This window comes from Streptomyces caeruleatus, assembly GCF_001514235.1.
Classification (GTDB): Bacteria; Actinomycetota; Actinomycetes; order Streptomycetales; family Streptomycetaceae; genus Streptomyces; species Streptomyces caeruleatus.
On record NZ_KQ948926.1, the window covers coordinates 770,241 to 820,041 of the forward strand.

The following is a 49,801-nucleotide window of genomic DNA, read 5'->3' on the forward strand; positions in this document are numbered from 1 at the left end:
TTCGGCCGGCATGACGCTGGGCACCAGGTAGTCGAACATGTGCCGGGACAGCCAGTCCGCGTCGACCTCCCACTCCCGGCCGGAGTCCGACAGCAGCAGGTACTCGCGTTCCAGGCTGGTCGCGGCGGCCACCGCGCTGCCGAGGCTGACGCCGACCCGGGTGGGGTCGAGGGCGCCGAAGTCGAGCCCGCTGGCGGTGACGGCCTCCCGGGCGCAGGCCACGGCGAACTGCGAGGCCCGGTCCATGCGGTCGAGTTCCCGTGGGCCGAACCCCTCGGCGACGGGGTCGAAGTCGGCTTCCGCGGCGACCTGCGAGCGGTACGGCGAGGGGTCGAAGAACGAGATCCGGCGCGTCGCCGTCCGCCCCGAGGTGAGCAGTTCCCAGAACTGCCGCGTGCCGTTCCCGCCGGGGGCGCGGACGCCGACGCCCGTGATGACGACTCTGCGCTTCAATCCGAACAGCTCCTTCGATGAGTTCGTCCGGTGGTCGTCGTCATCGTGGGCCGGGTGGCTCGAAAGCGGCTCGAAGGCGGATACGGGACCCCTCGATGCCGGATCCACCGTCGCGGTGTCCGAGCCGTGCCCCAATCCCCTTCGACCGCCGCTCTAGCGGGGCGTCCGAGGCTGGGCGGCTGAGGGACCACGAAGCAGGGAGAGGGAGACATGGCCACGCAGCTCTCGAAGGTCGCACTGGTGACCGGCGCAACCAGCGGTATCGGGCTGGAGATCGCCCGCAGGCTCGGCAAGGAGGGGTTGCAGGTTTTCATCTGCGCGCGCGGCGAGGAGGCGCTGCGCACGACGCTGAAGGAGCTGCGGGAGGCGGGAGTGGAGGCGGACGGCCGGACCTGTGACGTCCGCTCGGTCGCCGACATCGAGGCCGTCGTCGCCGCGGCCGTCGAGCGGTACGGCCCCGTCGACGTCCTGGTGAACAACGCGGGCCGGCCCGGCGGCGGTGCCACGGCCGAGCTCGCCGACGAGCTCTGGCTCGATGTCATCGACACCAACCTCACCAGCGTGTTCCGGATGACCAAGCAGGTCCTGAAGGCCGGCGGCATGCTGGAACGGGGCTCGGGGCGGATCATCAACATCGCCTCGACGGGCGGGAAGCAGGGCGTGGTGCACGCGGCCCCGTACTCGGCGTCGAAGCACGGCGTGGTCGGGTTCAGCAAGGCGCTCGGCCTCGAACTGGCGCGGACCGGCATCACGGTGAACGCCGTCTGCCCGGGCTTCGTCGAGACGCCGATGGCCGCGAACGTGCGCGAGCACTACTCGGAGATCTGGGAGGTGTCGACCGACGAGGCCTTCGACCGGATCACCGCGCGCGTGCCGATCGGCCGCTATGTGCAGCCGTCCGAGGTGGCGGAGATGGTGGCCTATCTGATCGGGGACGGGGCGGCCGCGGTGACCGCGCAGGCCCTCAACGTCTGCGGCGGTCTCGGGAACTACTGACACCCGGCTGTCCGCGCACATGGTTGGAGCCCCTCGCGGACCGCGAGGGGCTCCACCTGTGTGCGGGTCAGGCGAGCACCTGGTCGCCGTTGAGAATTTCCAGATGCATACGCTGGATTTCTGGCGTGGGGTCCACCCCCAACTCGTCGGACAGTATCTGCCGGAGATTTCGGTACGAGGCAAGCGCTTCCGCTCGCCTGCCGACCCGGTAGAGCGCCCCCATCAGCTTGGCGTGCAGGGTCTCGTTCAGCGGATGGGAAATTACCAGGGACCGCAGCTCGGGAATCATGGGCCCTATCCTGCCGAGCCGCCAATTCGCGTCGATACGGAGTTGCACTCCGAAGAGCCGGAGCTCTTCCAGGTGAGCGATATGGCACTCCAGCACCGGGCCGCACGGCACCGTGGAAAGCGCCGGGCCGCGCCACAGGTCAAGGCCCGCGTTCAGCGAGGCGAGCGCCTCCTCGGGCCGGTCCTCCTCCAGCAGCCGGCCGCCCTTGCGGATCAGGCGCTCGACGAGCGTGACGTCGAGCTCGTCGTCGTCGATCAGGGCGAAGTAGCCGGGTGGCCGGGTCAGGACCAACTCCCGTTCCGCACATGTCACCTGGTGCTCCGCCAGCAGTCGGCGGGTGTGGTAGACGTAGGTCTGGAGTGTGGTCATGGCGCTGCGCGGCGGATCGTCCCCCCACAGTTCCTCGATGAGCACCCCGGAGCCCACCACCTCATGCCGCCTGAGCAGCAGCAACGCCAGCAGCTGGGTCGCCTTCGAGGATTTAAGCGGAATTAACCGCCCCGCATCAGTGATTACATGGACATGCCCCAACAGATTGAATCTCATCCTGCGCCCCCGTCGAGATTCTCCGTTTTCTTTGGGGCGACGATAACAGGCCTACTTGACCGACTTCAACGTGGTTACCGTCACAAAAGATCCACAAATTGTCCAAATATAAATCAGCGCAGCCAGGCTGCGCTGATTTATATTTACCGGGATTTTACCGAGAAACAGGAGCTGGCGCCTCCGAATTCCTGGAATCGGAAATTCCAGCACCGGCGGATTCCTCCGGATCCTGGCGCCGGAAGAGGGCGTGCGGCCACCACATCCACCGGCCGACATCGAGCGTGAGCGCGGTGACCAGCACCGACCGCACGATCATGGTGTCGAGCAGGATGCCCACCGCCACCGTGAAGCCGAGCTCGGCGATGAAGACCAGGGGCAGCGTGGCCAGTGCGGCGAAGGTGCCGGCCAGCACCAGACCGGCCGCGGTGATGACACCACCGGTCGAGGTGAGGCCCTTGAGCGCGCCCTGCCGGGTGCCGAGCCGGTTGCTCTCCTCCCTGATCCGGGTGACGAGGAAGATGTTGTAGTCGACGCCCAGGGCGACCAGGAAGACGAACACCCAGAGCGGGAAGGCGGAATCGGCCCCCGCGAAGTCGAAGACGTGGTTGAAGAAGAAGGCGGCGAGGCCGAGCGCCGTGAAGAAGGACAGCACCACGCTCGCGATCAGCAGCAGCGGTGCCACCAGTGCCCGCAACAGCAGCGCGAGGATGCAGAACACCACGGCGAGGATCACCGGGATGATCAGTCCGCGGTCACGGCTGGAGGCCTCGCGCATGTCGTGCACGACGGCGCTGCTGCCGCCCACCTTCGCCTCCGCCCCGTCCAGCCGGCCGAGGCTCTCACGGGCCGCGGTGACCGTGTCCATCGCGGCCGGCGAGTCGGCTCCCGCGGCCAGTGTCACCTCGACATAGGCCAGCCCGTCCTTGACCTGGGGCTCGGCGACCTCGTTGACACCGGGCACCTTCTCCAGCGCGCCGCGCACCTCGGCCGCCGCGGAGTCCTTGGCGATGACGACCATCGGCTCACCGGAGCCCGCCGGGAAGTGCCGGGCGAGGATCTCCTCACCCACCACCGACTCCGGCTTGGTCTTGAAGCCGTCCTTCTGCTGGAGCCCGTCGGCGTTCAGGGTGACGGCCAGCGTGGCCACCGCGCCCAGCACCAGGGTGGTCGTGATCCAGACCGTGCGGGGGCGGCCGGAGACCAGTCGGGCGACCCGCGTCCACACGCCCCGGGTGACATCGGGCTCCGTGCCGTGCTTGGGCCGGGCCGGCCAGAAGATCCAGCGGCCGAAGATCACCAGCAGGGCGGGCAGCAGCGTCATCATCGACAGCAGGCCCACCAGCACACCGACGGCGCACACCGGGCCGAGGCCCTTGGTGGAGTTCAGCGCGGCCAGCAGCAGCACCAGCATGCTGATGGCGACCGTGGCCGCGCTGGCCACGATGGCGGGACCGGCGCGGTGCAGCGCCACGGCCATGGCCTCGTGCCGGTCCTCGTGCCGGCGCAGCTCCTCCCGGTAGCGGGCGACGAGCAGCAGCGCGTAGTCGGTGGCCGCGCCGAGCACCAGCACCGTGAGGATCATCGCGGTCTGGGCGTTGACCGTGAGTCCGGCGTTCTTGGCCAGCAGGTAGATGATGGCCTGCGAGATCACCAGGGACATGCCCGCGGAGATCATCGGCAGCAGCCAGAGCAGCGGACTGCGGTAGGTGACGACGAGGATCGTCACGACGATGAGCAGGGTGACCAGGGTCAGTTTGAAGTCGGCGCTGCTGAACGACTCCGCGGAGTCGGCGGCATAGCCGGTCGGGCCCGTCACATGGACGCCGAGACCGTCGGGCGCGTTGGGCTGTGCGACCTTCCGCAGGTCCTTCGTGGCCTCGTTGAGCCCCTCCCAGCCCTCCTTGCCGAGGTGGACGTTGACCACCGTGCGCAAGGCCTTGCCGTCCTCCGAGCGCACCGGGCCGAACGGCTTGCCCACCACGTGGGTGCCGTCCGCGAAGTCCGCGGCGTCGGCCCGGGCCTTCGCCTCGTCGGCGGCCGTGATCCCGGAGGCGCGGTCGTAGACGACGATGGCCGGGCTGGTGTCGGCGGGCTGGAACTTCTCGGAGAGTTCGAGCACTTCGGTCGATTCGGCGTTGCCGGGCAGCCAGGCGGCGGCGTCGTTGGACTCGACGTCGCCGAGCTTGCCGGCCAGCGGCTGGAGCACGATGAGCAGACCGATCCAGCCGACGAGCACCAGCCACTTGACCCGGCGCCCACCGGGCCAGGCCAGCAGTTTGCGTGTCATCTAGAAACCCTCTTCCTCACGAGGCTTGGGCGGCAGCCGGAAGGCCAGCGCGAAGGACACCGCCAGCAGTCCGATCACGATCCAGAGCGTGCGGACCATCGCGGTGCTGAAGTTCTCGGTGTGGGCCGTCTGCCAGGCGCGCGCGGTGGCCTCGGCCAGCTCCGGCCGGACCTGCTGGATGTCGCGGCAGCTCACGGGCGTGTGTGCGGAGTCCTTCTGGCTCGCCGATTCCCGCAGGCACTCCCGCAGGTCGGCGAGGAGCCGGTCCTGCTCGGCCGGACTCGCCCCGGCGGCGCTGAGTTCGGCCCGGGTGCGGCTCGCGCCGTCGGCGACGCTCGCCGGGGCCTGGGAGCCGAGCAGCCCGAAGAACAGGGTCGCGAGCACCGCGACACCGACCGCGAAGCCGAGCTGCTGGACCGCGGTGAGGACGCCGGAGGCGGTGCCGGCCTCCTGCTTGTCGACGTCGGCCAGGGCGATGTCGAAGAGCAGACCGATCATGATGCCCATGCCGAGTCCGGCCACGGCGATGCCGGGGACGAGCTCCCAGCTGGTCAGACCGCCGGCCTGGTCGCCGATGGTCAGCAGCATGATCAGTACGCCGAGTGCCATCACCACGAGCCCGCCGTGCAGGGCCTTGCGGCCGAACTTGGCGCCCAGCACCGCCCCGGTCAGGATCGCGCCGACGACCAGGAACACCGACCAGGGCATCATCGTCAGCGCCGCCCGGGTCGGGCTGAAGCCCAGGCCGATCTGCAGGTGCAGGCCGAGCAGCAGCGACATTCCGGAGATGCCGGTGAAGAACACCAGCGCCACCGCGAGTCCGGCGGCGTAGCGGGACCTGCGCAGCAGGCTGAGCTCGATGAGCGTGGCGCCGCCGCGCCTCTCCTGGCGCAGTTCGTAGGCGACGAAGGCGGCGAGGACGGCCGCGCCGCCCGCCATCAGCACGAACGTCCAGGCGGGCCAGTCGCGTTCGCGGCCCTGGACGAGCGGGAAGATCAGCAGGGTCAGGCCGAGCGTCACCAGCAGCATGCCGCCGACGTCGAACCTGGGCCGTACGGGTGCCTTGCCCTCGGGCAGCAGCAGCACCGCACCGATGATCACGGCCGCCCCGATCGGCAGGTTGATCAGGAAGACGGACCGCCAGCCGCTGCCGAACAGGTCGGCGTCGACCAGGAATCCGGCGACGATCGGGCCGAGCACGGCGCCCAGTCCGATGGCGGGCCCGAACGCGCCGAACGCCGCCGCGGTCTCCTTGGGCGGGAACATCTGCTTGATGAGGCCGAGCCCCTGAGGAATCATCAGCGCGCCCAGCCCGCCCTGCAGGAAGCGCGCGGCGATGAGCATCTCGGAACTGCCCGACGCCGCGCACAGCACGGAGGCCAGGGTGAAGCCGACGGCGCCGATGACGAACATGCGCTTACGGCCGTAGATGTCACCGAGCCGGCCGCCGACCACGAGCAGGACGGCGAAGGCGAGCGTGTACCCGACGGTGATCCACTGGATGACGCTGAGGCTGCCGCCCAGGTCGGCGCGGACCGCGGGCGCGGCGATGTTCATGACCGTGCCGTCGAGCAGGTCCATGATCTCGGCGCCGAGGATGACGGCGAGCGCGGCCCAGCGGCGCGCGTAGGCCGGCGACTCCGACGCGGATTCGGCCGCGGTCTCGGCGGCGGTCGTGTCCGGGGCGGGTTCGTGCTCCGGCACCAGCGCCGTCGGTGGCGCCGCCCCCCTGTCCGGTTCGTCTGGTTCAACGGAACTCATGGCATCCCCCGAGATCCTCGACAACAGGTCCATGAACGACCACCGTTCTATAGTGGAACGGTGGTCGTGTCAAGAAACGGTGGCCGACGATGACATACGATGACGGCCATCCCCTGTTGCGAAGCGAAGGAAGGAGGCCCATGCCCGAGGAGATCCCCGTACCGCCGTGGCGCCGGCCGAAGAAGGCGCCGCCGCGGATGCCCCTGACCCAGGACCGGATCGTCGACACGGCGCTCGGCATCCTCGACGCCGAGGGGCTCGACGCGCTGAGCATGCGGCGGCTCGCGCAGGAGCTGAAGACCGGACACGCTTCGCTGTACGCGCACGTGGGGAACCGGGACGAGCTGCTCGACCTCGTCTTCGACCTGGTGCTGACCGAGGTGGAGATCCCGGAGCCGGAGCCGGGCCGCTGGGCGGAGCAGGTCAAGGAGATGTGCCGGTCGCTGCGGCGGATGTTCCTGGCCCACCGGGACCTGGCGCGCATCGCGATCGACCGGGTCCCGCTCGGCCCCAACGGGATCCTGGGGATGGAGCGCACCCTGAACCTGCTGCGCGCGGGGGGTCTGCGGGACGAACTCGCCGCCTACGGGGGCGATCTGCTGTCGACGTTCGTCACGGCGGAGGCCCTGGAGCAGTCGTCCCGGCACTCCGGTACGGAACAGAGCGAGGAGCAGGCCGGCATGTTCGCCGACCAGCTCCACGGCTATCTGAAGTCGCTGCCGGCCACCCAGTTCCCGAACCTGGTCCACCTGGCCGGCCCGATCACCTCGCTCGACTCCGACCGTCGGTTCGAGCTCGGCCTGGAGATCATCATCGCCGGCCTGGTGGCCGGGGCCGGCGACGACGGGGACACATGAACGGCACTGACGGCACTGACGGCACTGACGGCACTGCAGACGCTGCAGACGCTGCAGACGCTGACAACGACGTCAGGACGGCAGGATCGACCCTTCCGGGGTCATGAAGACGGCCTTCGGCGGTCCCATGAGCCCGGGCAGAGAGCTCAGCGCCTCCCGCAGCTTGGCCGAGCGCGGGTCGGCGCTGAAGTTCTCCCGGTAGGCCTCCTCGCTCTCCCACTGGGCGTAGTTGACGACCGCCGTGCCGTCCGTGCTCGCGTGGTACGTGGCCGACAGGAAGCCGGGCACCTCGCGGATCCACTCCTGCACCCCGCCCGTGGCCAGCTCCACCAGCTTGCGCTGGGTGGCGGGGCCGTCCACCGCGAAGGTGACGACGGCGACAAAGCCCACCTGAGGGTCGTTCACTTCAGCCATCGTTGCTCCTCCTCAACAGCTCTCCGGCATACAGCGTCGCTCCCGGCCCGAACTGCAGCCCGATATGGCTCGCGGCCGCGTGCACATCGCGCCACAGGCGCTGCAGCGGGCTGTCCTCGGTCTGCGCCCGGGTGCCCGCGGAGGCGAACAGCCGGTCGGTCGCGGCGGTCAGCAGCTCGGCCGCCAGGGCACAGTCCCGCGCCCCCCGGCCCACCAGTTCAGCGGTCACCCCGCCGGCGTCGGCGACCGCGGCGACCCGCTCCAGCAGCAGCTGGGCCGCGTCGATCTCGCCGGTGGCCCGGGCCAGCGTGTGCTCGTACAGCACCCGGTCCTGGGAGGAGACGGCGTTCTGCCCGGTCGGCCCGGCCAGCTTCGCGGCGATCCACGAGGTCCACACGGCGGCGGCGCCGCGGGCGGCGCCGAGCATCGGCAGCGCGAAGGCCAGCCCGTTGACCGCCCGCATCGGCACGGTGTGGCAGATCGCCTCGGCACCCGGACCGAGGCCGGACGCGATGGCCGCCCGGGTGCAGGACCGCCCGTCCGGCACGAACACCCCGTCGAGCACGAGGGTGTTGCTGCCCGTACCGCGCATGCCCATCGGGTACCAGCTGTCGACGATGCCGTACGCCTCACGCGGCACCGCGAAGAACCACGGCTCCTGCCCCGCCATGGCGCACACCAGCGCCCAGTCGGAGTGGTCGACGACGCTGACGAACGGCCAGGTGCCCGACACCTGCCAGCCGCCCGCGGTCCGCTCGGCGCGGCCGAGCGGCATCAGGGCGCCGACGATCAGGGCGTCGGGGCCGTCGGACCACAGCTCGGCCCGGCCCTCCTGCGGCAGATAGGCGGCCATCCGGCCGAGGCTCGCCGTGAGCGAGGCGTACCAGGCCGTCGAGGCGCAGGCCTCCCCCAGTACCGCGACCGGCTCCACGAGTTCGGCGAAGGTCGCGGCCCGGCCGCCGTGCGCCACCGGCACGAAGTGGGCGGCGAACCCGGCATCGAGGACCGCGCGGACGACATCGGGGCTCAGCCGGCGCTGCTGCTCGGCCTCGGCCGTCCGCTTCCCGGCGAGCCCGGCGATCCGGCGCGCCCCGGCCACCAGAGATGACCGCTCCTGGGTCTCCTGGGTCATCGCGTCCTCGCTCATGCCGGGTCCATCGGGGCCCAGCCGGTCTTGGCCAGCCACTGGTCGAGGGTGAGCATCTGCGGGAACTGTGCGCGCAGCGTGGGGATGTCGGCGTGATAGCCGATGCCGTTGAGCCAGGTGTACGAGATCGCCTGCCACTCGAAGCCCGTGCGGTGCAGCTCCGGTATCGGCACCGAGACGAAGCGGGCGGGCAGCCCGGTGTGCCGGCCGAACGCGTCCGCGATCTGCTCGCCGGTCAGCTCGTCCCCGGCGAGCTCGATCTTGGCGCCGCCGAAGGTGTCGGGGTCGTCGAAGGCGTCGGCGGCGAAGTAGCCGATGTCGGGGCCGCTGATCATCTGCAGGGTGTTGGCCGGCCCGAGCCCCCGCCGGAAGGTCAGCACGCCGTCCTCCATGACGAGGGGCGACATGTCGTGGTTGAGGTTCTCCATGAAGTACGAGGGCCGCAGGAAGGTGAAGTTGAGCTCGTTCTCCTGGATCCGCCGCTCGATCGCGAGCTTGGACAGCCGCCAGTTCACGCCCTCCGGCCGCTCGGCGCCGCCGACGGAGCTGTGGACGTAGTGCTGGACGCCGAGGTCACGGGCGGCGTCGGCGCAGATCTTGCCCTGCCGCTCCTCGCCCTCCACGCCCGCCGGCGTCATCGGCGTCTGGATGCTGAACACGCCGTACGCGCCCTTCATCGCGGCGCGCACCGACTCGGCGTCCTCCAGGTCGCCGGTGTGCAGGCTCGCGCCCAGCTCCCGCAGCTCCTTGGCCTTGGGCGCGCCCGGGTCGCGGACGAACGCCCGTACGGTCCAGCCGCGTTCCAGCAGGTACCGGGCCGCGGAGCCGCCTTGCTTGCCGGTGGCGCCGAGGACCAGTACGGGCTTGTTCTCATCGGGCATGGCTGTGCCTTTCGTTGGTCGTCGTCACGAGTGGCGGGAGGCGGCCGGCGAGGTGGACACCGAGAGCCCGCGGGCGGACAGCCGCACCCCTTGGCCGAAGTAGCGCTCCAGGAACAGCCCCAGCCCGAAGCTGAGGCCACGCGGCCGTACGGCCTCCTCACGGCCGCCGTTGTCGCGGCGCAGCCAGCGCGCGTCCAGCGAACGCAGGCCGATCCGGTCCACGGACAGCACCTCCTGCCCGTCGGCCGTCCAGCGGGCCGTGCCGGCCGCGGCGTCGTAGGCGACCTCCAGCCGGTGGAGCGTGCCGGGGGTGCGGTCCGCGACCGGGACGCAGTAGGTGAAGGCGGCGAACTCGGCGTCCGGCTGGAGCGCGAGCCGCTCGTAGACCGCGTAGAGGCGGCTGTGCGTGAGGAAGAAGTCGAAGATGATGCCGGTCTCGAGGTCGACCGAGATCAGACCGCCCGCGCCGAGCCGGGGGTCGGTGGTGGCCTCGGCCACGTCGTCGTACGGGTGGGAGCGCAGGCCGAAGCCGCGCAGTCCCATCTCGGCGGTGACCGAGAGGACTTCACCGGGCGGTGCGGTGAAGCCGCCGCGCGCGGAGGCGGTGCCGCCGGTGGTGAAGGCGCCCCAGCGCAGATGGAGCGGGGCGCCGTCCGGTCCCGGCTTGGGCTCGGTGAACGCCGGCCGCCGGGTGCGGGGCTGCAGGGCGCTCGGTACGACCGTCAGGCCGCCCGGCCCGCCGCGGACGACCCCGTCCCCCTCGGGAAGACCGTCGACCGGGCGCAGCCGCCATGGCGCGCCCGGTCCCTCGGTCACCAGTCCCGCGGTGAAATCCTCGCGGAAGATTTCTGTACTCATCCGGCCCTCCCCGTGGTGTGCCCGTCCTACGGGCTCCACCCTGGCAAGAGGGCATCGAGCTCCACTCGAAGCGGAGTCGAAGGGGTCTGGGCCCCTGGGCAGGGTCGTCGGTCAGACGTTACGGCCGCGCTGCGCGGTGTCCTCGCCGATGCCCCAGGTGATGATGCGCCTGGGGTGGATGCGGATCATCGCGGTGCCGAAGTACGGGTGCGGCGGCTGGGCGTCGGTCAGTGCCTCGGCCCGGCCGCGCACTTCGATACCGCGTACGTTCCACGGCTGCATGGAGAGCAGGTCGTCCACGACGAAGGCGACCTGGTCGTTCTTGCCGACGTTGCGGAACTTCTTGCTGGCCGTCAGGTTGTGCCCGCCGATGTCGATCGTGCCGGTCTCGGTGTTGATCGTGAACGAGACGGGGTTGACCTGGGGCTGCCCGTCGGCCGCCACGGTGGCCAGCCGGCCGAGGTTCTGGGAGGCGTAGTACTCGAGCTCGTCAGGAGTGAAAGGCATGTCAGCTTCCTTGGGCCTTGGTGTGGTCGGAGTGCTCCCGGCGGGGCGCGGGGCCCGCCGGGGGCTTCGGGGTCGTGACGGTGGAGGGCAACCAGCGGAGCACGGCGAGGGCGCCCACGAGGGCCGCCGCGGCGGCGGCCCCGGCGGCCAGGTGCATGGCGTCCAGGAAAGCCTGCCGTGCCGGACCGACAAGTCCGCTCTCCCCCAACCGAGTCGCAGCCAGCAGCGTGGCGTCCAGGGACTCGCCGGCCTCGTGCCGCACGGAAGGCGGCAGTACGGCGAGCTCGTCCTCGATGCCGCTGCGGTAGGCGGCGCCCATCAGGGAGCCGAGCACCGCGACGCCGAGGGCGCCGCCCAGCTGGCGCACGGTGTTGTTCATCGCGGAGGCCACGCCCGCCTTCTCGCGTGGGATCGCGTTCATGATGGACACGGCTGCGGTCGGCATGACGCAGGCTACGCCTGCTCCCAGTGCGCCGAACAAGGCGAGGATCAGCCAGAGCGGGGCGTGTTGGGTCACGAAGACGACCCCGCAGAGCGAGGCGGTCACGGCGAGCATGCCCGCCGCGCACACGTTCCTGGGGCCGATCGAGCGCACGAGGACCGTGCTGAGGGGCCCGCAGACCACGTTCGCGACGGCCAGCGCCACGGTGCAGCTCCCGGCCTGGAGGGGGGTGTAGCCGCGCACGCTCTGGAGGTAGAAGGCGCTGAAGAACAGAAAGCCCATCATCGCGAAGCTGACGAAGCCGACGGCCGCGACAGCGGTGGAGAAGGCCTTCAGCCGGAAGAAGCCGAGCTCCAGCGAGGGCTCCGCGGTACGGCGCTCGTGCCACAGGAACACCCCGAGCAGTCCGAGCCCGGCCAGTCCGGGCCCCCAGACGGTGGGCTGGGTGACCCCGCCGGTCCGGCCGGCCTCGATGATGCCGTAGACGACGAGCACGAGCCCGGCGATCGAGAGCAGCAGCCCGGCCGCGTCGACGCGTTTGCCGGTGGCGCCCCGGGTTTCGGGCACCAGCAGCACCACGGCGACCAGACAGACCGCCACGATCGGCACGTTGACCAGGAAGACCGAGCCCCACCAGAAGTGCGCGAGCAGCAGCCCGCCGGTGACGGGGCCGATGCCGAGGGCGAAGCCGACCGAGGCCGCCCAGATCCCGAGGGCCTTGGGGCGCTCGCGCATCGGGAAGACGGCGGCGATGGTGGCGAGCGTGCTCGGCAGCACCGCGGCGCCGCTCACCCCCATGCAGGCCCGCGCGACGATGAGCTGCTCCGGCGACCCGGCGTAGGCCCCGGCCAGCGAGGACAGCCCGAACAGGGCGAGGCCCAGCAGCAGTACGCGTCTGCGGCCCAGCCGGTCGCCGAGCACACCCCAGGTGAACAGGGTCGCGGCGAAGGCCAGGGTGTAGGCGCTGAGCACCCACTCGACCTGGCTGTGCGAGGCGCCGAGGCCCTGCTCCGGGTCGGTGAGGGTGCGCAGCGTCACGTTGAGCACGGTGTTGTCGAGGATGATGCTCACCAGGCTCAGGACCAGCACCGCGAGGACGGCCCAGCGCCGCGGATGCCCCTCGTGCGCGTGCGCCGGGCCGCCCGGTCGAGCGGGACCCGAGGTCACAGGTCCGGCTGTCACAGGTCCGGCACCAGGACGAGCTTGCCGCGCACATGGCCCTGCTCCAGCCTGTGGTGGGCCTCTGCCGCCTTGGCGAAGGGCAGGACGGCCTCGACGTGCGGCCGCAGCCGGCCCTCGGCGCAGAGCGCGGCCAGCGCGGCGAGCCGCTCGGCGGAGCGCACCACCTGCGGCATGACGATGCCCTCCTGGGCGGCGGCGCGGAAGTTGGCGATGGTGGCGATCCGGCCCCGGTCCGCGACGAGTTCGAGCGACACGGCGAGCGCCTCCGGACCGCCGTGGCAGTCGAGGGCCGCGTCCACGCCGTCCGGGGCGAGGGCGCGCGCCCGGTCGGCGAAGCCCGGACCGTAGGCGACGGGCAGCGCGCCCAGCGAGCGCAGGAACTCGTGGTTGTGCTCGCCGGCGCTGCCGATCGCCGTGCCGCCCCGCTCGCGGACGAGCTGGACGGCGAGGCTGCCGACGCCGCCGGCCGCGGCGTGCACGAGCACGGTGTCGCCCTGGCCGACGCGCAGGGCGTCCAGGGCGATGTCCGCGGTCTGCCCGACGGCCGAGAGCGACCCGGCGACCTCCCAGGACAGCTCCGGCGGCTTGGCGGTGATCTGGTCCGCGCCGACGGCGAGCAGCTCGGTGCCGGACTGCATGACGGCGAACCCGAGCACCTCGTCGCCGGGCGCGAACCCGGTCACCTCCGGTCCGGTCCGCTCGACGACCCCGGCGAACTCGTTGCCGATGATCTGCGGGAACTCGACCGGATAACGCCCCCGCATGCCGCCGGACCGCACCCGGCAGTCGAACCCGTTGACCCCGACGGCCCGCACCCGGACCGTCACCTGACCCGGCCCTGGCACCGGCTCGGGGACGTCGACGAGGCCCAGTACGTCCGGCCCGCCGAACTGGTGGATGGCTACGGCCTTAGGCATGCGTTCTCCACTTTCGCTTGACGGTGCTTGTTACTTGTTGACCTGCGTGCTGGCCAGGACGGTCTGGGGCTTCGCCGGGTCCGGGAAGCACTCGAACGGGCCCCACTCGTCCAGGATCGGCTGGTAGCGGTACCAGTAGAAACCGGGCTGCTCGTAACTGGAGCCGCCCGGACCGAAGTTGAGGGTACCGGCGGCCTTCGGGGCCTTGTAGGTGACCTTCAGCGTCGGCAGGTCGAACTCGACACCGCCCTCCAGCGGGCCGGAGGCGCTGACGATGATGTCCTTGCCCTCGATCTGCACCTTGAGCGCGGAGTCACCGAGGCCGCTGCCGCCGGTGAGCTTCACCTTCTTGACCTTCGCGCCCTCGGGGATCCGGTAGGCGACCCGCACGTCCTTGACGGTCTTGTTGTACTCGGCGAAGGCGGTGATCGGGGCCGGGTCGTACGTGGCCTGGAACTGCTTGCCCGCACGGACCGAGGCGGGCACGGTGACGTCGAAGCCGCGCTTGTAGTCGTAGACCGGGTGCGTGTTGCCCTGCACATAGGTCCGGCACTCGTACGGCACGTCCACGGTGGCGGCGTGCGCGCTGGTGCCCAGGCTCATCACGCCCCCGAGGGCGATGGCGGAAGCGGTGGTCAGACGTATCACGTGTTGACGCGACGAGGTCATGAATGGATCTCCTTCGGACTCTGGAACGCGAATGCGAATGCGAATGCGAATGGGAATGGGAATGGGAATGGGAAGGGGAAGGGGAATGGGAAATGGGAACGGATGGCTCGGAACGGAAGGCCGGGGAAGGGTCAGGGAATGAGCACGACCCGGCCCAGCTGGGCCCTGGCCTCCAGAAGGGTGTGCGCCTCGGCGGCCCGCTCCAGGGGCAGCCGGGCGTGTACGGCGGACTTGACCTGTCCCTCGGCGAGCAGCCGGGTGAGTTCGGCGACGCCCGCCGCGTACTCGTGCGGTCGGCCGAGCCGCCAGGCCGACAGCGCGAAGCCGGTGACGTACTTGATGCCGATGAGGTCCATCACGGACACCCGCGGGATCTCCAGCTCGCCGCCGGACGAGCCGTAGAACACCAGCCGGCCGCCCGGGGCGAGCAGGCGGACGCCCTGCTGGAGGACCTCGGCGCCCACGCCGTCCAGGATCAGGTCGGGCCCGCGTCCCTCGGTGAGTTCGCGGACCTCCTCGGCCCAGTGCGGGGAGCGGTGGTCGACGACGGCGTCGGCGCCCACGGCCCGGGCGAACTCGCGTTTGGCGGGCTCGCCCGCGGTGCCGATGATCCGGCCCGCGCCGGCCGCCCGGGCGAGCTGGACCGCGATGTGGCCCACGCCGCCGGCCGCCGCGTGCACCAACACCGTCTCGTCCTTGGCGAGTTGCCCGGTCCGCAGAATGCCGAGGGCGATGAGTCCGGTGCCCGGGAGGACCGCGGCCTCCGCGGCGTCCAGTTCCTCGGGTACGGGGACGACGGTGGCGGCGTCGACGACGACCTGCTCGGCGTAGGCGCCGTAGAGGGTGAAGGCGCCGACCCGGTCCCCGGGGTTCAGCCCCGTGACGTCGGGCCCCACCGCGCTGATCCTGCCGACCACGTCACCGCCGAGGACGACGGGGAACTCGGGCTTCCACATCGGCGCGGGGAAGACCTCGCGCCGCATCTGGGTCTGCGCGTGGCCGACGCTGACCGCCTCGACGGCGATGCGCACCTGGCCGGGTCCGGGCTCGGGAACGGGACGCTCGGCGACGTGGAGCACGTCGGGTGCGCCGTACCGGTCGAACTGGATGGCACGCATCACTTCTCCATCTCCTTCTCCTTCTCCTGGGACTTCCCGGTCCGCCCCAGGGCGGCCAGTACGGCGTGGTGCCTCTCGTCACGGTCGCGGACCAGCTCGGCGTAGGTCCGGTCTCCGTAGGCGGCCTCGGTCTGCGCGACCAGGGCCTCGATCGCTTCCGTGCCGAGGGCGGGCTGTCCGAGGCCGCGCCAGCCCTGTTCGAGGCCGCTGCCGAGGTGTTCGAGCCACTTGCGCAGGCCGCCGGGGCCGCCGCCCAGGTGGAAGGCGTGGAACGGGCCGATGGTGGACCAGCGCAGCCCGATCGAGTCGGTGACGATCCGGTCGAGCTCCTCGACGGTCACCACGCCTTCGAGGACGAGGTGGATGCTCTCGCGCAGCAGCGCGGACTGCAGCCGGTTGGCGGCGAAGCCGGGCAGCGCCCTGCGCAGCACGACGGGGGTCCGGCCGACCGACTCCAGAAAGGCCACGGCCCTTTCGACGGCGTCCGGGTCGGTGCGTTCCCCGCCGAGCACCTCGACCAGCGGCACGATGTGCGGCGGGTTGAAGGGGTGGGCGACGACCAGCCGGCCCGGTCCGGGCATGTCCCGGCCCAGGTCGTCGGGGAGCAGTTTCGACGTCGAGGACAGCACGAGGGCGTGGTCCGGGGCGGCCTCGCCGATCTCGGCGAACAACCGCTGCTTGAGAGGCAGGTCGTCGGGCGCGTTCTCGGAGACGAAGTCGGCCCCGGTCACCGCGCGGCCGACGTCCGGCTCGTACTCGATCCGCGCCGCCAGCTCCTCCGCGCGGCCCGGGGAGAACAGTTCGAGCCCCTCACGCACGATGCGCCGGGCGTCGGGCCTGCGGCTGTTGACCCGTACGGTCAGTCCGTGGGCGCTGAACAGATTGATCCATCCCAGACCGATCGTGCCCGCCCCGATCACTGTCACGGTGCACATGGCGACGAGGCTGGCAGCGCCCACTCGAACCCGGCTCGAGCGGACTTCGAGGCCACGGGGCGACCGTGGCCGCATGACCATCACCGCGCTTCCCACCGGCCTGTACGCCGAGGTCCTGTCGTTCTACGGCCACCAGATGCAGAAGCTGGACGGCCGTGACTTCGCGGGCTACGCCGCGACCTTCACCGAGGACGGCGAGTTCAAGCACTCCCCCTCGCTGCCCGCCGCCCACACCCGTGCCGGGATCCTCGCCGTCCTGGAGGACTTCCACCAGAAGTTCGACGCCCGCAAGATCCAGCGCCGGCACTGGTTCAACCACGTGGCCGTCACCCAGTCCCCCGACGGCTCCCTCACGGCGACCAGCTACTGCCTGGTCCTCACCGTCCACGCCGACGTCAAGGAACCCGAGTTCGGCCCGAGCTGCGTCGTCCACGACGTCCTGGTCCGCGACGACAACGGCGACCTGCTCCTGCGCTCCCGGCATGTGAGTCACGACCACGTGTTCCCTGCCTGACGGGCACCCCGCCGGACACCCCGCCGGGCTCCCCGGCACGAGCCCGGCCTGGAGGCGCGGCGCGGACCACTGATGCCCGTGGGCGCGAGCGTCAGGCGCCCGGCAGCAGGACGACTCCGTCGTGGTCGGCGTGCAGGAGTCACCGGTGGTGAACTTGCCCCCGCCGAACGACGCGCGCAGGTCGACGGCGCCCGCGCCCGCTTTCCCGCTCTTGCGAGGGCTGGTGCCCAGGGCGTGGACGCCGATGTCCATGCCGGCGAGGACGGCGCTGTCGCGACGGCCCCGTACACGACGACTCCCGCCCATCCGTTGTCACGTGCCCGCTCGGCCATCAGGTCCCCGAGGAGCGCGGTGCGCAGCGAGGCTCCACCGTCGACGACCGCGACACAGCCCTCGCCGGGAGTGCGGAGCAGTTCGTGCAGCAGGGCGTTGTCGCCGGGGCAGGAGAGGGCGCGCACCGGGCCGGCGAAGGAGTGGACGGCGCCGTACGAGATGAACTGCACGTCACAGACCCACAGTTGGTCACCGTGCTCGTCGGCGAGGTCGGCGGTGGCGATCGGGGATGTCCTGTGCATTTGCAACTCCAGGGTCGGTGTCGGGGTCCACCGCGAGGCGCGCCGGGTTCGGTGCGGGACGGACGCGCCGCCGGTCACCGCCTAACCGTCACTGTTGCGGCGACTTACCTGAGGCGTACGTCGGGTCTCTTCAAGGAGGAAGAGCACGACCGCTAACCCCTGCGGAACCGCGCCGGACGCGGGCCGGGCCGCCGCGGCAGCACCCCGCCGCCGGTCCCGGACCGCCCTCGCACTCGGCGCCGTGGCCTCCCTCCTGCTCGTCGCCGCCTGCGGCGCCGGCCAGGACGAGCCGGGCACCGACAACGTCATCGAGTCCGGCAAGGCGCCCTCGTACTACCCCGCCGCGTACAAGGACGTCATCGCGGCGCCGAAGAAGTACTCCCCGCCGGAGCCACGGCCACCGACCTGGTGCTCACCCTCACCGAGCTCCTGCGGGCCCACGGAGTCATCGGCAAGGACCGCGTTCCCCTGGACCAGGCCAAGTCCCGCTTCCGCAGCGCCGTCGACGCCGTCCGCCGCCAGAGCGAGAGCGACGACACGAGGACCTCGGGCACCTCCAACACCTCGAACACCTCGAACACCTCCACTGTCGTCATCGATGGAACCGCGCACGAGCTGTCCGACGGCGCGGTGGCGGTCGCGGCCATCACGTCCTGCACCACCACCTCCAACCCGGCGGTCATGGTGGGCGCCGGTCTGCTCGCCCGCAACGCCGTCAGGGCGGGACTGCGCAGCAAGCCCTGGGTCAAGACCACCCTCAGCCCCGGCTCGCGGGCCGTTATGGACTACTTCCGGCGGGCCGGCCTCGTCCAGGATCTGGAGGCCCTCGGCTTCCATCTGGCCGGGTTCGGCTGCATGACGTGCATAAAACTCGGCGACCATGTCACCACCGACCACATCTCCCCGGCCGGCGCCATCACCGCTGCCGGTGCGGCGGCCGACTATCTCGCACAACTCGGCGTACCCAGAGGGGACTTCAACACATATGCCTCCCTGCGCGGCAACCACCAGGTGATGATGCGGGGCGCGTTCGCCAACGTCAGGCTGCGCAACCAGGTGGCACCCGGCACCCGGGGCGGCCGAACCCGCAACTTCCTCGCGGACGGCCGCGAGGACTCGATCCACGACACGGCGGCCGCCTACCGTGCGGCCGGCGTCCCCATGGTCGTCGTGGCCGGCCGGGACTACGGCGGTGGGTCCTCCCGGGACTGGGCCGCCAAGAGGCCCGCGCTGCTGGGCGTCCGCTCCCTGATCGCGCAGTCCTTCGAACGTATCCACCGCTCGAACCTGATCGCCATGGGCGTCCTGCCCCTGGAACTCGTCGACAGCGGCCCGCGCGACCTGGCCCCGACCGGCACCGAGACCATCACCGTCTCAGGGCTGGAAACCCTCAACACCGGACACGTCCCCGCCACGGTCCGCGTCCTCGCCGACGGCCGCGAGTTCACCGCCCGGGTCCGCCTGCCCCCCCCCGCGAGGCCGACTACTTCCGCCACGGCGGGGTCATGCCGTACGTCCTTCGCGGCCTGCTCTCAGGTGCGACGGGCACCGACCAGTGAGGTACACCCATGAACGCCGGGTCTTCCCAGCCTTCCCAGCCTTCCCAGCCTGCTCGGCCTTCTCAGCCTGCTCGGCCTTCTCGAAGGGCGGTGCTGCTGGCGTCGGCCGGCGCCCCCCTGGCATCGGCGGCCACCCACCCGCCTACGGCCTCGATTCCCGGCAGACGCTCTCCGATCAGTACGCAGTACGCCTACGTGGGCTCCCGGGCCAGCAGGCAGCGCAACACCCGCGGCGCCGGCATCACCGTGTGGCGGGTGGACACCGGACAGGACACCTGGGATCACACCGTCGCCGCCCGGCGCGATCCCGATCAACCCGTCCTTCCTCGCTCTCAACCCCGAAAGCACCCGCCTGTACGCCGTCCACGGAGACGCCACGAGTGTCAGTGCCTTCGCCGTCGACCCGTCCTACGGCACCTTGACGCTGATCGACACCGTCGACCCACCGGGCGCTGGCTTGCGATACCCGACCGCGGCCTGGACCGCGTCTTCGTCGCCACCCTCGACTCCACGACCGGTGCGCTGGCCCTCAACGACCCGGGCTGGGTCCGGACCAGGGAGGCGGAAGGCCCCCGGCACATCGCGTTCCACCCGCACCGTCCCCTGGCGTACGTCGTCAACGAACTCCGCTCCACCGTTCACACCTACCGGTGGAACGCGGAAGCAGGCACCTTGACGCCTCTCCAGACACTCGCCTCCACCGAGCCGTCGACAACCGGCGACACCCGTGCCGCCGAGATCGCCGTCTCCCCCAGAGGCGGACACGTCTACGCCTCCAACCGAAGCGGCGCAGGGGACTCCACTCCTGGCGGACCCGACCCCGACACCCTCGGCGTCTTCACCGTCGAACACCACGGCGGCCTCAAGCCCGTCAGCTGGGTCTCCACCCAGGGCATCCGACCGCGCTTCTTCGGCCTGGAACCGTCCGGCCGACGACTCTTCGCCGCCAACGAGGTCACCGACACCATCGTCGGCTACACCCTCGTCACCGGGGCCGCCACCTGCACCCCCTCGGCGTCGTCGCCGAGGCCGGTTCCCCCGCCTCCGTCGTGTGGCGCGGGGTGTGAGTACGGCAGCGGCCCCGGGCTCCTGCACAGGTCTCAGCCGCCCAAGGCACTGAAGCGGAATCGCTCACCAACTCCGGCCCTCGCCCGCGATCCCCCACTCACAGCGGCCAAGCAGTCAGCAAATCGCCGGGACCGTAGGCGGCATCGAGCCCCGGACAGTCGACTCCGCTGCGCGAGACCGCCACGACGGGAACAGGTTCACCGGTGAGGGCGGCCCGGTGCCGATGGAGAGCTGCCAGGTCGTGCCGGTCGAAGGGCGAGTGCTCCAGCCACTTGATGGAGCCGACGAAGATCATCCTCTTGGCGATCGGGGCGCGGTCCGCCCCGACGATGTCGATCTCGACGTCGTTGGTGCGGGTCCAATAGCCGCCCACCGCGGGCGCCGCGGGGAGTCGGTCGTCGGGCAGTACCCGAGCGAGGGACTCGCGGACGAGCGGCTCGATCGCCCGGCCGCGCCAACTCGTCCAGCTCTCCTGGATCCGCGCCAGTGTCAGATCACCCCGCCCTCGCTCGATCTCCTCCATGGAGGGGCCGAGCAGGTGCAGCCAAAACCGCAGGTAGGGATCTGCCACCCGGTAGCGGCGATCCTTCGAGGGACGCAGCGATACGGGCAGCTCCGCAGCGACGATCCGCTTGTTGGTGAGCAGCTCCAGCGCTCGCTGCAGCGGCGTGGCCCCGATCCCGCCGGCCGCACGGGCAATGTTGGTGAAGGTCCGCTCGCCACTGCCGATGGCGGCCAGCACCGTACGCGCCTGAGCCTGCGGAGGGAATTCGGCAGCCAACGAGCGCTCAGCCGATACCAGCAGGGCCGAAACGGGGTCATGCAGGGCCTCGCCGAGGAAGTCCCACAGCCCTGCACCGTGCGGCCACTCCGCGCAGATCAGCGGCAGCCCGCCGGTGACCAGCGCGGCGTCGAAGGCTTCCGCCGGTTCCAGCCCGATCATTTTCCCCACCTCGGCGGGGTTCAGCGGCCCGAGCACCATCTCCCGACCACGCTGATGGAAAGGCCGTCCATAACTGTTCAGCGCCTCCATCATCGAAAGATCCGAGCCAATGAGGACCAGCAGCACAGGCCTGGTCTCCAGCAACCGGTCCCAGGCCCGCTGCAGCATTCCCTCAAAGGCGCCATCGGCATCCATCAGGTACGGCACTTCGTCGATGACCAGCACGCTCGCCCGGTCGGCGGGCAGCGCCGCGGCCAGCACATCGAACGCGGTGTCCCAACTCTCCGGGCGCGCGGCAGCCACCAGCCCCGCCAGTGGCAACGTCGATGCCTGGGCGTCCCGCGCCAGCCGTGCGAGATCGTTCCCAGGCGATGCACCTGTGGCCGCGTAGAACAAGAACGGAGCTCCGGAGCGCTCCGCAAACCGCTCGACCAGCCGCGATTTGCCCACCCGGCGCCGCCCACGCAACATCACGCACCGGCCGGGACGCTCCCCGCCAACCCCTGCCGCCACCTTGTGCAGCTCTCGCTCCAAGATCGCCAGTTCCTGCCGACGGCCTACAAATTCCGCCATGTCCGCCGACCTCCAGGCATGAGACTAACGGCCACGTTACTAACATGCACGTTAGTATCTCCAGGGCCTATTCTCGATCACTTTGCCCGATCGTGGTCGGCTCCAGTCACGGGCAGGGGCAGACGGAGAACATCGAGGAACAGAAGAGGCAACGGGCAACCCCGTCGAACCTCGATTCTCAAGGCGCACCTCATGCCAAACTCGCTCTTGAATGCGAAGCGGAACGGATCCGTCACGTGGAGTGTTCGGCATTTGCTCTGTTCTTGTGGCCACTGTTGAAGGGGGAGCCTAGCAATGAGCGCAGCTTTACGTTTTGGCCCGGAACTTCGCCGTTTACGACAGGAGGCGGGACTGACTCTGACCGAGTTCTCCGTGGCGCTCAACTACGACAAGGGGCACCTCAGCAAGGTCGAGCGCGGGGAGCGTTCCGCCTCCCCAGAGCTGGCCCGCCGGTGCGACGCCTTCCTCAGCGCGAACGGCCAGCTGCAGCGCCTGGTCATCCGCCCCGAGACCCGCTCGGACACCACGGAGACACCCGCCACCCAGAGCCCCTGGCTCGTCGGGCGCAGGGAGGTCCTCGCGGCGGGTACGGGAGCGCTGATCGACCTCGGTCTGAAGCTCGGCTGTCAGCCTTCCGCCGCCGCCAGCCCCCTCCTCCCCTCCTTCCGCGAGCAGTTCGACCAGTTGCGAAAGCTCGGCCAGTCCACCGCACCGAAGGTCCTGCTTCCCCTGCTGGAGACACAGACGCGCACGGTCGCCGGGCTGGCCGCCGACTCCCCGGCCGCCACGCGGACGCCCGCGCTTCTGCTCGCGTCGCGGTTCGCGGAGTTCACCGGCTGGATGGCCCAGGAGGCCGGGGACAGCGGCGCGGCGCTCGGCTGGACCGGTGAGGCCGCCGAACTGGCGCGTGCCGGGGGCGATCCCTACCTCGGTTCCTACGCACTCGTGCGGCGCGCCCTGGTCACGTTCTACGGCGGGGACGCCGCGGGCACCGTCGCCTTGGCCCGCCGGGCCCAGAGTGACGAACTCCCACCGCGCATCCGGGGGCTCGCGGCACAGCGGGAGGCGCAGGGACACGCGCTCGTCGGCGACGAACGCGACTGCCTCCGCAGCCTCGACAGGGCGCGAGAACTGCTCGACAGCGACGACGCCCGCAGCGGCGCCGAGCCCGTGATCGGCACTACCCATGTGAGCGATCCGGCGGCGATGACGACCGGCTGGTGCCTGCAGGACCTCGGTCGCCCCAAGGCCGCCGCCGAGGTCCTCGACCGGGAGTGCCGCCGCCTCCCGCCGCACGCGCTGCGCACCCGCGCCCGGTACGGCTTCCGCAGGGCCTTGGCCCATGCCGCCTCCGGAGAGGTCGATCACGCGTGCGTGATCGCCGAGGAGCTCCTGGGGGTGATGCCGGCAGTGCCCTCGGCGACGGTGAACAGCGACATCCGGCGTCTCGCGCGGGAGCTCTCCCGCTTCCGGAGCAGCCGGGCCGTACGCGATCTGCAGCCGTCGCTGGCACGGGTACTGGCCCCGACGCACGGCTGAAACCGGCTCCACGACCGACGCCGGGTCAAGCCGCAGGCACACCGGGCTACCCGGTTCGGCCCTCCGGATCCCACGCCCCGCCGGGATCCTCCAGTCCCCTCCGACACGTCGCACCGCTCCCCGGCTTCTTCGGGCTGCCGAAGGCCAGAAGCGCAGCGGGCGGCGCGCTTTCACCCATACGCCCTCCCGTGGACCCGTCACGCCGTCACACGGTCGGGACCTCATGGGTCGGGCGGACCGACGTCCCGGTCCGCGGCCCCGGCTCGTACCCACTGCCCCCGTCTTCCGTCTTTCGCTCACGAAGGGAACCTCCATGCCCGACGTCTTCGTCAACTACCGCACGGGCGATGAGGAATCCGCGGCCACCATGATCGCTCGGGAGCTCGCCCGGCGGTTCGGCGGCGAGCGGATCTTCTTCGCCAGCAACTCGATAGAGCTCGGACACCGCTTCCCGGCGGAGCTGGTCAGGGCGGTAGAGGAGTGCCAGGCGCTCCTCGCCGTGATCGGCCCTCGCTGGGCGGAGGTGCATAGGTCCGACGGCCGCCCCGCTCTCGAAGCCCCACAGGACTGGACCCGTCGCGAGATTCAGACCGCGCTCGACCGAGGAATCCTGGTGATCCCCCTGCTCGTCGGAAAGACCACGCGGATCGACCCCTCCCTCCTCCCGGACGATCTGCGGGAGCTGGCGGACTGCCAGTACAGGAGGTTCGACCACCGCAACGCCGAGTCGGACCTGGCGACGCTCGGCGACGCCCTCGCCCGGCTGCTGCCCGAGCTGGGCGCGGTGGACCGCGACGCCCGTGCCGGACAGGATCGGGCGGAGACCAAGGCTCGCAAGAAGCCGACCCAGGGTGCCGAGCACACCACGATGCGGACGCGCGACGTCGAGCAGCGCGTGCGCGGCGGCATCGGAAACCTCAACGGAGACCTGTCCGGCACCTTCGTCAACGAGCCACAGGGGCCCGTGAACACCGGTCGGGGACACCAGTACAACGCTCCCCACTTCCAGGGCGACAACACCGGGGTCCAGTTCACGGCCGGGGACAACAGCGGTACGGTCCACCAGCGCTTCGAGCGCGAGAGTCGGCGCTCGGACGACGGACGATGACCGAGCAGGACCGCGTCACCGTCAACGATCCGCGTGGTCCCGTGAACAGCGGAGTGGGGCACCAGTACGTCTTCTATGGCGTCGGCACGGATTGGATGATCCGCAGAGGGGTCGAGTCCCTCCGGATCGTCCGCGAGGACCGGGTGCGCCTGGCCGACCGGTTCGTTCGGCCTGTTGGCTATCGTGTCGCAGCCGACCATTTGGAGAAGCCCGGATCGGTGGTGCTGCTGGAGGCTCCGCCCGGCAGCGGCCGCCGCGCCGCGGCGATCATGCTGCTGCACGGGCTCGGTGAGGACGGGGGCGCCGACGACGAGGGCGGCCGGTTCGATGAGCTTCCCGCCACGGAGAAGGAGGAGCTGCCTTTCGCTCCCGGTGAGGGGGACCGCTACCTCCTCGACCTCTCCGGGATCGCCGACGAGGAGGCGTACGCCACGGCCCAGCGCCGCCTGGCCGTGCACCGGTCACAGGTCCAGGACGCGGGGGCCCACATGGTCGTCGTCCTGCCCTCGGGCATGGAGCACGCGCACTCGCCGGACCTCGAACCGCACACAGTGACGCTGGGGCGTCCCCGGGGCGTCGCCGTCGTCACTCGGCACCTCCGCATGGACCGGATGGCCTTTAGCTCCGCGGACCTGGTCAGCGCTGACCTGCAGCACCTGTGCGACCGCTCCCCCATGCGGGAACTGGCGCGGCTCGCGGGGCTGGTGAGAGCCGCTCGCGACAGTGGCCGGTTCGGCACCGACTTCGCGGGATGGCTCGACCAGGCGATACACGCGCTGACCGACCGTGCCGACGAGGTGGGCCGACAGATGGCCACGGTCCGTACTGCGCCCGAGCGGGCCCTGCTCCTCGCGACGGCGGTCTTCGAAGAGGCTCGCGCCGACGCCGTCTACGAGGCGTGGCACGGCCTGATGAGGACGGTGGGGCACGAGGAAGAGGCGACGACCGAGCTCGCGCGCACGGATTTCGGGGAGCGGTTGGCGGCGCTCGGGATCGAACGAGGCCCGGACAGTCGGCTCCGCTTCGAGCGACTGGCCTACGCGGACGCGGTCCGGACGTACTTCTGGGCGAACTTCCCCGGAGTGCGCGACGACCTCAGGAGCTGGATCGGCCAGGCCGCCGGGCTGCGCGGTCTGACCACCGACGACCAGGTGAACGTCGTCGTCCGTTTCGGCGAGCGGTCCCTGGCAGTCGGACGGCCCGACCACCTCTTCGACGTCGTGGTGCACTGGGCCGACCGCGCGACCGGAGCGTCCTGCGACCCGCGAGCCGTGGCGGCCCTTGAACTCGGCCTCAGCCACGAGGGGTTCGGAGGATGGTTCCGCAACCGGATGTACAAGTGTGTGACGTCGGGCCCCTTGTCGGACGGTCTTGTCCGCGTCCTGACCGCCGCCTGCCTTCAGAGCCTCGGCGCGACGCACCCGGATCAGGCGATGGTGCGGCTCCACTACCTCGCTGTACGGGAGGGGCTGGCGGCGCGCGAGGCCGGTAAGGCACTTCTCGACCTCGCCGGCGGCGACCGTCGGCTCTACCGGCTGCTGATCGACCGCCTGCGGCACCGGACACATCAGGAGCCGCGCAGGGCAGAACCCCATCTTCGGCTGCTCACGGGGCTGTTGACGAGCGACCGGGCACCGAACCCGCCACCGTGGCCGGACCTGTTCCAGGGCTGGGGAACGGTCTTCTCCCAGCCACCGACGGAGCTCTGGAACCCGCTGGTGAGCGGCTGGCTGAACGCCGCGGCGCGCGACGGTACACGGGAGATGGCGCTGAGCGTGATGGTCGAGGCCACGCACGGCCGCACGGCCGCTCTCCACCGCCTCTACACCATCGCATGCGCGTGGGCGGGGCCCGCTCGCCACCCGACCCGGGCGGCGGTCGCCGCCCTCTTCTGGCAGCACATCGACCACGCGCAGTACGCCCGCACAGAGAGTACGGAGCGTGCGGGCGCCGGACCACGGATCACGGAAGAGGAACGATGAAGCACCGCTTTCCCAGCCTGCTGTTCGTCGCTCTCTGCGGCCTCGCACCTGCTGGGCTCGGAAACCTCCTGCACTGGTCGGCGTGGCTGTGGGGCTTCATGTCCATGGTCACGGTCTCGGGCTCACTGCTGCTGGTGACGACGGCCCTCGGCGTTGGCCGTGCGTCGGCCGCCCCTTCCGAGCCCGGGGACCCCGAACCACCCGCCGCGCCGACGGAGCCGCCGTACCAGGAGACGCGGGTGGTGGACGCGGCGTTGCCGAGCGCCGTGGCCGGCTACGACTTCCTCTTCTCCGCCACCGTGTGGTGGAGGCCGGTCTCCGACCACCCTGACCGGTCCGACGGATCCTCCCCTGCCCTCGCCGTGTCCTCGATCGTCAGCCGGGCCCTTGAGGTCGTCCACCGTGAGGAGCCGGGCCGGGCGAGCTTCGCGCGGTATCTCCTGGAGGGGGAGCTGGCAGTCCCGCTCCCGGACCGGAGCGGACGGGTCAAGGCCCTCGCGGCCGATGTGACGCTGACCCTCGCCCACGCCGACCGCGAGCGCCTGCGGAAGCTGAACGACCTTCGCAAGGACGAGGAGATCTGGGAGCACGAACGTCAGCACGAGCGCAACAAGCGGCGCTATCTCGGTGACGACGTGCTCAAGAGCGCGGGCAGCGCGGTGGTGTGGTGGCTCGCCCGCCACGACAACGAGATCGAGAAGGCCGTCGACATGATCGGCCCGCTCGCCCAGATCGCGGCGGCGGCAAACGACGAGGAGGTGCCCGAGCTGTTCCGCCACCTGCTCGTCCCGCCCGTGAGCGCGCTGAGCGAGGCAACCGTAGGGGGTCCGCTGTGGCGCGGGGACGGCCAGGGAGGAGGGGCCTTCGACCGCGAGGAGGAAGTAGGGGTCTCGGATCGGCTGCTCCTGTTGCTGGCGGCGCTGGGCCTGAAGCCGGACATGGACGAGTACACGGTGTTCGTGCACCGCGTGGTGCGGAGCCTGGAAGCGGCCGGGCTGGACGAGGCCGCCGAGGAGATCAGGCGGACCGTTCTCCCGACGCCCGCCGAGGGCGGGAGCGAGGGGCCGGAGGGTGCGCCTTCGGGCGAAGGCGACATAACGGGGCCCTGGTCGCCGGGCTCCCCAGCCCCCGAGGGCTCGCCGTTCGCCGACGCGGCCGCGGACCCGGATGCCGACGCGGGCGCGGGCGCGGGCATGTTCACACCGGGGATAGCGGAGAGCGGCGCTGGCGAACGAAACCACGACCGACAGGAGACGAGCGACGACGACATGACGCCTCCGCATTTCTGGGACACCTCGCACAGCCCACACCGGCCCGCCGCACCTCGAACACGGGATGAGGACGAGGCCGGGAGCTGATCCGGTAGTCGCTCGGCTCTCCGGGGCTCCCCTTGACCGCACGCCGCGGCGGGGGAGCCCTTCCTGCACGGGAAAGCACCAGAGGCCCGGCCCCGAAGGGCCAGACCCCGTCTGAACTGCATATTTGCCAGATAAGCGACGTAGCGGTCCGTCACTCTCTACACGTTGAACCTGAACTCCACCACATCCCCGTCCTGCATCACATACTCCTTGCCCTCCATCCGCGCCTTCCCCTTCGCCCGCGCCTCCGCCACCGACCCGGTCTCCACCAGGTCGGCGAAGGAGATGACCTCCGCCTTGATGAAGCCCTTCTGGAAGTCGGTGTGGATGACGCCGGCCGCCTCGGGGGCGGTGGCGCCCTTCTTGATGGTCCAGGCGCGGGATTCCTTGGGGCCGGCCGTGAGGTAGGTCTGCAGGCCGAGGGTGTTGAAGCCGACGCGGGCGAGGGTGGCGAGGCCGGGCTCCTCGGCGCCGACGGACTCCAGGAGCTCCATCGCGTCCTCCTCGTCGAGCTCGGCGAGGTCCGCCTCCAGCTTGGCGTTGAGGAAGATCGCCTCGGCGGGGGCGACGAGGGCGCGCTGCTCGGCCTTGAAGTCGTCGTCGACCAGTTCGTCCTCGTCGACGTTGAAGACGTAGAGGAAGGGCTTGGTGGTGAGGAGGTGCAGGTCGTGCAGGAGCTCCTCGTTGCCGGAGCCCTGGACGATGCCCGCGGAGAACAGCGTGTCGCCCTTCTCCAGGATCGCCTGGGCCTCCTCGACGGCCTTCACCTTCGGCGCGATGTCCTTCTTGATCCGCGACTCCTTCTGGAGCCGGGGCAGGACCTTCTCGATGGTCTGGAGGTCGGCGAGGATCAGCTCGGTGTTGATCGTCTCGATGTCGTCCTTGGGCGAGACCTTGCCGTCGACGTGCACGACGTTCTCGTCCTTGAAGGCGCGGATGACCTGGCAGATCGCGTCGGACTCACGGATGTTCGCGAGGAACTTGTTGCCCAGGCCCTCGCCCTCGCTCGCGCCGCGCACGATGCCCGCGATGTCCACGAAGTCGACGGTCGCCGGGAGGATCTTCTGGGAGGAGAAGATCTCGGCCAGTTTCGCCAGCCGCGGGTCCGGGACGCCGACCACGCCCACGTTCGGCTCGATCGTGGCGAACGGGTAGTTGGCCGCCAGCACGTCGTTCTTGGTCAGGGCGTTGAACAGGGTCGACTTGCCGACATTCGGCAGACCGACGATTCCGATCGTGAGCGACACGTTGCGACTTCCCGTACGTGAGAGGACTTCAGGGGGCTGGGCTGGGGCCCGGTCCTTCCTCGATCTTCGCTGCAGATGCTGCACACGATGCCGACGACGCAGATGTACGGGCCGATCCACCAGTCTACGGCGTACCGGGCCGGACCCCGGGCGCCGTATCGAACACCTGGCCAAGGTCCGCCCCAAGGTGTGTCCGAGGGCGAATTCGCCACATAAACCGACCTAGGTTGGACCGGTGGAGCAGGACAGGGCGCGACCTGCCGGGTTCGGATCGCGACGCGGTACTCCGCCACCGTTGCCGCCGCAGGCGGTGCGGGGTGGGGGTGGTGCGGGGCGGGGTGAGCGCGGGTTCGCGCCGAACGGGATCGGCGACGGGGACGGTGTGGAGCGGGGCGAGGGGCGTGCGAGGCGCGACAGGGGCGGGTGGGCGCCGGAGGTGGGCGGTGTGAGCGGTGCGAGCCGTGCGAGCGGGGTGAGCAAGGTGAGCGAGGGAAGGGATCCGGGCGGGCGGTCCGTCTGGGCCTCCCGGTCGTCCGGTCCCGGTCCAGAGGGCCGGCCACCCCGGCCCCCCGCGTCCGCCCAGCCCGTCCGTGCCACCCGGCCCGTCTCCCAGCGCCGCCCGAGCACGGCCCCGGCGTCCGCGTCAGCGGGGGCGGGGGTGAGGGCGGTACGACGCTCCGGGGCGCCGCAGCCCGTGCGGCAGGCCCTACGCCGGTTCCCCAACCCCCGGCTCACGGGCCTCGGCTGCGGGCTGTTCTGCGGTGCCGTGATGTTCCTGCTCGGGCACCTCGACGCGCTGCTGCTCGGGTCGTCGCTCACGGTGTACAGCGTGCTGTTCGTGCCGGTGTGCGTACTGACCGCGGTGTGGGTGCGCCGGGGCGACCTGATGACCGCGCCGGTGGTGCTGCCGATCGCGTTCGCGGTGGGGCTGGTTCCGCTGGCCGACGAGGGCGGCGGGATCGGCGGTCATCTGATGGGGCTGTTCACCGCCCTCGCCACCCAGGCCGGGTGGCTGTACGGGGGGACGCTGGCGGCCGGTCTCATCGTGCTCGCACGAAGGGTCCGCCAGGTGGCACGCAGGGCGGCGGCCCGACGACGCGCCACATGACCGTGGCCGTCGGCCGACGGCCCCGCGTCCGCCGACGGCCCGTCCTCGATCAGCCGTCCTTCTCCGCCGCGTGCATCGCCGCGCCCACGATCCCCGCGTTGTTCTGCAACTGCGCCGGGACGATCTCCGCCTTGATGCCCTCGATGTGGGGCAGGAACTTGTGGGACTTGCGGCTCACCCCGCCGCCGATGATGAACAGCTCCGGGGAGAACAGCATATCGACATGGGCGAGGTACTTCTGGACACGGTGGGCCCAGTGCTCCCACGACATGTCCTCGTCCTCCTTGACCTTGCTGGAGGCGCGCTTCTCCGCGTCGTGGCCGTGGAGTTCGAGGTGGCCCAGCTCGGTGTTGGGGACCAGGCGGCCGTCGATGAAGACCGCGCTGCCGATGCCCGTGCCGAACGTGAGGAGAATCACGGTGCCCCGGCGGTCGCGGCCCGCCCCGAAGTGCATCTCGGCGACGCCGGCCGCGTCCGCGTCGTTGACCACGGTCACCGGGAGGCCGCCGAGGCGGTCGCTGAACAACGCGCGCGCGTCCGTGTCGATCCAGCTCTTGTCGACGTTCGCCGCCGTACGGATCGTGGATCCGTCGGTGACCACGCCGGGGAAGGTGAGCCCGACCGGCCCGGTCCAGCCGTAGTGCTCGACGACCTGCTTCACACCGTCGGCCACCCCGTCGGGCGTGGCCGGGTGCGGAGTGAGCACCTTGAAGCGCTCCTGAGCGAGATCGCCTCTGTCGAGGTCCACCGGGGCACCCTTGATCCCGGATCCACCGATGTCCAAGCCGAAGATCTGCATGGCCCTACGTTACGACGCGGGACCGACCGTCACTCCCCGGAGTCGCCGGAGGCCGCGGCCCCGGTGCGCTCGGCGATCAGCGCGGCCGCCTCCTCGCGCAGGTCACGGCGGAGTTCCTTGGGCAGCGAGAAGGTGATCGACTCCTCGGCCGCCTTCACCAGCTCCACGTCGCCGTAGCCGCGCTGGGCGAGCCACTCCAGGACCTCCTCGACCAGCACCTCCGGGACGGAGGCGCCGGAGGTGACGCCGACCGTCGTCACGCCCTCCAGCCAGGCCTCGTCGATCTCGCTCGCGAAGTCCACGAGGTAGGCCTCGCGGGAGCCGGCGAGCTTGGCGACCTCGACGAGCCGCTTGGAGTTGGAGGAGTTGCGGGAGCCGACCACGATGACCAGCTCGGCCTCGGCGCCCATCTGCTTCACGGCGAGCTGACGGTTCTGCGTGGCGTAGCAGATGTCGTCGCTGGGCGGGGAGATGAGCTGCGGGAACTTCTCCTTCAGGGCGTCGACGGTCTCCATGGTCTCGTCGACGGAGAGGGTGGTCTGGGAGAGCCAGACGACCTTCGACTCGTCGCGGACCTCGACCTTGGCGACGTCGCCCGGGCCGTCGACCAGCTGGATGTGGTCCGGTGCCTCGCCGGACGTACCGATGACCTCCTCGTGGCCCTCGTGCCCGATGAGGAGGATGTCGTAGTCCTCGTTCGCGAAGCGGACGGCTTCCTTGTGGACCTTGGTGACCAGCGGGCAGGTCGCGTCGATGGTGGCCAGCTTGCCGCGCGCGGCCTCGTCGTGGACTACGGGGGCGACACCGTGCGCGGAGAACATCACGATGTTCCCCGGCGGGACCTCCTCCGTCCGCTCGACGAAGACGGCGCCCTTCTTCTCCAGGGTCTGTACGACGTACTTGTTGTGGACGATCTCGTGCCGGACGTACACCGGAGCGCCGTACTGCTCCAGGGCTTTCTCGACGGCGATCACGGCGCGGTCCACACCCGCGCAGTAGCCACGGGGGGCGGCGAGCAGGACACGGCGGCCAGGCGAAGCAGTCATGCGTCCCATCGTAAGGGTGCGTTCGGCGGGTCGAAGATCGCGTGGGTGACGGCTTGGTGCACAGACTGGCCGTGGGCTGTGAGGGGCGGGAAACGGAGTGAGGGACGAGGTACTGGCGGAGGCGTGATGTCCGGAACCGGCACGGCGGAGCGTACGCCGGACTAAGGACACGCGCTGCGCCGGAGCCTCGACTTCCGCGACCTGGTCGTCTACGGGCTGCTGTTCATCGCGCCGATGGCACCGGTCGGCGTCTTCGGCACGCTGGACGCCCGTTCGCGCGGGGCGGTCGCGCTGGTGCACCTCGTCGCGACGGTCGCGATGGCGTTCACCGCATTCAGCTACGCGCAGATGGTGCGGGTGGTTCCCCAGGCGGGGTCGGTGTTCGCCTACGCGCGCGTGGGGCTCGGTGCGCGGGCCGGTTTCGTCGCGTCGCGGGGTGGATGGCGCTGCTGGACCACCTGCTGATCCCGGCCGTCGCCTACCTCTTCTCGGGCATCGCGATGAACGCGCGGGTTGCGGTGACGGCGACACAACGGGGCACCGGCGTTCCCCACTGACGTTTCCTCGCCCCCGCCGCCCCTACCCGTCCCATCCTTCTGGGGCTCCGCCCCAGACCCCGCTCCTCAAACGCCGGAGGGGCTGAAATTGCCTGGATCTTTCAGCCCGTCCGGCGTTTGAGGACGAGGCCCGAAGGGCCGACAGCAGGGGTCTGGGGGCGGCAGCCCCCAGGGACGGGACGGGTAGGGGCGGCGGGGGCGAGGAACCCCTGTTGGCTGGGCCGGGTTGTCGGTGGGGGCCGTTACGCTCGGCGCATGGCTGTGAACACGTCTCCCGAATCGCCCCTGCCCGTCGGCGAGGTGTCGCGGCTCATCGGGGGGTGGATCGACCGGCTCGGGGCGGTGTGGGTCGAGGGGCAGATCACTCAGCTGTCGCGACGGCCCGGCGCCGGCGTCGTGTTCCTGACTCTGCGGGACCCGTCGTACGACATCTCCGTGAGCGTGACGGCGTACCGACAGGTGTTCGATGACGTCGCCGACGTGGTGAGCGAGGGCGCCCGCGTCGTCGTCCTCGCCAAACCCGAGTGGTACGCCCCGCGCGGCCAGCTCTCCCTGCGCGCCACCGAGATAAAGCCGGTCGGTGTCGGCGAGCTCCTCGCCCGGCTGGAGATGCTGAAGAAGTCCCTCGCCGCCGAGGGACTCTTCGCGCCCGAGCGGAAGAAGCCGCTGCCCTTCCTCCCGCAGCTCATCGGCCTCGTCTGCGGCCGGGCCTCCGCGGCCGAGCGGGACGTCCTGGAGAACGCCCGCCACCGCTGGCCCGCCGTCCGCTTCGAGGTCCGCAACGTCCCGGTGCAGGGCGTGCACGCCGTACCGCAGGTGGTGCAGGCGGTGAAGGAGCTCGACGAGATCGACGCCGTGGACGTGATCATCGTCGCCCGCGGCGGCGGCAGCGTCGAGGACCTGCTGCCCTTCTCCGACGAGCAGCTGGTGCGGGCCGTCGCCTCCTGCCGTACCCCCGTCGTCTCCGCGATCGGGCACGAGCCCGACAACCCCCTCCTAGACCACGTCGCCGACCTGCGGGCTTCCACCCCGACCGACGCTGCCAAGAAGGTCGTACCGGACGTGGGCGAGGAGTACGAGCGGGTGCGGATGCTGCGCGACCGGGCCCGGCGGTGTGTCCAGGGGTTCGTCGAGCGCGAGGAGCGGGGGCTCGCGCACGCCCTCGCGCGGCCGTCGATAGAGGATCCGCACCGGATGATCGACGAGCGCGCCGATCACGTGGCCTCGCTCCTCGAACGCGGCCGCCGCTGCGTCGGCCACCTCCTCGACCGCGCCCAGTCCGAGCTGACGCACACGCACGCACGCGTGGTGGCCCTCTCCCCCGCGGCGACCCTGAAGCGCGGCTACGCGGTGCTCCAGCGGGCCGACGGGCATGTGGTCCGGGACCCGGGCGAGGTGACGGCGGACGAGGCGCTGCGGGCGCGGGTCGCCGAGGGTGAGTTCTCCGTACGAGTCGAAGCACAGAGCGACGCACGAAGCGACGCACGAAGCGACGCACGAAGCGACGCACGAAGCGATGCACGAAGCGATGCATAGGGTGGGCGAATGACCAGCAAGGTGGAAGAGGCACTCGGGTACGAGCAGGCCCGGGACGAGCTGATCGAGGTCGTACGGCGGCTGGAGGCGGGCGGTACGACGCTGGAGGAGTCCCTGGCGCTCTGGGAGCGGGGCGAGGAGCTGGCCAAGGTGTGCCGGCGCTGGCTGGACGGGGCGCGGGCGCGGCTGGACGCGGCGCTGGCCGAGGAGCGCGAGACCGAGGAAGAGAGCGGCGAGTAGCCGCGCACGCGCGCGTGTGGGCGACGTGCCGCTGTGAAGCGGATCACTATACCCCAGCTATTGTTGAAGCATCAACCTTCCTTGACGTACCTTCGGGACGTCAGCCGATCCGGACCGCGGTCCGGTAAGGACCCAGGCGTCACCCCTAGGAAGTCCCGCATGTCTCTCGTTCTTGACCCCGCCGCCCAGGACCTGCTGTTCCGCGAGGCCCGCACCGCGAACACCTTCACCGACGAGCCGGTGACCGAGGAGCAGGTCCAGGCGATCTACGACCTGGTCAAGTACGGCCCCACCGCCTTCAACCAGACCCCGCTGCGCATCACCCTGGTCCGCTCGGCCGAGGCCCGTGAGCGTCTGGTGCAGCACATGGCCGAGGGCAACCAGGCCAAGACCGCCGCCGCCCCGCTGGTCGCGATCCTGTCCGCGGACAACGAGTTCCACGAGGAGCTGCCGACCCTGTTCCCGGCGTTCCCGCAGGCCAAGGACGTCTTCTTCAGCGAGCGCGCGGCCCGTGAGAACGCCGCCGGGATGAACGCCGCCCTGCAGGCCGCGTACTTCATCGTCGGTGTCCGCGCCGCCGGTCTTGCCGCCGGCCCGATGACCGGCTTCGACTTCGAGGGCGTCCGCAAGGAGTTCCTGGACGACGACCACACCCCGCTGATGGTCGTCAACATCGGCAAGCCGGGCGCCGACGCCTGGTACCCGCGCTCCCCTCGCCTGGCGTACGACCAGGTCATCACCACGGTCTGAGCTGAACCGACCGGCACGACAGAGGCCCTCGGCAGTGTGCCGAGGGCCTCTTCGTCAGCCGCGGACGGTCGGTCCACCGTCTGGTCGGTACGTCGGCCGGTCGGTACGTGGCCGGTCGGTACGTGGCCGGTCGGTACACCGGCCAGCCGGTCCGACCGTCAGGCTCACTCCGCCTTCAGGGCCTGCGCCATCTGCGTCAGCTGCTCGAACGACCCCGTGCCCGCCACCACCGTGGTCGCGCCCTTCTCCTGGTGCACGAGCGCGTCGTAGCGGCCGCCGGTGTAGCGCGTCCACGTCCGGTCGCCGATCTTCTCGGTGACCTCGGTGGCCCGCCCTCCCTGGGTGGCCTTCTCCAGGAACGTCGACGGCTTCTCGGCCGACTGCTCGACCTGGACGTACTCCCCGGCCGAGGTATGGAAGCCGAGGTGCCAGGCGTCGAAGTCGGCGCCCTTGAAGCGGACGGACGTCGGCTTCCAGCTGTCGGGCAGCCCCTGGGGCGCGACCACCGGGTAGGACGCCGCACGACGGGCCGTGAGCAGCTCGACGCGGTAGTCGACCCGCGGGAGGTCGGGCTCGCCGTCCTCATGGGGAACGAAGAGATAGATGACTCCCGCCGCGAGCACGGTCACTCCCAGGGAGAGCACCATGTTGCGGACCGACTTCTGCTTGCCGTTCGAACCTGCCACGCCCCCTATCGTCGCAGGTGCCCTGGCCTGCTCATCCGTGGGGCCCCCTGCTCATTCTGCGCGCCCGAGGATAGAGTCAGGGCGGTCACCCTCATCCGGCCGTCGTCGTATCAGAAAGGTGCGCTCCGATGACCGAGAATCATCATCATTTGCCGTCCGAGCTCGAAGTACCCAGCGAAGCCCCCGATCGCAACCTCGCCCTGGAACTGGTCCGTGTGACCGAGGCGGCGGCGATGGCCGCCGGCCGCTGGGTCGGGCGCGGCGACAAGAACGGCGCCGACGGTGCCGCGGTACGCGCCATGCGGACCCTCGTCCACACCGTGTCGATGAACGGCGTCGTCGTCATCGGTGAGGGCGAGAAGGACGAAGCGCCGATGCTCTTCAACGGAGAGCGGGTCGGCGACGGGACCGGCGCCGAGGTCGACATCGCCGTCGACCCGATCGACGGGACCACGCTGACCGCGAAGGGCATGCCCAACGCGATCTCCGTGCTCGCCGCCGCGGACCGGGGGTCCATGTTCGACCCGTCCGCCGTCTTCTACATGGACAAGCTGGTCACCGGCCCCGAGGCCGCCGACTTCGTCGACATCGACGCGCCCGTGTCCGTGAACATCCGCCGGGTCGCCAAGGCCAAGCGGTCCACGCCCGAGGACGTCACCGTCGTCATCCTCGACCGGCCCCGGCACGAGGGCATCATCAAGGAGATCCGGGATGCCGGTGCGCGCATCAAGCTGATCTCCGACGGCGATGTCGCGGGCTCGATCTACGCGCTGCGCGAGGGCACCGGCGTCGACATGCTGCTCGGCATCGGCGGTACGCCGGAGGGGATCATCTCGGCCTGTGCGGTGAAGTGCCTCGGCGGCACGATCCAGGGCAAGCTGTGGCCGAAGGACGACGAGGAGCGCCAGCGCGCCATCGACGCCGGCCACGACCTCGACCGGGTGCTGCTGACTGACGACCTGGTCGCCGGGGACAACGTGTTCTTCGTCGCGACCGGCATCACCGACGGCGAGCTGCTGCGCGGGGTGCGCTACCGGTCGGAGAACGCGACGACCGACTCGATCGTGATGCGCTCGAAGTCGGGGACGGTGCGGCGGATCGACTCCGAGCACCGGCTGAGCAAGCTGCGGGCCTACAGCGCGATCGACTTCGACAGGGCGAAGTGAACAAGGGGCGGTCACCCGCCCCCTGCTGAACCGCGCAGCCGACAGGGCGCCCCCGGTGCGGAGGGGGCGCCCTTTCTTCTTGCTGCTCAGCCCGCCTGCGCTATGCGGTCCGTCGTCGCCCTCGCCGTCTTCTTCAGTTCCATCTCGCGGCGGCGGCGCCTGGCCAGGACCACTCGGCGTTCGGCCGCGGTCAGACCGCCCCAGACGCCGTAGGGCTCGGGCTGGAGGAGGGCGTGTTCGCGGCACTCGACCATGACCGGGCAGCGGGCACAGACCCGCTTGGCCGCCTCCTCGCGGGAGAGTCGGGCCGCGGTGGGCTCTTTCGAAGGGGCGAAGAACAGGCCGGCCTCATCGCGGCGGCACACGGCTTCCGTGTGCCATGGGGCGTCTTGGTCCCTGTCTCGCACTGGCACCCGCTGGGCCGGAACGGCAGCTACCTGCAGGGACGAATGCGGCGGTTGCAGCACGGTCTACTCCTGACGACGGCTTCGCGAGCGAGAGACGATGCAGCAAGGTCTACCCGCTGTGCGCACGCCTATGCAGGGAGTTCCGATCCGCTGGGTCTCGGGGGGTTCGGCACGCTTGTCCGGGCGTCCGCAACGACCGAAAGGTGCGGTGGAAGCCGGTCCGATTCACAACCGTCAACGATCCAGATGCTTGCGCAAACTCTTGTCGACCTTGCGCTGAACCCGGTCGAGGATGTCGGCCACCACCTTCCCGCGCTTCGGCCGGCCCTCGATGTTGCCCAGCACGGCCCAGCCGTCGACATGGACGACCGGTGCCTGGGGGTCCTCCGCGTCGAGGTGGTCCACCTCGAAGTTGCCGAGCACACCGCCGCCGGTGCCGCGCAGCGAGACGTTCTCCGGGACGCGGACCTCGACGTTGCCGAAGACCGAAATCGCCCGGATCACGACCTGCTGGTACTCGAAGAGGGCCTCGCTGAGGTCTATCTCCACGCTGCCGAAGATCGCGTACGCGTGGATACGGCGGCCCGCGCGCCAGCGGCCCTTGCGGACGGCGCTGCTGAAGACCGCGACCACGTTGTCGTCGGGGTCGGCCGGTATCGCGGCCGGCGCGGGGCGGCCGGGGGCGGGGATGTGCGGGGCGCGGCGCGCGTGGGCTGCGGGCAGGTCCCGTATGAAGACATCCAGTTCACCCACTGTCTTGGCCGTCAGCACGCCCTCGACGCGCTCGGCGTGCTCGTCGGCGGTGAGGCGGCCCTCGGCCAGGGCGTCGCGCAGGATGTCGGCGATCCGGTCACGGTCGGCGTCGGAGGCACGAAGCTCGGTGGCGGCAGCGGGTGCGGTCTGCTTCTGAAGGTCCACGGCAGCAGCGTACCGAAACACGATAGATCGCGATACCCCTGTGGATGAGGGGCCTGGACGCCGAACTGAGCCTTACCTCACAAGCTCGTCGTCAGTGGCAGGTTCTACGCTGGTGGACGCTGCCAACGGAGGCCAGCCGCGCTGTCTGTTTAGTGAGGAATGGGCGACATGCCTGAGTTCGCGTACACCGATCTGCTCCCCATGGGAGAGGACACCACCCCGTACCGGCTGGTGACCTCCGAAGGTGTCTCCACCTTCGAGGCCGACGGGCGGACGTTCCTCAAGGTCGAGCCCGAGGCGCTGCGCAAGCTCGCCGAGGAGGCCATCCACGACATCCAGCACTACCTGCGCCCCGCCCACCTCGCGCAGCTGCGCCGGATCATCGACGACCCCGAGGCGTCGAGCAACGACAAGTTCGTGGCGCTGGACCTGCTGAAGAACGCGAACATCGCGGCGGCGGGTGTGCTCCCCATGTGCCAGGACACCGGTACGGCGATCGTGATGGGCAAGCGCGGGCAGAACGTGCTGACCGAGGGCGGCGACGAGGAAGCCCTCTCGAAGGGCATCTACGACGCGTACCTGAACCTCAACCTGCGCTACTCGCAGATGGCTCCGCTCACCATGTGGGAGGAGAAGAACACCGGGTCGAACCTGCCGGCCCAGATCGAGCTGTACGCCACCGACGGCGGCGCCTACAAGTTCCTGTTCATGGCGAAGGGCGGCGGCTCGGCCAACAAGTCCTTCCTCTACCAGGAGACCAAGGCCGTCCTGAACGAGGCCTCCATGATGAAGTTCCTGGAGGAGAAGATCCGTTCGCTGGGTACGGCCGCCTGTCCGCCGTACCACCTGGCGATCGTGGTCGGCGGTACGAGCGCCGAATACGCCCTCAAGACCGCGAAGTACGCCTCCGCCCACTACCTGGACGAGATCCCCGCCGAGGGCTCGCCGCTCGGGCACGGCTTCCGGGACAAGGAGCTGGAGGAGAAGGTCTTCGAGCTGACGCAGAAGATCGGGATCGGGGCGCAGTTCGGCGGCAAGTACTTCTGCCACGACGTGCGCGTGGTGCGCCTGCCGCGGCACGGCGCGTCCTGCCCGGTCGCCATCGCCGTGTCCTGCTCGGCCGACCGTCAGGCCGTCGCGAAGATCACCGCCGAGGGGGTCTTCCTGGAGCAGTTGGAGACCGACCCGGCGCGGTTCCTGCCGGAGACGACGGACGAGCACCTCGACGCCGACGGTGACGTCGTCAAGATCGACCTCAACCAGCCGATGGACGACATCCTCGCCGAGCTGACCAAGTACCCGGTCAAGACCCGCCTGTCCCTCACCGGCCCGCTGGTCGTGGCCCGCGACATCGCGCACGCCAAGATCAAGGAACGGCTGGACGCGGGCGAGGAGATGCCGCAGTACCTGAAGGACCACCCGGTGTACTACGCGGGTCCGGCGAAGACGCCCGAGGGCTATGCGTCCGGTTCCTTCGGGCCTACGACGGCCGGACGCATGGATTCGTACGTCGAGCAGTTCCAGGCGGCCGGAGGGTCCAAGGTCATGCTGGCCAAGGGCAATCGGAGCAAGCAGGTCACCGACGCGTGCGGCTCCCACGGCGGTTTCTATCTCGGGTCCATCGGCGGTCCCGCCGCGCGTCTCGCCCAGGACTGCATCAAGAAGGTCGAGGTCGTCGAGTACGAAGAGCTCGGCATGGAAGCCGTCTGGAAGATCGAGGTCGAGGACTTCCCCGCGTTCATCGTCGTCGACGACAAGGGCAACGACTTCTTCCAGGACCCGGCGCCCGCGCCGACGTTCACGTCGATTCCGGTACGGGGTCCGGGGCTGGCGTAGTGCCTTAGACCCCGCTCTTTGCCCCCACCATCTTTGCCCCCACCATCCGTCTCGGTGGGGGCAGATGACTCTATTTTCCGCTGTGGTGCTCCGAACATACTCGACCTGCGCACTCCCCCAGGAAAAGGTCGACGTAGGCGCATCACAGATCCTGGCGCCGACCGATGGGTGCGGCCCGCCGCAGCCAACTGCACGCAGCTCGCGCTCGGAGTCGCCCGTACCGAGCATCATTTCCGCTCTGCGGCTGAACCACCCATTCCCCCCACCGGCTCCGCCAGAAAGCGACAGAACACCCATGTCCAGTTTCACCCGGTAAGCGTTTCGCCCTGCCCATGGCCATCGCCGCCGGCGCCTCCGCGGTCGCCCTGGCCGCGTCTCCGGCCTCTGCCGCCACCATCACCATCAACGTCGGCAGCCAGGCCATCCCCTCGGGGGCCGGCTGCGTCATCCTGACGGACACCTCGACGGGCGACATCTCCGACTTCATCACATTCACGCCGGGCAGCACCGCCACGATCAGCGGGTACAACGTCGATGCCGGTGACTACGTGCACTTCGACTGGCGGCCCTCCGACTGCACGAACACCATCCGCGACGATCAGCACCAGGCTCCGAGCCCGCTGCCGAGCGTCTGGAACGTCAACTGACGTACCGCCTGTCAGCCGCATCTGCCGTCATGTGCTCAGGTGCCCGAGCCAGCGCAGGATCGCCTCCGACTGGCCGCGTACGTCGAGCTTGCGGTAGATGCGGCTGAGGCGGTCGCGGACCGTCGCCCTGGCCCTGGTGGCCGCCTTGACCTGTTCCGCGGCGACCGGGGCCTGGGACACGTCGTCCCAGTCGAGCCAGGCGGCGAGGATCACGGCGGGCGGCAGGTCGTCCTCGGCCTCGGCCCGGAGGCGCTTCAGCTCCCGCGCCATGTCCGAGCCCTGGAACAGGATGACGTCGTCGCCGGTGCGAAGATCACGGGGCTCGCTGACCAGCCGGCTGTCGAACCCGGCGAGACCGGCCGGCCTGATGCCGTGGCGGCTGACGAGAGCCACCGAAAGACGGGCCTTTCGGACCTCCGGAACATCGGTGCCGTCCCGATCGCTATACGGGACATGAGCGACGACTACCGCATCGAGCACGACTCCATGGGCGAGGTACGCGTCCCGGCGGACGCCAAGTGGCGGGCCCAGACGCAGCGGGCCGTGGAGAACTTCCCCATTTCCGGGCAGCGCATCGAGCGTGCCCACATCGAGGCCCTGGCCCGCATCAAGGGAGCGGCCGCCAAGGTCAACGCCCGGCTGGGTGTGCTCGACAAGGACATCGCCGAGGCGGTCCAGGAGGCCGCCGAAGAGGTGGCCACCGGAAAGTGGGACGCGCACTTCCCGATCGACGTGTTCCAGACCGGGTCCGGTACCTCGTCCAACATGAACACCAACGAGGTGATCGCCACCCTCGCGACCGACCGCCTCGGCCGGGACGTCCACCCCAACGACCACGTCAACGCCTCCCAGTCGTCCAACGACGTCTTCCCCTCCTCCATCCACATCGCCGCCACCGCCGCCGTCACCCGGGATCTCGTTCCCGCGCTGGAGCACCTCGCCGCCGCGCTGGAGCGCAAGGCCGAGGAGTTCGCCGACGTGGTGAAGTCGGGGCGGACCCACCTCATGGACGCCACTCCCGTGACGCTGGGCCAGGAGTTCGGCGGATACGCCGCCCAGGTGCGGTACGGCGTCGAGCGGCTCCACGCCTCCCTCCCCCGCCTCGCCGAACTCCCCCTCGGCGGAACCGCCGTGGGCACCGGCATCAACACACCGCCCGGCTTCTCCGCCGCCGTCATCGAGGAGGTCGCCCGCACCACCGGGCTGCCGCTCACCGAGGCGCGGGACCACTTCGAGGCGCAGGGCGCCCGGGACGGGATCGTGGAGACCAGTGGACAGCTGCGGACCATCGCCGTCGGGCTGACGAAGATCTCGAACGACCTGCGGTGGATGTCCTCCGGACCGCGTACCGGGCTCGCCGAGATCAGCCTGCCCGACCTGCAGCCCGGGTCCTCGATCATGCCGGGCAAGGTCAACCCGGTCATCCCCGAAGCCGTCCTGATGGTCGCCGCGCAGGTCGTCGGCAACGACGCCACCGTGGCCACCGCCGGCGCCGCGGGCAACTTCGAGCTGAACGTCATGCTGCCGGTCATCGCGAAGAACGTGCTGGAGTCGGTCCGGCTGCTCGCCAACGCCTCCCGGCTGCTGGCCGACCGCACCGTCGACGGCATCGTCGCCCATCGCGAACGAGCCCTGGAGTACGCCGAGTCGTCGCCCTCCGTAGTGACGCCGCTCAACAAGTACATCGGGTACGAGGAGGCGGCCAAGGTCGCCAAGAAGGCGCTGGCGGAGCGGAAGACCATCCGCCAAGTCGTCCTGGAGGGCGGGTACGTGGAGCGCGGGGACCTCACGACGGAGCAGTTGGACGAGGCGCTCGATGTCCTGCGGATGACGCGGCCGTAACGACTGGCCGTGCGATCGTCGCGGTGCGGTGAACCATGGCGCTCGCCGCAGCGTCGTATGCCTGTGGCACCTAATATCTGTACATGGCAGACGGTGGAGCGGTGACGACGGAAGTGGAAGCGGGCGGCTCGACGGGGTTCTGGGCGCCCGGGACACAGATCCTGTGGCGGTACCGGGAGAACGCCGGCCGTCGCTTCCACATCGCGCGTCCCGTCACCGTCGTCCGGGACGACCACGAGATCCTCGCCGTATGGCTCGCTCCGGGCACGGAGTGTGTGAAACCCGTGCTCGCCGACGGGACGTCCGTGCACGAGGAACCGCTGGAGACGCGCTACATCAAGCCGCGTACCGTCCAGCGCGGCCGGTGGTTCGGAACCGGGGTGCTGAAGCTCGCGCGGCCCGGTGAGCCGTGGTCGGTGTGGTTGTTCTGGGAGCCCGGATGGCAGTTCAAGAACTGGTACGTGAACCTTGAGGCGCCGCTGGCCCGTTGGGCGGGCGGGGTGGACTCCGAGGACCACTTCCTCGACATCTCCGTGCGCCCGGACCGCAGTTGGCACTGGCTGGACGAGGACGAGTTCGCGCAGGCCCAGCGGGACGGACTGGTGGACGACCGGCTCGCCGCGCGGGTCCGGGAGGCGGGGCGCGGCGCGGTCGAGGTGATCCGCTCCTGGGGGCCGCCGTTCGCCGACGGCTGGCAGCACTGGCGACCGGATCCCGCCTGGGCTGTACCTTCGTTGCCTGAGGACTGGGATCGCACGCCCGCGCACATGTCCTCATGAGACCCTTGATGCGCCCCCGGGCAACAAACGTAGGATCGTCCTCCGCAAGGGCGCGCATCGGCGGCAACTACCGCAGTGCGCGCCGGGCTTGACCGATCGTCACCGAGGGGCGGCAGGACGTGAGCGAGGGTTACCAGGGCACCGCCGGGGGCAGCAGACGCTCCACCGGCGGCACAGGAACTGCCTCTGGTCACGCGGGAATTCCGTTCCTGGGGCACTTATTCCGGGTATCGGAGTTTCGGCGGGACGAACTGCGCGCGCGGTGCGCAGCCCTGGACGGATGGATTCGAAAGGCGTGACGGAGCAGCCGATCTCCTTCGAACGCCCCGAGACGGGCGACGACCCCGCGGAGCCCCGCGGGGCGCTCGTGCGTACCTCGACACCGTCGACGACGCACTCCACGCCGCCGCGCACCCCTGGCGGCGACGCCTGCGGGGGCACACCCTTAACCGCGCAGGCGCGCACCGGAGAGACCCCTTCCACGCCGGGCACCACCGCACCGTCCGGCCCGAGCAAGGAGCCCTCAGACATCGCCGGCAACGGCCCCGAGCACTCGCAGCCCTCCGTCGCCGCCGAGCCCGACTCGCACCGGCCGCGGCCCGTCCCCGAGGCCATCCCGCCGCAGCCCGGCACCGAGCCGCCGCAGTCGTCCGCCGAGCGTCGCACCGGACAGGGCGTGGCGCCCGGCCGGCCCACGCCCATGCGACGGGACGGGGACCGGCTGCGCTTCGTGGGCGCAGCCACCCGGCGGATCGCCCGCGGCATAGACCTGGACGAGATCGTGATGGGGCTGTGCCGGGCCACCGTGCCGACCTTCTCCGACGCGATCCTCGTCTATCTGCGCGACCCGCTGCCGGTCGGCGACGAGCGGCCCACGGGTCCCGTCGTGCTGCGGCTGCGCCGCACGGACCGCATCCCGGAGGAGCGGGACACCGACAGCGGCGGCTTCCTGCCCGCACCGCAGCAGCCGGAGCCGCCCGAGCTGGCCGAACTGTCCACGGTCACCGCCGAACTGTGCGAGGTACGGCCCGGCGGCGCGCTCGCCGAGGTACTGCGCGGCGTACGTCCCGTCTTCGCCGACGCCCCGGCCGCCCGCGCCGCCCTGCCCGAACTCCTCGGCGAGGACGGCGAGTTGATCATCCCGGACGGCCAGCGCGCGATCCTCGCCCCGCTGCGCGGCCGGCGCCGGGTCATCGGCGCCGCCGTCTTCCTGCGCCGCCCCGACCGCCTCGCCTTCGACCCAGACGACCTCCTGGTCGCCGCCCAGCTCGCCACGCACAGCGCGCTCGGCATCGACAAGGCGGTGCTGTACGGCCGTGAGGCGTACATCGCCGACGAGCTCCAGCGCACCATGCTGCCGGAGACCCTGCCCCGCCCCACGGGCGTACGGCTCGCCTCCCGCTATCTCCCGGCCGCCGAGACGGCCCGGGTGGGCGGCGACTGGTACGACGCGATCCCGCTGCCGGGCAGCCGGGTGGCGCTGGTCGTCGGCGACGTGATGGGCCACTCGATGACGTCGGCCGCGATCATGGGCCAGCTGCGGACGACGGCCCAGACGCTCGCGGGGCTCGACCTGCCTCCGCAGGAGGTCCTGCACCACCTCGACGAGCAGGCCCAGCGCCTGGGCACGGACCGCATGGCGACCTGCCTGTACGCCGTCTACGACCCGGTCTCGCACCGCATCACCATCGCCAACGCCGGCCATCCGCCGCCCGTCCTGCTGCACCTGGGCGGCCGCGCGGAGGTCCTGCGGGTTCCCGCGGGCGCGCCGATCGGCGTCGGTGGCGTCGACTTCGAGGCCGTGGAACTGGACGCGCCGGCCGGCGCGACGCTGCTCCTCTACACCGACGGACTGGTCGAGTCGCGGCTGCGTGACGTGTGGACCGGCATAGAGCAGCTGCGCGAGAAGCTCGCCGCCGTCGCCCAGCTCACCGGGCCCGACCATCCGCCGCCCCTTGAGGCCCTGTGCGACGAGGTGCTCGACATGCTCGGGCCGGGCGACCGGGACGACGACATCGCGCTGCTCGCCGCCCGCTTCGACGGGATCGCGCCGAGTGACGTGGCGTACTGGTTCCTGGAGCCGGAGGACGCGGCGCCGGGTCGTGCCCGACGGCTGGCCCGGCGTGCGCTGGCCCGCTGGGGTCTGGAGGAGCTGACGGATTCCGTCGAGCTGTTGGTCAGCGAGGTCGTGACGAACGCGGTGCGGTATGCCACGCGGCCAGTGACGTTGCGGTTGTTGCGGACCGATGTGCTGCGGTGTGAGGTCGGGGACGATGTGCCGCAGTTGCCGCGGTTGCGGCAGGCTCGGGCCACGGATGAGGGTGGGCGGGGGCTGTACCTGGTCAATCGCCTGGCTCGGCGGTGGGGGGCCACGCGGTTGAGCACCGGGAAAGTTGTGTGGTTCGAGTTGAATCGCGGCTGAGCGCCGTGGGGGAACTGCGCGTCGCCGGACGCGGGTGCGTCGTGGCTGGTCGCGCCCCCGCGGCGGAGCCGCATATTCAACCCAGCCCCGCGCCCCTGGAGGGGCGTTGTCCTACTGGTCGTTTCCGTTGCCGGGTCTGCCCGGGTCCAAGGTGATCGGGTCCGTCGGCTCGTCCGTGGGCACCGTCGGGGCCGGCTCGGTCGTCGGTTCCTCCGTCGGGGGCTCCGTCGTCGGGGTCTCCGTCGGGGGCTCCGTCGTCGGGGTCTCCGTCGGCTCCTGAGTCGTCGGTTCCTCCGTCGGCTCCTGGGTCGTCGGCTCCTGGCTCGGAGTCGGGGTCCAGGTCGGCTGGACGGCGGCGCCCTGGTCGGTGTTCAGGTCGAACCTGGCGTCCGGGTCCGTCACGCCGAACATGTACGCCGCCCAGATCTCCGCCGGGAAGCCACCGCCGTTGACGCGGTCCTTGCCGCCGGCGCCGTACATCTTGGTCTGGGCGTGGGTCTTGTCGTCCTCGCCGAACAGGCCCACCGAGGTGACCAGGTCGGGCGTGTAGCCGGTGAACCAGGCCGACTTGTTGTCGTCGGACGTACCCGTCTTGCCGGCGACCTTCTGGCCGGCGCGCTTGGGGTTGTTCGCCACGGCCCGCTGCGCCGTACCGTCGTCGACGACGCCCGTCAGCACCGAGGTGACCGAGTCGGCCGCCTCACGGCTGATGACCTGCTCACCGATCGGGTTCGGGATGTCGACCGCACGGCTGTTGTGCTCGGCCTTCTTGATGATGCTCGGGGTGACCTTCTCGCCGTGGTTGTCGAGGGTCGCGTACACGCCGGCCATCTGCAGCGGGCTGGCGCCCATGGTGCCCAGGGTCTGCGCGGGTACGGCCTGCTCCTTGGCGGTGTCCATGCCGAGCTGGCCGGCCACGTCCATGACGTTCTTCATGCCGACGTCGACGCCCATCTGCGCGAAGACGGAGTTGACGGACTTGTTCATCGCCGTCTGCACGGTGATGGGCCCGTAGTTCTGGTCGTCCTCGTTCTCGGGGGCGAAGCCGACCTTGTCGCCGTCGGCGTCCACGACCTGGCGCTTGCTGGTGCCGTCGTAGATCGTGTTCGCGGTGATCGGCTTGCCGGACCGCGTCTGGGCGCTCTCTTCCAGGGCGGCGGCCAGGATCACCGGCTTGAACGTCGACGCGGGCTGGTAGTCCGTGCGCGTCGCGTTGCTCGTGTAGTGCTTGAAGTAGTCCACGCCGCCGTACAGCGCGACGACCTTGCCCGTCTTGGGGTCGACGGACACGGCGCCGGCCTGGACGTTCGCGTCGACCGGCCGCTTCTTCTTGTCCAGCTTGCTGGTGAGCTGCGCCTTGACGGCCTTCTCCAGCTGCGCCTGCTTCTTCTTGTCGATGTTCAGGGTGATGGTCCAGCCCTGGTTGACGACCTCGGCCTCGGCCTGGGAGCGCGGGATGCCCTCCTGCTGCATCAGCTGGCTGATGAGCTGCTGGTTGGCCAGCTCGACCAGGTAGCCCTTCTGGCCCTCCAGACCGGCGGCGGGCTTCGGCTCCTCGGGCTTCTCGAACGTCATGCCCTGGCGCTCTGACTTGTCGAGCCAGCCCTCCTCGACCATGTTGTCCAGGACGTAGTTCCAGCGGGCCGTGACCAGCTTCTTGCCGGTGTCGGACGCCGCCTGCCAGTCGTACTGGCTCGGCGCCTGAAGCAGCGCGGCGAGGTACGCGCCCTGCTCGACGGAGAGCTTGTCGGCGTCGACGCGGTAGTAGGCCTGGGCGGCGGCCTGGATGCCGTAGGCGCCGCGGCCGTAGTAGCTGGTGTTGATGTACCCGGCGAGGATGTCGTCCTTGGACATCTGGCGGTCGACCTTCAGGGAGATGACCATCTCCTTGAGCTTGCGGCTGACCGTCTGTTCCTGGCTGAGGTAGTAGTTCTTGACGTACTGCTGGGTGATCGTCGAACCACCCTGCGCGCCCTTGCCCATCAGCGTGTTGAGCACACCGCGGGCCGTGCCCTTCAGGTCGATGCCGTTGTCGTTGTAGAACGACTTGTTCTCGGCGGCGACGAAGGTGTACCGGACCTGCTTCGGCACCTTGGACAGGTCCACGATCTCGCGGTTCACCTTGCCGTCGCGCGCCAGGGTCGAGCCGTCGCTGAACTTGTAGACGTTGCTCTGGCGCTGGGCGGCCTGGGCGGCGGCGTTGTCGCTGGGCACGTCCACGTACAGGTACAGCCCGATGAACGCGGCGATGGCGAGCAGGCAGGTGCCGAGGAACGTGCCGAGGATCTTCTTCCAGGTGAAGAGCCGGCGTATCCGGCCCTTGCCGTCACCGCCCTTGCCCCCGGACCTGGCCGCCCGCCGGGCCGCGGCCCGGCCGCCGGTGGCGGCCGACGGGGTCCCGATGACGGTGGCCGACGGGTCCGCCCCGGCGGCCGAGGGCGACCCGGACGGACGCCGGGGCGCCGCGCGGCGGCCACCGCGCTGCCGCGCTCGTCTGTCTTCCGCTCGTCCCATGGGTCCGTTCCGCTCCGCTTCGTTCTTGTGTGCACTACCGCCACACAGGTTCGCCGCTCAGGTCAGCTCAGAAAGCTAACACCGGAAGTTATGACAAAGCCCTGTCGATCCGGGCTTTTGGGGACGTGACAATCAGCACCTGTCCCAACGGAACCGACGACTGAGGCATGCATAGGGTTGCTCGGACGGGGTAAAGTGATATCTTTTAGCTAGACTGGCGATAGACGAGGCCGCCCCTGGGGCTTCAGGAGGAGACGGGGGACCACCATGCCGAAGGACCAGCACGACCAGCCCGACGTCCCCGAGATGCCGGCCCCACGTGTCCGCGAGTTCACCGCGCACAGCATCGGCGGCGGGCTCGCCCTGCTGCTGGGCCTGGTCGGGCTGCTGGTCGGCGCGGGGCTGATCGTCAGCGCCGCGGCGGTCTCCGGGGCCGGCGGCCAGGCGGCGCTGATCATCTCCGGCGCCCTGGTCGCCATCGCCGCGATCCTCGCCATGTCCGGGCTGAACATGGTCGCGCCGGGCGAGGCGCGCGTCGTCCAGCTCTTCGGGCGGTACCGGGGGACGATCCGGGAGGACGGGCTGCGCTGGGTGAACCCCTTCACCTCCCGCACGAAGATCTCCACCCGGGTCCGCAACCACGAGACGGCCGTCCTCAAGGTCAACGACGCCTACGGCAACCCGATCGAGCTCGCCGCGGTCGTGGTGTGGAAGGTCGAGGACACCGCGCAGGCCACGTTCGAGGTGGACGACTTCCTGGAGTTCGTCTCCACCCAGACCGAGGCCGCGGTGCGGCACATCGCCATCGAGTACCCGTACGACGCCCACGACGAGAGCGGCCTCTCGCTGCGCGGGAACGCCGAGGACATCACCGAGAAGCTCGCCGTCGAACTGCACGCGCGCGTGGAGGCAGCCGGGGTGCAGATCATCGAGTCGCGCTTCACGCATCTCGCGTACGCCCCCGAGATCGCCTCCGCGATGCTCCAGCGGCAGCAGGCCGGGGCGGTCGTCGCGGCGCGGCGGCAGATCGTCGACGGGGCGGTGGGCATGGTCGAGGCGGCGCTCGCACGGATCTCCATGGGGGTCCCCCCGCTTGAGCGAATTCGAAAGTGGGGGAGGGACATCGTGGAGCTGGACGACGAACGCAAGGCGGCGATGGTGTCCAACCTCATGGTGGTGCTGTGCGGCGACCGGGCCCCGCAGCCGGTCCTCAACACCGGGACGCTCTACCAGTGACGACACCCTCCGATCCGTTCGACGACTCCGCCGAGTCGGCACCTCGGCGTCGGCCGCAGCAGCAGCGCAAGCAGGTCCTGCTGCGGCTCGACCCGTCGGTGTACGAGGCGCTCGCGCGGTGGGCGGGCGACGAGCTGCGTTCGGCCAACGCGCAGATCGAGTTCCTGCTGCGGCGGGCCCTCGCGGAGGCGGGGCGGCTGCCGGGCGAGGCCAAGCCGATCCCGCGACGCGGCCGACCCCCCGCGCAACCTGGGTCACCCGCGCAACCCCCCGAGTCCCAGTAGCAGAACCGTGACAATGGGCCCCTACCTGGCCCTCCGCACCCACCGCCATGATCTCCACACCCGGCGTATACATGCCGCGTATACACCCCGTGTAGTGTCCTGCTCATGTCCATCGGTCACACCCTCCTAGGGCTCCTGGAATCGGGCCCCCGCCACGGCTACGACCTGAAGCGGGCCTTCGACGAGAAGTTCGGTCACGACCGGCCGCTGCACTACGGCCAGGTCTACTCGACGATGTCCCGGCTGCTGAAGAACGGGCTCGTCGAGGTCGACGGGATCGAGGCGGGCGGCGGGCCCGAGCGC

45 protein-coding genes and 2 pseudogenes (1 of these 47 running past the window's edge) are annotated in these 49,801 nt (G+C 70.4%); 23 read left to right on the forward strand and 24 right to left on the reverse strand.

The genetic code is table 11. The features are described 5' to 3' along the window. Positions 1 to 588: the 5' portion of a beta-ketoacyl-[acyl-carrier-protein] synthase family protein gene (locus AQJ67_RS12170; protein WP_062718365.1), read on the reverse strand. The gene continues 822 nt to the left of window position 1, outside the view; the window shows 588 of its 1,410 coding nt (coding positions 1-588); it begins with the start codon at positions 586 to 588; the stop codon falls past the left edge of the window. Between the two features lie 75 nt (positions 589 to 663). Between AQJ67_RS12170 and AQJ67_RS12175 the strand changes: the two genes are divergently transcribed. Beyond that, positions 664 to 1,449 carry a 3-oxoacyl-ACP reductase gene (locus tag AQJ67_RS12175; RefSeq protein ID WP_062718367.1) on the forward strand — a complete coding sequence of 262 codons (786 nt, stop codon included), beginning with the start codon at positions 664 to 666 and terminating at the stop codon, positions 1,447 to 1,449. A gap of 67 nt (positions 1,450 to 1,516) precedes the next feature. Here the strand turns inward: AQJ67_RS12175 and AQJ67_RS12180 are convergent, their stop codons facing one another. From AQJ67_RS12180 to AQJ67_RS12190, 3 genes are all read right to left on the reverse strand, one after another. Next, on the reverse strand, positions 1,517 to 2,284 hold the full coding sequence (locus tag AQJ67_RS12180) for an AfsR/SARP family transcriptional regulator (RefSeq protein WP_062718369.1): 768 nt from the start codon (positions 2,282 to 2,284) through the stop codon (positions 1,517 to 1,519). A 154-nt stretch (positions 2,285 to 2,438) separates the two neighbouring features. Beyond that, positions 2,439 to 4,571 carry an MMPL family transporter gene (locus AQJ67_RS12185; protein ID WP_062718371.1) on the reverse strand — a complete coding sequence of 711 codons (2,133 nt, stop codon included), beginning with the start codon at positions 4,569 to 4,571 and terminating at the stop codon, positions 2,439 to 2,441. Next, positions 4,572 to 6,332, reverse strand: a complete 1,761-nt coding sequence (locus tag AQJ67_RS12190; protein ID WP_079055901.1) for an MFS transporter — start codon at positions 6,330 to 6,332, stop codon at positions 4,572 to 4,574. It abuts the gene before it with no gap. Positions 6,333 to 6,445: 113 nt separating this feature from the next. Between AQJ67_RS12190 and AQJ67_RS12195 the strand changes: the two genes are divergently transcribed. After that, a complete protein-coding gene (locus AQJ67_RS12195) occupies positions 6,446 to 7,189 on the forward strand; it encodes a TetR/AcrR family transcriptional regulator (protein ID WP_107122866.1) in 744 nt (247 codons plus the stop codon). A 72-nt stretch (positions 7,190 to 7,261) separates the two neighbouring features. Here the strand turns inward: AQJ67_RS12195 and AQJ67_RS12200 are convergent, their stop codons facing one another. The 10 genes from AQJ67_RS12200 to AQJ67_RS12245 form a co-directional block, all read right to left on the reverse strand. Next, positions 7,262 to 7,603: an antibiotic biosynthesis monooxygenase gene (locus AQJ67_RS12200; RefSeq protein WP_062718377.1), complete on the reverse strand. Its 342-nt coding sequence runs from the start codon at positions 7,601 to 7,603 to the stop codon at positions 7,262 to 7,264. After that, entirely contained in the window at positions 7,596 to 8,750 is a 1,155-nt protein-coding gene (locus AQJ67_RS12205; protein ID WP_107122849.1) for an acyl-CoA dehydrogenase family protein, read from the reverse strand. The genes AQJ67_RS12200 and AQJ67_RS12205 overlap by 8 nt, the downstream gene beginning before the upstream one ends. Beyond that, positions 8,747 to 9,631: an NmrA/HSCARG family protein gene (locus AQJ67_RS12210; RefSeq protein WP_062718381.1), complete on the reverse strand. Its 885-nt coding sequence runs from the start codon at positions 9,629 to 9,631 to the stop codon at positions 8,747 to 8,749. Before AQJ67_RS12210 ends, AQJ67_RS12205 begins: the two co-directional genes overlap by 4 nt. 24 nt (positions 9,632 to 9,655) lie before the next feature. Beyond that, the gene (locus AQJ67_RS12215) at positions 9,656 to 10,489 is read right to left on the reverse strand and encodes a DUF6081 family protein (protein WP_062718383.1); all 834 of its coding nucleotides are present in this window, start codon (positions 10,487 to 10,489) and stop codon (positions 9,656 to 9,658) included. 111 nt (positions 10,490 to 10,600) lie between these two features. Then, positions 10,601 to 10,996, reverse strand: a complete 396-nt coding sequence (locus tag AQJ67_RS12220; RefSeq protein ID WP_062718386.1) for a PPOX class F420-dependent oxidoreductase — start codon at positions 10,994 to 10,996, stop codon at positions 10,601 to 10,603. A gap of 1 nt (position 10,997) precedes the next feature. Continuing rightward, on the reverse strand, positions 10,998 to 12,605 hold the full coding sequence (locus AQJ67_RS12225) for an MFS transporter (protein WP_062718388.1): 1,608 nt from the start codon (positions 12,603 to 12,605) through the stop codon (positions 10,998 to 11,000). 11 nt (positions 12,606 to 12,616) lie between these two features. Then, positions 12,617 to 13,537, reverse strand: coding sequence for an NADP-dependent oxidoreductase (locus AQJ67_RS12230; protein WP_062718391.1), 921 nt, complete (start codon positions 13,535 to 13,537; stop codon positions 12,617 to 12,619). 30 nt (positions 13,538 to 13,567) lie between these two features. Then, a complete protein-coding gene (locus AQJ67_RS12235; protein ID WP_062718393.1) occupies positions 13,568 to 14,206 on the reverse strand; it encodes a hypothetical protein in 639 nt (212 codons plus the stop codon). Positions 14,207 to 14,337: 131 nt separating this feature from the next. Beyond that, entirely contained in the window at positions 14,338 to 15,324 is a 987-nt protein-coding gene (locus AQJ67_RS12240; RefSeq protein ID WP_062718395.1) for a quinone oxidoreductase family protein, read from the reverse strand. After that, positions 15,324 to 16,259 (reverse strand): 3-hydroxyacyl-CoA dehydrogenase NAD-binding domain-containing protein, encoded by a 936-nt coding sequence (locus AQJ67_RS12245; RefSeq protein WP_062718580.1) that lies wholly within the window; start codon positions 16,257 to 16,259, stop codon positions 15,324 to 15,326. Before AQJ67_RS12245 ends, AQJ67_RS12240 begins: the two co-directional genes overlap by 1 nt. Before the next feature lie 73 nt (positions 16,260 to 16,332). Here AQJ67_RS12245 and AQJ67_RS12250 point away from each other — a divergent pair, with 73 nt between their 5' ends. Further along, on the forward strand, positions 16,333 to 16,773 hold the full coding sequence (locus AQJ67_RS12250; RefSeq protein ID WP_062718397.1) for a nuclear transport factor 2 family protein: 441 nt from the start codon (positions 16,333 to 16,335) through the stop codon (positions 16,771 to 16,773). Here the strand turns inward: AQJ67_RS12250 and AQJ67_RS44995 are convergent. Continuing rightward, entirely contained in the window at positions 16,749 to 17,348 is a 600-nt protein-coding gene (locus AQJ67_RS44995) for an RraA family protein (RefSeq protein WP_244190437.1), read from the reverse strand. The genes AQJ67_RS12250 and AQJ67_RS44995 overlap by 25 nt on opposite strands. Positions 17,349 to 17,756: 408 nt before the next feature. Between AQJ67_RS44995 and AQJ67_RS12255 the strand changes: the two are divergent. Further along, positions 17,757 to 18,907, forward strand: a pseudogene (locus AQJ67_RS12255) (aconitase family protein). Positions 18,908 to 19,384: 477 nt separating this feature from the next. Continuing rightward, positions 19,385 to 20,182, forward strand: coding sequence for a lactonase family protein (locus AQJ67_RS50660; RefSeq protein ID WP_425264147.1), 798 nt, complete (start codon positions 19,385 to 19,387; stop codon positions 20,180 to 20,182). Here AQJ67_RS50660 and AQJ67_RS12260 read toward each other — a convergent pair. Then, the gene (locus tag AQJ67_RS12260) at positions 20,073 to 21,491 is read right to left on the reverse strand and encodes an ATP-binding protein (RefSeq protein ID WP_062718402.1); all 1,419 of its coding nucleotides are present in this window, start codon (positions 21,489 to 21,491) and stop codon (positions 20,073 to 20,075) included. The genes AQJ67_RS50660 and AQJ67_RS12260 overlap by 110 nt on opposite strands. A 294-nt stretch (positions 21,492 to 21,785) precedes the next feature. On the opposite strand from AQJ67_RS12260, the gene AQJ67_RS12265 reads away from it, so the two are divergent. The 4 genes from AQJ67_RS12265 (at position 21,786) to AQJ67_RS12280 (ending at position 27,478) form a co-directional block, all read left to right on the forward strand. Beyond that, positions 21,786 to 23,030 (forward strand): helix-turn-helix domain-containing protein, encoded by a 1,245-nt coding sequence (locus tag AQJ67_RS12265; RefSeq protein WP_062718403.1) that lies wholly within the window; start codon positions 21,786 to 21,788, stop codon positions 23,028 to 23,030. A 313-nt stretch (positions 23,031 to 23,343) separates the two neighbouring features. Next, on the forward strand, positions 23,344 to 24,138 hold the full coding sequence (locus AQJ67_RS12270) for a toll/interleukin-1 receptor domain-containing protein (protein ID WP_062718406.1): 795 nt from the start codon (positions 23,344 to 23,346) through the stop codon (positions 24,136 to 24,138). After that, the gene (locus AQJ67_RS12275) at positions 24,135 to 26,120 is read left to right on the forward strand and encodes a hypothetical protein (RefSeq protein WP_062718408.1); all 1,986 of its coding nucleotides are present in this window, start codon (positions 24,135 to 24,137) and stop codon (positions 26,118 to 26,120) included. Before AQJ67_RS12270 ends, AQJ67_RS12275 begins: the two co-directional genes overlap by 4 nt. Beyond that, positions 26,117 to 27,478 carry a hypothetical protein gene (locus tag AQJ67_RS12280; RefSeq protein WP_062718409.1) on the forward strand — a complete coding sequence of 454 codons (1,362 nt, stop codon included), beginning with the start codon at positions 26,117 to 26,119 and terminating at the stop codon, positions 27,476 to 27,478. The genes AQJ67_RS12275 and AQJ67_RS12280 overlap by 4 nt, the downstream gene beginning before the upstream one ends. Positions 27,479 to 27,636: 158 nt before the next feature. Here the strand turns inward: AQJ67_RS12280 and ychF are convergent, their stop codons facing one another. After that, positions 27,637 to 28,725: a redox-regulated ATPase YchF gene (ychF, locus tag AQJ67_RS12285; protein ID WP_062718411.1), complete on the reverse strand. Its 1,089-nt coding sequence runs from the start codon at positions 28,723 to 28,725 to the stop codon at positions 27,637 to 27,639. 658 nt (positions 28,726 to 29,383) lie between these two features. Here ychF and AQJ67_RS45005 point away from each other — a divergent pair. After that, positions 29,384 to 29,833 (forward strand): DUF6542 domain-containing protein, encoded by a 450-nt coding sequence (locus AQJ67_RS45005; RefSeq protein ID WP_341846151.1) that lies wholly within the window; start codon positions 29,384 to 29,386, stop codon positions 29,831 to 29,833. 49 nt (positions 29,834 to 29,882) lie between these two features. On the opposite strand, the gene ppgK is transcribed toward AQJ67_RS45005, so the two are convergent. After that, a complete protein-coding gene (gene ppgK, locus AQJ67_RS12295) occupies positions 29,883 to 30,632 on the reverse strand; it encodes a polyphosphate--glucose phosphotransferase (protein WP_062718415.1) in 750 nt (249 codons plus the stop codon). A 29-nt stretch (positions 30,633 to 30,661) separates the two neighbouring features. Continuing rightward, positions 30,662 to 31,687, reverse strand: coding sequence for a 4-hydroxy-3-methylbut-2-enyl diphosphate reductase (locus AQJ67_RS12300; protein ID WP_079055905.1), 1,026 nt, complete (start codon positions 31,685 to 31,687; stop codon positions 30,662 to 30,664). A 225-nt stretch (positions 31,688 to 31,912) separates the two neighbouring features. Between AQJ67_RS12300 and AQJ67_RS12305 the strand changes: the two are divergent. The 4 genes and pseudogenes from AQJ67_RS12305 to AQJ67_RS12320 form a co-directional block, all read left to right on the forward strand. Beyond that, positions 31,913 to 32,193, forward strand: a pseudogene (locus AQJ67_RS12305) (amino acid permease); the annotation flags it as partial. Between the two features lie 297 nt (positions 32,194 to 32,490). Beyond that, positions 32,491 to 33,771: an exodeoxyribonuclease VII large subunit gene (gene xseA, locus AQJ67_RS12310; protein WP_062718422.1), complete on the forward strand. Its 1,281-nt coding sequence runs from the start codon at positions 32,491 to 32,493 to the stop codon at positions 33,769 to 33,771. Positions 33,772 to 33,780: 9 nt separating this feature from the next. Then, positions 33,781 to 34,011 (forward strand): exodeoxyribonuclease VII small subunit, encoded by a 231-nt coding sequence (locus AQJ67_RS12315; protein ID WP_062718424.1) that lies wholly within the window; start codon positions 33,781 to 33,783, stop codon positions 34,009 to 34,011. A gap of 159 nt (positions 34,012 to 34,170) precedes the next feature. Continuing rightward, positions 34,171 to 34,761, forward strand: coding sequence for a malonic semialdehyde reductase (locus tag AQJ67_RS12320; RefSeq protein ID WP_062718427.1), 591 nt, complete (start codon positions 34,171 to 34,173; stop codon positions 34,759 to 34,761). 164 nt (positions 34,762 to 34,925) lie between these two features. Here AQJ67_RS12320 and AQJ67_RS12325 read toward each other — a convergent pair whose 3' ends face one another. Continuing rightward, the gene (locus AQJ67_RS12325; protein ID WP_062718429.1) at positions 34,926 to 35,447 is read right to left on the reverse strand and encodes a DUF4245 domain-containing protein; all 522 of its coding nucleotides are present in this window, start codon (positions 35,445 to 35,447) and stop codon (positions 34,926 to 34,928) included. A gap of 128 nt (positions 35,448 to 35,575) precedes the next feature. Here AQJ67_RS12325 and glpX point away from each other — a divergent pair, with 128 nt between their 5' ends. Next, a complete protein-coding gene (glpX, locus tag AQJ67_RS12330; protein ID WP_062718430.1) occupies positions 35,576 to 36,613 on the forward strand; it encodes a class II fructose-bisphosphatase in 1,038 nt (345 codons plus the stop codon). An 86-nt stretch (positions 36,614 to 36,699) separates the two neighbouring features. Here glpX and AQJ67_RS12335 read toward each other — a convergent pair whose 3' ends face one another. Further along, positions 36,700 to 37,080, reverse strand: coding sequence for a WhiB family transcriptional regulator (locus AQJ67_RS12335; RefSeq protein WP_079055906.1), 381 nt, complete (start codon positions 37,078 to 37,080; stop codon positions 36,700 to 36,702). A gap of 174 nt (positions 37,081 to 37,254) precedes the next feature. Beyond that, complete coding sequence (locus tag AQJ67_RS12340; protein WP_062718434.1) at positions 37,255 to 37,938, reverse strand: DUF1707 SHOCT-like domain-containing protein; 684 nt, start codon at positions 37,936 to 37,938, stop codon at positions 37,255 to 37,257. 168 nt (positions 37,939 to 38,106) lie between these two features. On the opposite strand from AQJ67_RS12340, the gene AQJ67_RS12345 reads away from it, so the two are divergent. Together AQJ67_RS12345 and AQJ67_RS12350 are read left to right on the forward strand one after the other, a co-directional pair. Further along, complete coding sequence (locus AQJ67_RS12345; RefSeq protein WP_062718582.1) at positions 38,107 to 39,774, forward strand: fumarate hydratase; 1,668 nt, start codon at positions 38,107 to 38,109, stop codon at positions 39,772 to 39,774. A 332-nt stretch (positions 39,775 to 40,106) separates the two neighbouring features. After that, positions 40,107 to 40,421, forward strand: coding sequence for a hypothetical protein (locus AQJ67_RS12350; protein ID WP_062718436.1), 315 nt, complete (start codon positions 40,107 to 40,109; stop codon positions 40,419 to 40,421). A gap of 27 nt (positions 40,422 to 40,448) precedes the next feature. Here AQJ67_RS12350 and AQJ67_RS48570 read toward each other — a convergent pair whose 3' ends face one another. Further along, positions 40,449 to 40,814: a hypothetical protein gene (locus AQJ67_RS48570; protein ID WP_062718438.1), complete on the reverse strand. Its 366-nt coding sequence runs from the start codon at positions 40,812 to 40,814 to the stop codon at positions 40,449 to 40,451. Between the two features lie 60 nt (positions 40,815 to 40,874). Between AQJ67_RS48570 and AQJ67_RS12360 the strand changes: the two genes are divergently transcribed. From AQJ67_RS12360 to AQJ67_RS12370, 3 genes are all read left to right on the forward strand, one after another. Beyond that, positions 40,875 to 42,263, forward strand: coding sequence for a class II fumarate hydratase (locus AQJ67_RS12360; RefSeq protein WP_062718440.1), 1,389 nt, complete (start codon positions 40,875 to 40,877; stop codon positions 42,261 to 42,263). 83 nt (positions 42,264 to 42,346) lie between these two features. Beyond that, complete coding sequence (gene fomD, locus AQJ67_RS12365; protein WP_208614947.1) at positions 42,347 to 43,042, forward strand: cytidylyl-2-hydroxypropylphosphonate hydrolase; 696 nt, start codon at positions 42,347 to 42,349, stop codon at positions 43,040 to 43,042. 280 nt (positions 43,043 to 43,322) lie between these two features. Beyond that, positions 43,323 to 45,464 carry a SpoIIE family protein phosphatase gene (locus AQJ67_RS12370; RefSeq protein WP_425264145.1) on the forward strand — a complete coding sequence of 714 codons (2,142 nt, stop codon included), beginning with the start codon at positions 43,323 to 43,325 and terminating at the stop codon, positions 45,462 to 45,464. A gap of 111 nt (positions 45,465 to 45,575) precedes the next feature. On the opposite strand, the gene AQJ67_RS12375 is transcribed toward AQJ67_RS12370, so the two are convergent. Next, the gene (locus AQJ67_RS12375; protein ID WP_062718446.1) at positions 45,576 to 47,978 is read right to left on the reverse strand and encodes a transglycosylase domain-containing protein; all 2,403 of its coding nucleotides are present in this window, start codon (positions 47,976 to 47,978) and stop codon (positions 45,576 to 45,578) included. Between the two features lie 267 nt (positions 47,979 to 48,245). On the opposite strand from AQJ67_RS12375, the gene AQJ67_RS12380 reads away from it, so the two are divergent. The 3 genes from AQJ67_RS12380 to AQJ67_RS12390 form a co-directional block, all read left to right on the forward strand. Then, positions 48,246 to 49,214 carry an SPFH domain-containing protein gene (locus AQJ67_RS12380; RefSeq protein WP_062718448.1) on the forward strand — a complete coding sequence of 323 codons (969 nt, stop codon included), beginning with the start codon at positions 48,246 to 48,248 and terminating at the stop codon, positions 49,212 to 49,214. Further along, on the forward strand, positions 49,211 to 49,498 hold the full coding sequence (locus AQJ67_RS12385; protein ID WP_062718450.1) for a type II toxin-antitoxin system antitoxin: 288 nt from the start codon (positions 49,211 to 49,213) through the stop codon (positions 49,496 to 49,498). Before AQJ67_RS12380 ends, AQJ67_RS12385 begins: the two co-directional genes overlap by 4 nt. A 105-nt stretch (positions 49,499 to 49,603) precedes the next feature. Then, on the forward strand, positions 49,604 to 49,801 hold a 198-nt coding region (locus tag AQJ67_RS12390; RefSeq protein ID WP_167366202.1), incomplete at its 3' end, for a PadR family transcriptional regulator.

Coding starts and splice junctions, on each gene's coding strand:
- AQJ67_RS12200 (WP_062718377.1), bottom strand. CDS start 7,603: ATGGCTGAAGTGAACGACCCTCAGGTGGGCTTTGTCGCCGTCGTCACC.
- AQJ67_RS12250 (WP_062718397.1), top strand. CDS start 16,333: ATGACCATCACCGCGCTTCCCACCGGCCTGTACGCCGAGGTCCTGTCG.
- AQJ67_RS12260 (WP_062718402.1), bottom strand. CDS start 21,491: ATGGCGGAATTTGTAGGCCGTCGGCAGGAACTGGCGATCTTGGAGCGA.
- AQJ67_RS12375 (WP_062718446.1), bottom strand. CDS start 47,978: ATGGGACGAGCGGAAGACAGACGAGCGCGGCAGCGCGGTGGCCGCCGC.
- AQJ67_RS12180 (WP_062718369.1), bottom strand. CDS start 2,284: ATGAGATTCAATCTGTTGGGGCATGTCCATGTAATCACTGATGCGGGG.
- AQJ67_RS12380 (WP_062718448.1), top strand. CDS start 48,246: ATGCCGAAGGACCAGCACGACCAGCCCGACGTCCCCGAGATGCCGGCC.
- ppgK (WP_062718415.1), bottom strand. CDS start 30,632: ATGCAGATCTTCGGCTTGGACATCGGTGGATCCGGGATCAAGGGTGCC.
- AQJ67_RS12235 (WP_062718393.1), bottom strand. CDS start 14,206: ATGACCTCGTCGCGTCAACACGTGATACGTCTGACCACCGCTTCCGCC.
- AQJ67_RS12270 (WP_062718406.1), top strand. CDS start 23,344: ATGCCCGACGTCTTCGTCAACTACCGCACGGGCGATGAGGAATCCGCG.
- AQJ67_RS12220 (WP_062718386.1), bottom strand. CDS start 10,996: ATGCCTTTCACTCCTGACGAGCTCGAGTACTACGCCTCCCAGAACCTC.
- xseA (WP_062718422.1), top strand. CDS start 32,491: ATGGCTGTGAACACGTCTCCCGAATCGCCCCTGCCCGTCGGCGAGGTG.
- AQJ67_RS12370 (WP_425264145.1), top strand. CDS start 43,323: ATGGATTCGAAAGGCGTGACGGAGCAGCCGATCTCCTTCGAACGCCCC.
- AQJ67_RS12350 (WP_062718436.1), top strand. CDS start 40,107: ATGGCCATCGCCGCCGGCGCCTCCGCGGTCGCCCTGGCCGCGTCTCCG.
- AQJ67_RS12280 (WP_062718409.1), top strand. CDS start 26,117: ATGAAGCACCGCTTTCCCAGCCTGCTGTTCGTCGCTCTCTGCGGCCTC.
- AQJ67_RS12320 (WP_062718427.1), top strand. CDS start 34,171: ATGTCTCTCGTTCTTGACCCCGCCGCCCAGGACCTGCTGTTCCGCGAG.
- AQJ67_RS12175 (WP_062718367.1), top strand. CDS start 664: ATGGCCACGCAGCTCTCGAAGGTCGCACTGGTGACCGGCGCAACCAGC.
- AQJ67_RS12215 (WP_062718383.1), bottom strand. CDS start 10,489: ATGAGTACAGAAATCTTCCGCGAGGATTTCACCGCGGGACTGGTGACC.
- AQJ67_RS12275 (WP_062718408.1), top strand. CDS start 24,135: ATGACCGAGCAGGACCGCGTCACCGTCAACGATCCGCGTGGTCCCGTG.
- fomD (WP_208614947.1), top strand. CDS start 42,347: ATGGCAGACGGTGGAGCGGTGACGACGGAAGTGGAAGCGGGCGGCTCG.
- AQJ67_RS12185 (WP_062718371.1), bottom strand. CDS start 4,571: ATGACACGCAAACTGCTGGCCTGGCCCGGTGGGCGCCGGGTCAAGTGG.
- AQJ67_RS12265 (WP_062718403.1), top strand. CDS start 21,786: ATGAGCGCAGCTTTACGTTTTGGCCCGGAACTTCGCCGTTTACGACAG.
- glpX (WP_062718430.1), top strand. CDS start 35,576: ATGACCGAGAATCATCATCATTTGCCGTCCGAGCTCGAAGTACCCAGC.
- AQJ67_RS12345 (WP_062718582.1), top strand. CDS start 38,107: ATGCCTGAGTTCGCGTACACCGATCTGCTCCCCATGGGAGAGGACACC.
- AQJ67_RS44995 (WP_244190437.1), bottom strand. CDS start 17,348: ATGCACAGGACATCCCCGATCGCCACCGCCGACCTCGCCGACGAGCAC.
- AQJ67_RS12230 (WP_062718391.1), bottom strand. CDS start 13,537: ATGCCTAAGGCCGTAGCCATCCACCAGTTCGGCGGGCCGGACGTACTG.
- AQJ67_RS12315 (WP_062718424.1), top strand. CDS start 33,781: ATGACCAGCAAGGTGGAAGAGGCACTCGGGTACGAGCAGGCCCGGGAC.
- AQJ67_RS12205 (WP_107122849.1), bottom strand. CDS start 8,750: ATGAGCGAGGACGCGATGACCCAGGAGACCCAGGAGCGGTCATCTCTG.
- AQJ67_RS12300 (WP_079055905.1), bottom strand. CDS start 31,687: ATGGGACGCATGACTGCTTCGCCTGGCCGCCGTGTCCTGCTCGCCGCC.
- AQJ67_RS12240 (WP_062718395.1), bottom strand. CDS start 15,324: ATGCGTGCCATCCAGTTCGACCGGTACGGCGCACCCGACGTGCTCCAC.
- AQJ67_RS12190 (WP_079055901.1), bottom strand. CDS start 6,332: ATGAGTTCCGTTGAACCAGACGAACCGGACAGGGGGGCGGCGCCACCG.
- AQJ67_RS12210 (WP_062718381.1), bottom strand. CDS start 9,631: ATGCCCGATGAGAACAAGCCCGTACTGGTCCTCGGCGCCACCGGCAAG.
- AQJ67_RS12245 (WP_062718580.1), bottom strand. CDS start 16,259: ATGTGCACCGTGACAGTGATCGGGGCGGGCACGATCGGTCTGGGATGG.
- AQJ67_RS12360 (WP_062718440.1), top strand. CDS start 40,875: ATGAGCGACGACTACCGCATCGAGCACGACTCCATGGGCGAGGTACGC.